Source organism: Arenimonas aestuarii (assembly GCF_054781715.1).
Genome location: NZ_BAAGTW010000004.1, coordinates 1,278,944 through 1,334,340, shown reverse-complemented (window position 1 = coordinate 1,334,340; position 55,397 = coordinate 1,278,944). Strand labels below are relative to the sequence as shown.

Below are 55,397 nucleotides of genomic sequence, written 5' to 3'. Positions count from 1 at the left end.
CGGTGCCGGGCGTCAAGGCGATCAGTTCGCGCCGCGGTATCGTGCTGGTGTCGATGGAAACCATCGGCATGTGGCAGCAGGTCGGTTTCCTTTCCGACGTGTTCGAACGTTTCAAGGCGCACGGGCTGTCGGTGGACCTGATCGGTTCGTCCGAAGCCAACGTCACCGTGTCGCTCGACCCCAGCGACAACCTGGTCAGCACCAACGTGCTCGATGCGCTGTGCGCCGACCTGGGCCAGGTCTGCCGGGTGAAGGTGATCGCGCCCTGCGCCGCCGTCACCCTGGTCGGGCGCGGCATGCGCTCGCTGCTGCACAAGTTGTCCGACGTCTGGGCCGAATTCGGCCGCGAGCGCGTGCACCTCATCTCGCAGTCGTCCAACGACCTCAACCTCACCTTCGTGCTCGACGAAGACCTCGACGAAGACATGCTGCCGCGCCTGCACGCCCTGTTGGCGCAGTGCGGCGCGATGCCGGTGACCGAAACCGCGGTTTTCGGGCCCAGCTGGCGCAGCCTCGACAAGCCCGCGGCCAGCCGCCCGCCGACCTGGTGGCAGCGCCTGCAGCCGCGCCTGCTGGACGCGGCGAAGGCCGGCACCCCGCGCTACGCCTACCATCTGCCGACGGTGCGCGAGCGCGCCCGCGAACTGATGGACGTGGCGGCGATCGACCGGCGTTTCTACGCGCTCAAGGCCAATCCGCACCCCGACATCCTGCGCACGCTGGAAGCCGAGGGATTCGGCTTCGAGTGCGTGTCCCAGGGCGAGCTCGACCACCTGTTCGGCGTGCTGCCGGGCCTGGCGCCGGACCGGGTGCTGTTCACGCCCAGCTTCGCACCGCGGCGGGAGTTCGAGGCGGCGCTGGCGCGCGGCGTGTTCGTCACCCTCGATTCGCTGGTGCCGCTGCAGCAGTGGCCGCAGCTGTTCAAGGGCCGCGACATCGTGCTGCGGGTCGACCCGGGTTTTGGCCAGGGCCACCACGAAAAGGTGCGCACCGGCGGCAAGGACGCCAAGTTCGGACTGGCCGCGGAATCGGTGCCCCAGTTCGCGGCCGTCGCGCGCGCCACCGGCGCCCGCATCACCGGCCTGCACGCGCACATCGGCAGCGGCATCCACGACGCCCGCCATTGGCACACCGTGTACGCCAGCCTGGCGGCGATCGCCGAAGGCATCGGCACGGTGTCCTTCATCGACGTCGGCGGCGGCCTGGGCGTGGCCTACGACCCCGACGCCGCGCCGTTCGACCTGGAGGCCTACGGCGCCGCCCTGGCCGAACTCAAGGCGGCGTATCCGCATTACGCGCTGTGGGTGGAGCCGGGCCGCTACCTGGTCGCCGAAGCCGGCGTGCTGCTGCTGCATGTCACCCAGGTGGTGGACAAGCAGGGCCAGCGCCGGGTCGGCGCCGACGGCGGCATGAACGCCCTGATGCGCCCGGCGCTGTACGGCGCCTGGCATGAAATCGTCAACCTGAGCCGCCTGGACGCGCCGCCGGGCCCGCCCTGCGAAGTGGTCGGCCCGGTGTGCGAGTCGAGCGACGTGCTCGGCAAGCAGCGCCGCCTGCCCGAAGCCACCGCCGAAGGCGACGTGCTGCTGGTCGGCCACGCCGGGGCCTACGGCGCGGTGATGGCCAACCGCTACAACCTGCGCAGCTTGCCGCAGGAGGACGTGATCGATGACTGACTTCGAGCCCGGCGCGGTGCGCGCTTTCCGTTTCCTGGGTTGCCGCTTCGACCCCGGCACCGGCGAGGCGGGCCTGGACTACGCCTTCGACGACGGCCCGGTGATGACCGAGGTGCTGCGTTTCCCGGGCGCACCCTTCACGCTCGATGACGAACGCGCCGCCGCGGTGCAGCGGGCGTTGAGGCTGCTGCACCTGGTCGCCGGCGTCAGCTACTACAAGGCGGCGGTGCCGCCGGAGATCCGCATCGAGGGCTACGACATCGATGCCGCCACCGCGGCGCTGCTGACGTCGATCTACGAAAACGGACTGGGTGAGTTCGCCTACCGCAACGGGTTGTCGCTGCGCGGGAAGATCGTCTTCCCGGCCCGGGCGGATGCCGCGCCCGCGCCGGCGGCCGGGCTGTCGGAACACGCCGTGGTCGCCATCGGCGGCGGCAAGGATTCGCTGGTCAGCATCGAAGCCCTGCGCGGCGCCGGTGTCGCCCAGACCGTGGCCTGGGTCGGCGGCTCGCCGCTGATCGCCGCCTGCGCCGCGCGCACCGGCCTGCCCACGCTCAACGTGACGCGGGCCCTGTCGCCGCTGCTGTTCGAGCTCAATCGCCGCGGCGCGCTCAATGGCCACATCCCGGTGACTGCCGTGAACTCGGCCATCCTGGCCCTGGCCGCGCTGCTGCACGGGCACGACCAGGTCGTGTTCTCCAATGAACGTTCGGCCAGCTATGGCAGCCTGATCCCCGGTACCGGCGAGGTGAACCACCAGTGGTCCAAGGGCTGGGAGTTCGAGCGCGACTTCGCCGCCCACCTGCGTAGCCATGTCGCCGCCGACCTGCGCTATTACTCGCTGCTGCGGCCGTTCTCCGAGCTGGCGGTGGCGCGCCAGTTCGCGCGCATCGACCACTACGACGCGTTCTTCTCCAGCTGCAACCGCAACTTCCACCTGCTCGGCGAGCGGCCGGCGCAGCGCTGGTGCGGGGTTTGCCCGAAATGCCACTTCGTGTTCCTGGCGCTGGCGCCGTTCATGCCCAAGCCGCGGCTGATGGGCATCTTCGGTCGCAACCTGCTCGACGAAGCCGACCAGGCCGCGGGCTTCGACGCGCTGATGGAATACCGCGACCACAAGCCCTTTGAATGCGTCGGCGAAGGCCGGGAATCGCGGGCGGCCATGGAGCTGCTGGCCAACAGCGCGGCCTGGCGCGAGGATGCGCTGGTGAAGCGATACGCCCGCGAAATCCGCCCGCAGCTCGACCCGGCCGAAAGGGGGCTGGCGTCGCTGCTCGAACCCTCGGATGATCACGGCATCCCCGACGCCTTGTGGGAGCGTCTGCGTGCGAATTTCGGAGCTTGAAGGAAAGCGGGTCGCGATCTGGGGCTACGGCCGCGAGGGTCGTTCGGCGCTGGCCGCCCTGCGCTGGCGCCTGCCCAGCCAGCCGGTAACGGTGTTTTGTTCCCACGACGAAGCCGAACCCCTGCGTGACATGCAGGACCCGGCCCTGCGCATCGAAACCAGCGTCAACGCGCAGATGCTGGCCGAACACGAGATCGTGGTGAAGTCACCGGGCATCAGTCCCTACACCTCGCCCGCCGCCGACGCCGCGCTCGAGGGCGTGCGATTCATCGGCGCCAGCGGACTGTGGTTCGCCGAGCCGGGCGCCGGCAAGCGCATCTGCATCACCGGCAGCAAGGGCAAGTCCACGACGACCGCCCTGGTGGCCCACCTGCTGCGCGCCTCGGGCGCGCGCACCGCGCTGGCCGGAAATATCGGCCTGCCCCTGCTCGAACTCCTGGACGTGCAGCCTCCGCCCGCCTACTGGGCGATCGAGCTGTCGAGCTACCAGACCGGCGAGGCCAGCGACGTGGACGTGGCGGTGGTGCTGAACCTGTTCCCGGAGCACCTGGACTGGCACGGCAGCGAGGCGCGTTATTACGCCGACAAACTGGCCCTGGTCACCCGCGCAGCCCCGCGCGTGGCGGTGCTCAACGCCGGCGACCCGCGCCTGGCCGAACTCGACGTGCCGGCCGCCACCAAGGTGCACTGGTTCAACCATTCCGACGGCTGGCACCTGCGCGAAGCCATGGTCTACCGCGGCGAACAGCCGGTGCTCGATGCGCGCCACGTGCCGCTGCCGGGCCGGCACAACCGCCTGAACCTGTGCGCGGCCCTGGCCACCGTCGAGGCCCTGGGCCTGGATGCCGTCTCGCTGGCGGCTTCGGCGGCCGGTTTCCGGGCCCTGCCGCACCGCCTGCAATCACTGGGCCTGCGCCACGGCATCGAATCGGTGAACGACTCGATCTCGACCACGCCCCAGTCCACCATCGCGGCGCTCGATTGTTACCGCGGTCGCCGCGTCGCCCTGCTGGTGGGCGGCTATGACCGCGGCCTCGACTGGGGCGTCTGCGTCGAACGCATCGCCGCCGAACCGGTCACTGCCGTCGTGACCATGGGCCAGAACGGCCCGCGCATCCATGAAAAGCTCAAGCCCTTGGCCCAGGGCGGCCGTTTCATCCTGGCCGAAGCCGAGGAAGTGGACGAGGCGGTGAAGCTGGGCCTGCGCGCCCTGGGTCACGACGGCGTGCTGCTGCTCTCGCCCGGTGCGCCGAGTTTTCCGCGCTACCGCGACTACATCGACCGCGGCCGTCACTTCGCCAAGGCGGCCGGCTTCGATCCCGACCTGATCAATACCATCCCCGGCCTCGGCGTCGCCTAGGCCCTGGGATCGGTTTTCATTGTTATTTCACGGTTGCAGGGACAGCATTGCCAGCGCTCGACGCTGACCCCGGTTTCCGGGAAAGTCGTCCCTGATCCCGGTTTCCCAGGAGCCCCTGCCATGCGCCATTGCCTTTCCTTCCTCGCCTTGTTCGTCCTTGCCGCGGCCGCCCAGGCCAAGCCCACCGCCGAGCCGGTGAGCTGGCAGCATGGCGGCACCACCTTCGACGGTTACCTTGTCTACGACGCTGAAAACAAGGCTCCGCGCCCGGGCCTGGTGATGGTGCCCAACTGGATGGGCGTCACCGACGCCGCGGTCGAGAAGGCCAAGGCGCTGGCCGGCGACGACTACGTGATCCTGCTGGTGGACATGTATGGCAGCGGCGTGCGCCCGGCGAATGCCCAGGAGGCCGGCAAGGCCGCCGGCGCCGTGTATGCCGACCGCGAGGCCCTGCGCGGCCGCATCAATACCGCGCTGGGCGTGCTGCGCGATTCGGCCGGCAGGGCGCCACTGGATGTCGCGGACATCGGCGGCATCGGCTTTTGCTTCGGCGGCGCGATCGTGCTGGAGCTGGCGCGCAGCGGCGCCGACGTGGCCGGCGTGGTCAGCTTCCATGGCAACCTCGAAACGTCGATGCCGGCGAAGGAAGGCGAGGTCAGCGCCAGCCTGCTGGTGCTCAACGGCGCCGCCGACACCTACGTGCCGCAGGCGCAGATCACCGGCTTCCAGGACGAGATGACGGCGGCCGGGGCCGACTGGCAGTTCGTGAACTTCAGCGGCGCGGTGCACTGCTTTGCCGAGGCCGACGCCAACAGCCCGGGCTGCATGTACGACGCCCGGGCCGCCAAGCGCGCCTACGGGATGATGGAAAACTTCTTCGCCGAGCGCTTCGCCGACTGATCAGTGCCCGCGGGCGACGGCGTAGCGGGCCAGGCCGCGCAGGGCCCGCGCCCATTCGGAGTCGGGCAGGGCATCGAGGGCGGCTTCGGCGCGATCGGCATAGTGGGCTGCGCGATCGCGGCTGTAGTCGATGCCGCCGGAGCGGCTGATCGCCGCCAGCACGTCGGGCATCGCGTCGGCGTCGCCGGCTTCGATGGCCTTGCGCAGGCGGGCCCGCACGTCGTCGTCGGCGTGGGCCATGGCGTGGATCAGGGGCAGGGTGGCCTTGCCCTCGGCGAGGTCGTCGCCCAGGTTCTTGCCCAGGGCGTCGGCGTCGGCGGTGTAATCGAGCACGTCGTCGGCGATCTGGAAGGCCAGGCCCAGGTTCATGCCGTAGTCGTGCATGGCCTGCTGGGTGGCGTCGTCGGCCCCGGCCAACAGGGCGCCCAGGCGCGTGGCCGCCGCGAAAAGAACCGCCGTCTTGCGTTCAATGACCCGCAGGTAGGCCGCCTCGTCGGTGTCGGGGTTGTGCACGTGCAGCAGCTGCAGCACCTCGCCCTCGGCGATCTGGTTGGTGGTGTCGGCCAGGATGCGCATGACCGGCATCGAATCGAGCTCCACCATCAGCTGGAAGCTGCGCGAGTACAGGAAATCGCCGACCAGCACGCTGGGTGCGTTGCCCCACAGGGCGTTGGCGGTGCGCCGGCCGCGGCGCAGGTCGGATTGGTCCACCACGTCGTCGTGCAGCAGGGTCGAGGTGTGGATGAACTCGATGATCGCCGCCAACTGGTGCGCGCGCGGGCCGCCGCCGCCCAGGGCCCGGGCGGCCAGCACGACCAGCATGGGCCGCAGGCGTTTGCCGCCGGCGGCGACGATATGTTCGGAAATCTGGTTGATCAGCACCACGTCCGAGGCCAGCCGGCCGCGGATCAGGGTGTCCACGGCGGCCATCTCGCCGGCGGCGAGGGCCTGGATCTGGGATATGCCGGGCAGGGTAACGGGGCGGGGTTGGGCTGACATGGCGCGATTATACGATTCCCGGCGCCCTTTCCGGGCGGATTCCGACCCCCCGCGGGGGTGGCGGCCGGTGGCCCGGGCGGCGAAGGCTGGCATAATCGGCCCTTCATACAGCTGAACCATACAAAGGCAGGATCGCCATGGCGCGCGGTGTCAACAAAGTCATCCTGGTCGGAAACCTCGGCAACGACCCCGACATGAAGTACACGCAGGGCGGCATGGCCATCTGCACCCTTTCCCTGGCCACCAGTTCGGTGCGCAAGGACAAGGAAGGCAACCAGCAGGAACGCACCGAGTGGCATCGCGTGAAGCTGTTCGGCAAGCTCGGCGAAATCGCTGGCGAATACCTCAAGAAGGGTCGCCAGGTGTATATCGAGGGCGAGATCCGCTACGACAAGTTCACCGGCCAGGACGGCCAGGAAAAGTACATCACCGAAATCGTTGCCAACGAGATGCAGATGCTCGGCGGCGGCGGTGGTGAAGGCGGCGGCGGTGGCGGTGGCGGCGGCATGCGCTCCGAGCGACCCGCGCGTCCGGCGGCCCGTTCCGGCGGCGGTGGTGGCGGCGGCGACTACGGCAACCGGGGTGGTGGTGGCGGCGGTGGTGGCGGTTCGGCGCCTTCGCGCGGCGATGACCCGTTCCCGGACGACGACATCCCGTTCTGATCGCGTTTCCCCGCCCTACCTGACAGGAACAATGCAATGCAGACCTGGCTGGTCACTGGCGGCGCCGGCTTCATTGGCGGCAACTTCGTGCTCGACGCGGTGGCGTCGGGCATCCGCGTGGTCAACCTCGATGCGTTGACCTACGCCGGCAACCTCGACACGCTGGCGTCGCTCGACGGCAACCCCGGCCATATGTTCGTCCAGGGTGACATCGGCGACCGCGCACTGGTGGGACGCCTGCTAGCCGAATTCCGGCCCCGGGCCATCGTCAACTTCGCCGCCGAGAGCCACGTCGACCGCTCGATAGATGGGCCGGGCGCTTTCGTGCAGACCAATGTCGTGGGTACCTTCAACCTGCTCGAGGCGGCGCGCGAGTATTTCCGCGGCCTCGATAGCGACGAGCGGGGCGCGTTCCGCTTCCTGCACGTGTCCACCGACGAGGTTTACGGCTCGCTGGGCGACGAAGGCAGGTTCACGGAAGACACGCCCTACGCGCCCAGTTCGCCTTACTCGGCGTCCAAGGCGGCCTCCGACCACCTGGTGCGCGCCTACCACCACACCTACGGGCTGCCGGTGCTGACCACCAACTGCTCGAACAACTACGGGCCCTATCAGTTCCCGGAGAAATTGATCCCGCTCATCATCCAGAAGGCCCTGGCCGGGGACTCGCTGCCGGTTTACGGGGACGGTCGCAACGTGCGCGACTGGCTGTTCGTGGGGGACCATTGCGCCGCCATCCGCCGGGTCCTGGAAGGCGGTCGGGTGGGCGAGACCTACAACATCGGGGGCGATGCCGAGCGGCAGAACATCGAGGTCGTGAAGGCCGTCTGCGCACTGCTCGACCAGCGCCGCCCGCGCGCGGACGGCAAGCCGCGCGACTCGCAGATAAGCTTCGTCAGCGACCGCCCGGGCCACGACCGCCGCTATGCCATCGACGCTTCGAAAATCCGCTCCGAGCTGGGCTGGAGTCCGTCGGTGGACTTCGAACAGGGACTGGCGACCACCATCGACTGGTACCTCGACAACCCGGACTGGGTGCGGCGTGTACTCGACGGCAGCTACCGGCTCGAACGATTTGGCCAGGAGGCCTGAATGAATCGCAAGGGAATCATCCTGGCCGGCGGTTCCGGCACGCGGCTCTATCCGCTCACGCAGTCGGTGTCCAAGCAGCTGCTGCCGGTGTACGACAAGCCGATGATCTACTACCCGCTCAGCGTGCTGATGCTGGCAGGCATCCGCGAAATCCTGGTCATCAACACCCCGCACGAGCAGGAATTGTTCAAGCGCCTGCTGGGCGACGGTTCGCAGTGGGGCATGGACATCCGCTACGCGGCCCAGCCCAGCCCCGATGGCCTGGCCCAGGCCTTCCTGATCGGGGAAGACTTCCTCGCCGGCCAGCCAAGCTGCCTGGTGCTGGGCGACAACATCTTCCACGGCACCGGGTTGACCGAGCGGCTCAAGCGCGCCGATGCGCGCGAGCACGGCGCCACGGTCTTCGGTTATTGGGTCAAGGATCCGGAACGCTACGGCGTGGCGGCGTTCGATGCCGCGGGCAAGGTCGTGGACATCGAGGAAAAACCGGCCAAACCCAAGTCCAACTACGCCGTCACCGGCCTGTACTTCTACGACGGCCGCGCCCCTGGATTCGCGAGAACGCTCAAGCCCTCGCCGCGCGGCGAGCTGGAAATCACCGACCTCAACCGCATCTACCTCGAGGAAGGCGGCCTGCACCTGGAGCAGCTGGGCCGCGGCTACGCCTGGCTCGACACCGGCACGCACCAGTCGCTGCTCGAAGCCTCGACCTTCATCGAAACCATCGAAGCGCGCCAGGGTCTGCGCGTGTGCTGCCCCGAGGAAATCGCCTGGGGCAACGGCTGGATCAGCGACGCGCAGCTGCTTGAGTTGGCCAAGCCCCTGGCCAGGAATGGCTACGGCCAGTACCTGATGTCCCTGGTCGAACGCGGGTCGGTGCCGTGAAGGTCATCGAAACCGACCTGCCCGGCTGCCTGCTGTTCGAGCCCAGGGTGTTCAGCGACGAGCGCGGCTATTTCTACGAAGCTTTCAACCACGACAAGCTCAAGCCCCTGGGTCTGGCCCCGGGCTTCGTGCAAGGCAATGTCTCGCGCTCCGGACGCGGGGTTCTGCGCGGCCTGCACTACCAGTGGCCAAAGCCGCAGGGCAAGCTCGTTTCGGTGCTCGAAGGCGAAGTCTGGGACGTGGCCGCGGACATCCGCCGCGGCTCGCCGACCTTCGGCCGCTGGGCCGCGGCGGTGATCAGCGCGGAGAACAAGCGCCAGTTCTGGATCCCGGAAGGTTTCGCGCACGGGTTCGTCGTGCTCAGCGAACAGGCCACCTTCCACTACCTGTGCACGGCCACCTACGACCCGCAGGCCGACGCCGCGGTGCGCTGGGACGACGCCGACCTGGCGATCGACTGGCCGGTCGGGAATCCGTCGCTTTCCGGCAAGGACGCCGCCGCGCCATTCCTGGCCGACATCCCGGCCGACCGCCTGCCGCCTTACGAGGCCTGAGCCGGCATGCGCCTGCTGCTGCTGGGTGCCAACGGACAGGTCGGGCATGAATTGCGCGCCGCCCTGGCCCCCCTGGGTGACGTGGTCGCCGCCACCCGCAGTGGCCAGCTGCCGGATGGCAGCCAGGCGGAACGGGCCGACCTGTCCGATCCCGCGAGCCTGCCCGGCCTTGTCGGGCGCGTGGCGCCGGACCTGGTCGTCAACGCCGCCGCCTATACGGCCGTGGACCGCGCCGAAAGCGAACCCGAGCTGGCCTCGTGCATCAACGCGCAGGCACCGGGCGAGCTTGCGCGGGCCTGCGCGGAGGCGGGCATCGGCCTGGTTCACTTTTCCACCGATTACGTCTTCGACGGCAGCCAGTCGCGGCCCTGGCGCGAGGACGATCCGACCGGGCCGCTTGGCGTCTACGGCCAGAGCAAGCTGGCCGGCGAAGAGGCCATCCGCGCCAGCGGCGCGGCACACAAGATCTTCCGCCTGTGCTGGGTCTACGGCCCGCGGGGCCACAACTTCCTGCTGACCATGCTGCGGCTGGGCAGGGAGCGCGACCAGCTGCGGGTTGTGAACGACCAGCGTGGCACGCCCACCAGCGCCCATCGCATCGCCGCGGGCGTCGCCGGCGCCCTGCAAGCGATGCCCGACGCCAGTGGCACCTGGCACCTGGCGGCCGAGGGCGAGTGCAGCTGGTTCGAATTCGCCGAAGAGATATTCCGCCAGGCCGTCGAACGGGGCCTCCTGACGAAGGCGCCGGCGCTGGAAGGCATCCCGGGAAGCGACTATCCGTCGCCAGCCCGGCGCCCGGCCTATTCGCGGCTCGACACCGCTGCCTTCACGCGCGATACCGGTCTTCACCTTGGTGACTGGCGGGAAGGCCTGGCCGAGGCCCTGGCCGCGCTTGCGCGCTAGCGACGGGGCCCCTATCGTTCGGCGTTGACGTCGTCAAACACGAACCGGGGAGTTCCGATGAAATCCGTCATTACCGCGCTGGCCCTGCTTGCCGGCGCCAGCGCCTCTGCCGCCGAGTTGCCCTCGGTCGAGCACTTCATGCGCCACGCCACCTATTCGAATGCACGTATCTCGCCCACCGGCGAATACCTGGCAATCGGCGTGGACCGCGGAGGTCAGGACGTCCTGACGGTGATCCGCCTCAAGGACATGAAACTCCTGAAGGTGAACGTGCTGCCCGACGAGAAGTCGGTGTCCGGCTACCAGTGGATCGGCGACGACCGCCTCATCTTCACCGCCATCCGCAAGGTCGGCAGCTTCGCCCAGCCCTTCGGCACCGGCGAGTGGTACGCCGTCAACGCCGACGGCAGCCAGCCGCGCCCGGTCATCTTCTACGGCAGCCGCGGTACCGCCGAGCGCGCCAAGGCGGTCTTCAACCAGCGCTTCGGCATGGTCGACCCGCTCGAGGACGATCCGCGCAACGTGCTGATGTCGGCCAGTTCCCCGCGCTCGCGCACCGGCTCGAACACCGAGCTGGTGATGGTCGACACCGTCACCGGCACCCGCAAGACGCTGGCGACCGCGCCGCGCGAGAACTGCAGCCTCGCGGTCGACGAGAAGAAGCAGCCGCGTTTCGCCCTGTGTTTCGACCAGGAAAACGAGGACGGTGAATACGACACCCGCACCGAGCTCTACCGCCTCGGTGACGACGGCAAGTGGGCCCTGGTGAACAACACCGACATCGGCGACGGCAAGCAGGTCCGCGTCGCCTGGACCGCGAAGGACGGCACCATCTACGCCCTGCAGGACGACGGCAAGAAGCCGGCGGCCTTCGGCACGCTGGACCGCCAGACCGGCACCTTCCAGAAGATCTTCCAGGACGAGGTGTCCGATATTTCCCGGTACGTGGTGTCGCCCACGGACGACAAACCGCTGGCCGTGGTGACCGAGGCGGGCATCCCGCGCATCGAACTTGTCGACGAAGCGCACGCCGACAGCGAGCTCTACGCCTCGCTCGCCGGCGCCTTCCCGGGCCAGGTGGTGAACTTCAGCACCGCCACCCGCGACGGCAGCAAGGTCGTGGTTTCGGTCTACAGCGACCGCAACCCCGGCGAGCTGTACCTGTTCGACCGCGACACCGGCAAGGCCCGCTTCCTGATGAAGGCCCGCGAATGGGTCAACCCGGAAAACTCGGCTTCGGTGCGCCCCTTCGATTTCGTCAACCGCGACGGCATGCGCATTTACGGCTACCTGACGATCCCCAAGGGCAGCGACGGCAAGAACCTCCCGCTCATCGTCAACCCGCATGGCGGCCCGATGGGCCCGCGCGACAACTGGGGCTACAACCCGGAAACCCAGCTCTTCGCCAGCCGCGGTTACGCCACCCTGCAGGTCAACTTCCGCGGCTCGGGTGGTTTCGGCAAGGCCTTCCAGGACATGGCCTTCGGCCAGTGGCACACCGGCATCATGAACGACATCATCGACGCCACCCGCTGGGCCATCAATGAAGGCGTGGCCAACCCGGACCGCGTGTGCATCTACGGCGGAAGCTTCGGCGGCTATTCGGCGATGATGGCGCCGGCCCGCGAGCCCGACCTGTACTCGTGCGCCTTCGGTTATGTCGGCGCCTACGACGGCGAAGTGCAGATGAAGCTCAGCGACACCAGCCGCAGCGAGGCTGGCCGCGCCTACATGCGCCGTGCCTTCGGTGCGACCGAGTCCGAGCGCGCCGAAGCCATGCCGGTCACCTACGCCTCCAAGATCGACATCCCGGTCTTCCTGGCCGCCGGCGCCCGCGACCCGCGCTGCCCGCCGGAGAACACCGAAGTGATGTTCGAGGCGCTCGAACGCGCCGGCAACAAGCCCGAAGGCATGATCATCCAGTCCGGCGAGATGCACGGCTTCTACGACGTCGATAACCGCGTGAACCTGTATTCGCAGATGCTGGAGTTCTTCAACCGGCACATCGGGGACAAGGCTCAGGTCGCTACCAACTGAGCCTGGCCCGCAGGTCCGATATGGAAACGGCGCCCGGAAGGGCGCCGTTTTTCATTGCCGAGACGAGTGAGGGGTCTATTTCACCCCGTGCATCCAGCGCTTCACCAGCGGGCTGGCAAGCGCGAACACCAGGCCGGTGCCGACGCCCACCCAGAGCATCAGTTCGAACAGGCCACCGTATTTCGCCCCGGCGTCGGCCATGTCGATGACGCCGTCCGCGGGCAGGTCCAGCGCCGCGAGTTTTCCGAACTGCGCGGCCAGCACCTCCGAATAGGCCGTTGCCAGCCAGAACGCGCCCATCATCAGGCCCACCACGCGGGCCACGGAAAGTTGCGTCACCGCCGACAGTCCGATCGGGGACAGGCACATCTCGCCGATCTCCAGAACGAAATACGCCAGCACCAGCCACCAGACGCTGGCCATCACGCCGCCCGAGGCCGATTCGGCGGCCAGCATCAGCGGCACGAACGCGAGGCCGGCCGCGACCAGGCCGATGCCCATCTTCAGCGGCTTGGAGGGATTGAGGCCGCGCCGGTCCAGCCAGGGCCAGAGCCAGGCGAACACCGGCGACAGGACCACGATGAAGAACGCGCCCAGGAAGGTCAGCGAGCCGGCGGTCTGCTGCACCATCACCACGTCGTGCACGATGGCCACGCCGATGCCCAGGGCCAGCAGCGCGACCATCGCCTTGGCAAAACCATCGCGGCCGCGGTCGCTGGCCTTGAGCGCCAGCACCATCAGCACCGGGCTCAGGCCCAGCGCGAAGATGGCCCAGGGCACGGTGGCCTGGTAGCCGATCGGCAGCGCGCCGAAGAGGTCCTTGGTGAGCATGCGGTCGGTGAACGTCACCCAGGAGCCATAGGTCTGCTCGTACAGGGTGAAGAACACCAGCACGCCCATGATCAGGAAGACCAGCGCCAGCATCTGCTGGCGCTCCTTGCGACTGCAATGCTTGACCAGGAACCAGGCGAACCAGGCCAGGAAGACCACCGCAATCAGGTGCATCGCGCCGTGCACGGTCCAGGTGCGCTGGATCAGCTGCCAGACCAGGGCGACGCCGGCGAGGCTGCCCAGGTAGATCCAGATTTCGCGGCTGAACGGGCCGACCCGCTGGCGAAGTTTCGCCGGGTCGTTGGGCTCGGCCTGTCCCATCAGGTATTTCTGGCCCCACAGGAAGACGATGAGGCCGGCGACCATGCCTATGCCGGCGGCGCCGAAGCCATACTTCCAGCCATAGGTCTCGCCCAGGAAGGCACAGACCAGGCTGGCGAACATCGCGCCGACGTTGATGCCGGCGTAGAACACCGTGAAACCCGAATCCAGGCGCGGGTCGTTGGCCGGGTACAGCCGGCCGACGATGGTGGAGATATTGGGCTTGAGGAAACCCACGCCCATGATGATCAGCGCCAGCGACAGGTAGAACACCTGCAGCGCACCTTCGTCGCGCACGATCACTCCGTCCACCAGTCGCGCCTGCTCGCCCTCGAAGGCCATGCCCAGGTGGCCCAGCACCAGCAGCACCGCGCCGAACACCACGGCCTTGCGCATGCCCAGGTAGCGGTCGGCCAGCAGGCCGCCGATGACCGGCACGGCATACACCAGGCCGCCGTAGGCCCCCAGCAGGTCCAGGCCCAGCGCGTCAGTGAACAGGTGGTACTTGAGCAGGTAGAGCAGCAGCAGCGCCTTCATGCCGTAGAACGAGAAGCGTTCCCACATTTCCGTGAAGAAGCAGACGTACAGGCCCTTGGGATGGCCCAGGAAGTCGTCGCGGGCGGGCAGGGGGGTCGCGTTCACAGGCAGGCTCCGGTCGGGGTCGGCCGAGTATAGGGTCGGTTGGGCCCGCCGGCTTTGCTTCCCCGGCACGGGCTGCCTAACATGGCGGCTGGCATCCCGAGGATCACGTCATGGCCCTGCGCTCCCTGCTCACCTTGCTGCTGGCGCCGGCCTTGCTGGCCCCCGCGGCGGTCGACGCCAAACCCTTCGACGCCCGCGACCTGGTCACCCTTGACCGCGTATCCGCGCCGACCCTGTCACCCGATGGCCGGCACCTGCTGGTGACGATTCGCGAAGTGGACTTCGAGGCCAACAAGGCCAGCACCGGGCTCTGGATCAGGGACCTGTACGCCCGCGACGTCGCGCCGCCGAGACGTTTCACCCCGGAGGGACTGGGCGCCGGCAGCGCGGCGTTTTCGCCCGATGGCCGCGCGGTGTATTTCCTGTCCTCGAAGTCCGGGTCGTCACAGCTTTGGAAGCAGGCCCTTGGCGCCGGTGAGCCGGTGCAGGTGAGCGACTACCCGCTGCCGGTCGGCACCTTCAAGGTCTCCCCCGACGGCAGCGCCGTGGCGCTGAGCTTCGAGGTCTTCACCGACTGCGGCACCCTGGCCTGCACGAAGCAGAGGCTCGATGCCAATGCGGACGCCAAGACCAGCGGCGTTCTTTACGAGGGCCTGTTCGTCCGCCACTGGGACACCTGGAAGGATGGCCGCCGCAACCAGCTGTTCGTGGCCCGCTTCGACGATGAAGGCATGGCCGGCAGCGAACCCGCGCGCGTGAGCGCCGGCATCGAAGGCGACGTGCCCGCCAAGCCCTTCGGCGGCAAGGACGACTACACCTGGGCGCCGGACAGCCAGTCGCTGGTGTTCGCCGCCAAGGCCGTGGGCCGCGAGGAAGCCTGGTCCACCGACTTCGACCTCTACCATGCGCGTGCGTCCGGCAGCGGCGCGCCGAAGAACCTGACCGAGGCCAATTCGGCCCTGGACGGCGGCCCGGTGTTCTCGGCCGACGGCAAGACCCTGTATTACCGCGCGATGAAACACCCCGGCTTCGAAGCCGACCGCCTGGCCCTGATGGCCATGGACCTGGCCAGCGGCAAGACCCGCGAGATCGCGCCGGACTGGGACCGTTCGGCCAGCAACATCACGCTGTCGGCGGACGGCAGCGCGATCTACGCCACGACCAACGACGTCGGCACCTACGCGCTGTACAAGGTGGATATCGCCAGCGGCAAGGCAGAAAAGATCGTCGGCGGCGGCACGGTCGGCGGTTACGACCTGGTCGGCGACACCCTGGCCTATACCTTCGAGGACCTCGATTCCCCGGCCCAGGCCTTCGTCGCCCGCGCCGACGGCAGCCGGGCCCGGCAGGTCACGGTGCAGAACGCCGAGGTGCTGGAGAACATTCAGTTCGGTGCCTACGAGCAGTTCAATTTCAAGGGCTGGAACGACGAAACCGTGCACGGCTACGTCGTCAAGCCGGCGGGCTTCGAGGAGGGCAAGCAGTACCCGGTGGCCTTCCTCATCCACGGCGGTCCGCAGGGCAGCTTCGGCAACAACTTCCACTACCGCTGGAATGCGCAGACCTACGCCGGCGCAGGTTTCGCCGTGGTGATGATCGACTTCCACGGGTCGACCGGCTACGGCCAGGCCTTCACCGATTCGATCAGTGGCGACTGGGGCGGCAAGCCGCTCGAGGACCTGCAGAAGGGCTGGGCCGCGGCGCAGGAGAAGTATTCCTTCCTCGACGGAGAACGCGCCTGCGCGCTGGGCGGCAGCTATGGCGGTTACATGGTTGCGTGGATCGCCGGCAACTGGCCCGACGGTTTCGACTGCCTGGTCAACCACGCCGGCGTGGTCGACACGCGCATCATGGGCTTCAACACCGAAGAGCTGTGGTTCACCGAATGGGAAAACGGCGGCAGCCCGGTGCAAAAGCCCGAGGCCTACGAGCAGTTCAACCCGATCAGGCACGTCGACAAGTGGAAGACCCCGATGCTGGTCATCCACGGCCAGCTCGACTACCGGGTGCTGGTGGAGCAGGGCCTGGCCGCGTTCTCGGCCGCCCAGCGCCAGGGCGTGCCCAGCCAGCTGCTGTATTTCCCGGACGAAAACCACTGGATCCTGAAGCCGCACAACAGCGTGCTGTGGCATGACACGGTCAATGCCTGGCTCAAGCGCTGGACCGCGGAAGACGCCGGGATGGAGCCGGCGAAGGACTGACATGACGGCAGAAGTACTCGACCTCGACCGGCTGCGGCGCAGCTGCGCCCAGTGCTCGCTGCACGTCTTGTGCCTGCCGGCCGGCATCGGCGGCCGCGACCTCGAGCAGCTGGACGAAATCGTGCGCGCGCGTCGGCCGCTGGAGAAGGGCGACACGCTGTTCCGTTCCGGCCAGGCGCTCGGGTCGCTGTACGTTGCCCGTGAGGGTGCGTTCAAGACCGTGGCCATCGATGCCGAAGGCGAACAGCAGGTGGTCGGCTTCCACCTGCCGGGCGAGCTGATGGGCCTGGACGCGATGGGCACCGGCAAGCATGCCTGCGAGGCAGAAGCCCTTTCACCGGCCAGCGTCTGCGAGATCCCGATGGGACAGCTCGAAGCGGTCTGCCGACAGGTGCCCGGGCTGCAGCACCAGCTTCTGCGCATCATCGGCCAGGGCATCAACCGCGACCAGTCGCACCTGGAAATGCTGGGCCGGCGCCAGGCGCACGAACGCGTCGCGCTGTTCCTGCACGGCCTGTCCGAACGCTACAAGTTGCTCGGCAAGCCGCACGACGTGTACACCCTGCCGATGAGCCGCGAGGACATCGCCAGCTACCTGGGCCTGGTCATCGAAACGGTCAGCCGCACCCTGACCAAACTCCAGGACGAAGGCGTCATCGCCGTGCGCGGCCGCCAACTGAAGATCCTCGACCGGGCACGGCTGGATGCCCTGGTGCATGCGCCGGCCGCGCCCTCCGGCAAGTCCCGCGAGCTGCGTTGATCAGCCGGGGAGCTGCCGTGCGCTGCAAAATCTTCTCGGGCCGCCGTTGAGCGGGTCGATGAATGAAAGTCGTTTCGCCAGCAGCCGCAGCGGCGCCGAATAGTCGCCCGGCGGGCGGTGGTCAACCAACGGATACAGCCTGTCATTGGCGATCGGCGCACCCAGCGCCGCCATGTGCAGGCGGAGCTGGTGCTTGCGGCCGCTGACCGGCGTCAACGCATATCGCCAGTCCGCGTCCCCGCGTTCGATGACGTCCATCTGAGTTTCACTGTTCGCCGGGCCGTCGACTTCCTGCATCCGGAAGAAGGGTTCGCCGGCGACGATGCGGCTCCTGCGCACGCAGGGAAAGCTCAGGTCGGGAAGGGCTGGCGCTATCGCTTCGTACAGCTTCTGGATTCGCCGCTCGCGGAAGAGCGCCTGGTAACGTGCGCGCGACTGCGGGTTGGTCGAAAACAGGACCAGCCCGGCGGTTTCGCGATCGATACGATGCAACGGCACCAGGTCCGGGTTGCCGGTGCGGCGGATCAACCTGCCCAGCAGGGTTTCATGCACGTGGGCACCGGCCGGCGTGACCGGCAGGAAATGTGGCTTGTCCGCCACCAGCAGGTGTTCGTCGGCGTGCAGCACGGCTTCCTCGAACGGGATCCGCGGTTCGTCGACCACCTCCCGGTAGTAGTGGACTTCCAGGCCGACGCGGAACCGTGTCTCCGGCGTGATCCGGCGACCTTCGTCGTCCAGCACGCGCCCACGCGCCATCCGGTCCAGCCAGGCCAGCCGAGGCACCGCGGGGAAGCGCTCGCACAGGCAGTCGAGCACCGTCGGCCAATCGCCCGGCGGCAATTGCAGGGTGCTGGCGGCAAGACCGTCGTGGCCGGGCGGGCGATTGGGCATTCAGATCGAACGACAGCCCAGGGCTTCGAGCACCGCATGGATCGCCGGCTGGCCGGCCAGCCAGGGGCCCGCCATCGTGACGATGCCGGCCAGCGCCACCAGCGCGGCCGCGCCATAGCGCCAGGCCCGCTTGGCCAGCAACTGGCCCAGGCGTGCGCCGCTCCAAGTGACGGGCACCATGGTCGCCATCGTGCCGATGCCGAAGCTGGCCATCACCAGGGCGCCGTGCAGGGCGCTGGCTTCCAGCCAGGCGGCCACCAGCACCGTGCTCGAAAGCCCGCAGGGCAGCCAGCCCCAGAGCAGGCCCTGGGCCCAGGGTCGCCAGGGGCCGTGCGCGGGAAGCTTCGATTGCAGGGGACGCAGCCACGTCCAGAACCAGGCGCCGCCGCGCGAAAGGAAACCGAGCTTGTGCGGCCACAGCAGGCGCGCCGCGACCAGGATCAGCACGCCGCCCATGGCCATGCGCAGGCCGGTGGCCAGTGCGTCCGAGCGTGCGAGCAGCAGCAGGCCGCCGCCGAATGCGCCGACCAGGGCGCCGGCGAGGGTGTAGCCGAGCACGCGGCCACCGTTGAGCGCGAACGCGGTGCCCAGGCCGGGCTTCGGCGCGGTGGCGGCCAGGCCGGTGGCGATGCCACCGCACATGGCGATGCAGTGCACGCCGCCCAGCAGCCCGGTCAGCAGTGCCGCGCCCAGCACCAGCAGGTCGACCGGCATCAGTCGGCGTCGCGTTCGCCGCGCTTGTCGCGCGCTTCGGGGTCCGGCGCCGGCCGATCGTCTTCGCGCAGCATGTCCAGCGCCGGGGTGTCGAGGTCGTCGAACTGCCCGCGTTTGACCGCCCACAGGAAAAACCAGATCGCCGCGCCAAGCAGCAGCAGCGAAACCGGAATCAGGGCGAGCAGGATGTTCACGCGGGTATCCCCTTGTTGCGCCCCAGGCGCAGGGCGTTGGCGGTGACGACCAGCGACGAGGCGGCCATGCCCAGCGCCGCCAGCCCGGGGCCGACCAGGCCCAGCGCCGCCAGGGGCAGGGCCACGACATTGTAGGCCAGCGCCCAGCCCAGGTTCTGTCCGATGATGCGGCGGGTGCGCCGGGCCAGTTGCACCGACTGCGGCAGGCGCATCAGTGATGCGCCTGCCAGCACCAGGTCGGCGGACCGATGTGCGAGCGGCGCGCCGCCGGCCATCGCCACCGACACGTCGGCGCCTGCGAGCACCGGCGCGTCGTTGATGCCGTCGCCCACGGCGAGTACGCGCCGACCCTGCGCCTGCAGCGCGCGCACGGCGTCGAGTTTGTCTTCCGGCGATTGCCGGGACGCGAAGTCGTGGATGTCCAGGCGAGCGGCAACGGCGGCGAGGCTCGCCTCGCCATCGCCGCTGAGCAGGCGCGGCGACAGGCCCAGTGCACGCAGGCCGGCAATGGCGTCGGCGGCATCCGGGCGCACGGGATCGCTGGTTTCGAAACGGGCGAAGCCGGTGCTGCCGTCACCCAGCCACAGCGCGCCGTCGTCGCTGCGGCCGGCGGCGAATTCGGCGCGTCCCAGGCGATAGGCGCGCCCTTCCACCTCGCCCTGCACGCCGTGGCCGGGCAGGGTGCGCACGGCGCTGGCCAGGGGCACGTCCTGCATCGCGAACGCCAGGGCCAGGGGGTGGCCGGCGTTGGCCTCGAGCGCGGCGGCGATGCGCCGCCAGTGGCCGATGTCGCCCTCGATGGCCTGCGCGTCTTGAAGGCGCGGCTGGCCCAGGGTCAGGGTGCCGGTCTTGTCCAGCACCACGACGTCGGCGCGGGCCAGGCTTTCCAGGGCATCCGCGCCCAGGGCCAGCACGCCCCAGCGCGCGAGCGTGCCGTGCGCCGTGGCCAGGGCGGTGGGCACGGCCAGGGACAGGGCGCAGGGGCAGCTGACCACCAGCACCGCCAGCGCGATTTCGAAGGCGCGTCCGGGCTGCACCTGCCACCAGATGCCGAACACGATCGCCGCGGCGACGAACAGCGAGACCACGAAGCGCTGCGCCACGGCGTCGGCGAGGCGCGCGATCCGCGGCCGCGTGGACTGCGCCCGGTCGACCGCACGCACCAGCTGCGAGAGCCGGGTATCGGCGCCGGTGCGGGTCACGCGCAGCCGCAGCGGTGCTTCGCGGCAGGCGCTGCCGGCATAGAGCATGTCGCCCGCTGTCTTGGCCACGGCCGCGGATTCGCCGGTAAGCAGGGATTCGTCCAGCGCCGCGGCGTCGTCGATCAGCTCGCCGTCGGCGGGCACCGTGTCGCCGGCGCCGACCTGCAACACGTCGCCGGTGGCCAGCGCCGAGACCGGCACCTGTTCGCGCCCCTCGGCGATTTCGCGCCAGGCCAGGGCCGGCTGCGCGCGGGCCAGGGTGTCCAGGCGCGCGCTGGCCTGCCGGCGCGCCATGCGTTCGAGGAAACGCGCCGCCAGCAGGAACAATACGAACATCACGGCGGCATCGAACCAGACGTGGGCGCCGCCGCGCAGGGTTTCCACCAGGCTGGCGAAATAGGCCAGCAGCACCGACGTCGCCACCAGCGTATCCATGCCCGGGCGGCGCTGGCGCAGCTCGGTGGCCATGCCGGCCAGGAAGGGCCAGCCGGAAAAGAACACCACCGGCGTGGACACCAGGAAGGTGATCCAGCGGAAGAAGTCGCGCGTCGCCGGCGCCATCTCGTTGGCGGTGTCCAGGTAAAGCGCCTCGGCGAACATCATGGCCTGGGTGGTGCCCAGGGCGGCGACGCCCAGGCGGGCGATCAGGCGATTGCGTTCGCGCCGGCGTTCGCGCTCGGCGGCTTCGCCCTGGGCCAGGTGGGGCCGGTAGCCCAGGGATGCCAGCCGCGCCAGCACGCGCGACAGCGGGGTGCGCCGGGGATCCCAGGCGATGCGCACGCGGCCGGTGACGGCATTGGCGCCGGCGTCGCTGACCCCGGGTTCGCGGCGCAGGGCATGGTCGATCAACCAGGCGCAAGCCGCGCAGTGCATGCCCTCGCAGACCACGGTGATCTCGCGGCCCTCCGGCGTGTCGATGACGTGGCCGGACTGCACGTCGGCGCGGTCCCAGGCGCTGTAGTCGGCGGGAGCCAGGTCAACACGGGAACCGGTGGCGTCGCGCAGCCGGTAGTAGTCGCCCAGTCCGGCGTCGCGGATCCAGCGGGCGGCGGCACCGCAGCCGGCGCAGCAGACGTCGCGCTCGGCGCCTTCCAGGCTGACCCGAACGGGGGCGGCGGGCAGGGGCTCGCCGCAGTGGAAACAACCCGACTGTGCCGACGCGGTCACGGCGCCGCGAGTGCGGGCGCCAGCGTGACCTCGGTGTCGCCCGGATGGTAGCGACCGACCAGCCGCCAGCTGCCGTCGTCGGCGACCAGGCGCAGCTGCCAGACGTGCGTGGATGCGACCGGGCCGTCGGTGCGCCATCCCTGGGGGTCGGGCCGCAGGCTCAGCTGGCGATCGAAGGAGGACTCAAGCGGATGCACCAGCTGCAGCGTGGGCGCGCGCGGGCCGGTGGCCTGCCCCAGGCGCAGCAGGGCGCTGTCGGCTTCGATCACCAGGGTGGCGCCGAGGCCGCGGCTGGCGGCCTGGGCATCGGCTTCGATGGACGCCACCTGCACCTGGGCGGTGCGCCGCACCGGGTCGGGGTCGGCATCGACGGCGCTGTTGCCCGAGGCCACCACCAGGGTCCAGACGCCCGCGACGATGGTGGCAGCCGGTATCGCCAGCACCAGCCAGAGCACCGGGTTGCGCGAGAAGGACGACGTCTTGGGCGTATCCATCAGAAGGGCCCGAAGAAGCGGGTTTCTTCGGTTTCGCTCACGCCCGGCTCGGACGACTCGACCACCAGGTCCAGGTCCACCCGGCCCTTGGCCAGGCCGGCGGGGGCACGCAGGGTGATCGGCACGGTCAGCACCTCTTCGGCCCGGGCGTGGTGCACGGCGCCGGCTTCGACCAGGGTGATGCCTTCCGGCCCTTCGATGCGGATGGTGAAGTCACGGGGCGCGATGTCCTTGTTGACGATGCGTACGGTATACGCGTTTTCGATGCTGCCGTCGGCGGCCGTGCGGTAGAGCGCGTTGCGGTCGCGCATGACGTCCACGATGAGCGGGCTGCGCTGGGCGATGCCGGCCGCGAAGCCGATCGCCAGCGCCACCAGCAGGCCTGCGTAGATGAGCACGCGCGGGCGCAGCAGGCGCAGGTGTTTGCCTTCGACCGCGTTCTGCGAGGTGTAGCGCACCAGCCCGCGCGGATAACCCATCTTGTCCATCACCATGTCGCAGGCATCAACGCAGGCGCCGCAGGCGATGCACTCGTACTGCAGGCCGTTGCGGATGTCGATGCCGGTGGGGCAGACCTGCACGCAGATGGTGCAGTCGATGCAGTCGCCCAGGTCCTCGGGCGAGTTCACTTCCGGCGGCGGCGGCAGGCCGTGCTGGGCGTCCACCACCAGGCCGGTGGTGGCACGCGCGCCGGCCTGCAGGTCGGCGGCGCTGCGGTGCTGGGAGGCATGCACCACGGCGCTGGTGGCGACGTCCAGCGGCAGCAGGCCGCGGGCGCGTTCGAGCACGCTGGCCAGCTTGCCCTTCTTGCGCGGCCCGCGCGGTTCGCCGCGCAGTGGGTCGTAGGCGATGATCAGGGTGTTGCGGTCGAACATCGCGCCCTGGAAGCGCGCGTAGGGGCACATGTACTTGCAGACCTGTTCGCGCAGCACGCCGGCATTGCCCCAGGTGGCCAGTGAGTAGAACAGTACCCAGAAGATCTCCCAGCCGCCCCACTCGAAGGGCGACAGGCGCGCGGCGAGGTCGCGGATGGGGGTGAAGTAGCCCACGAAGGTGAAGCCGGTCCAGAGCGCGAACACGAGCCAGAGCACGTGCTTGGAGCCCTTGCGCAGGATCTTCTCGCGGGTCCAGGGCCCGGCGTCGAGCTTCATGCGCTTGTTGCGGTCGCCTTCGGTCCAGCGTTCCATCCAGATGAAGACTTCGGTCCACACCGTCTGCGGGCAGGCGTAGCCACACCACAGCCGTCCCGCGACGGCAGTGAAGAAGAACAGCGACAGGCCGGCCATGATCAGCAGCAGCGCCAGGTAGAGGAAGTCCTGCGGCCAGAACACCAGTCCGAACACATAGAACTTGCGCGCCGGCAGGTCCCACAGCACCGCCTGGCGGTCATCCCACTGCAGCCAGGCGAAACCGTAGTACATGCCGAGCAGCCAGATCACCGCGGCCTTGCGCAGGCGCTGGGTCAGGCCGTCCTGCTCGCGCGGGTAGACCTTCTTTTCGGCGACGTAGAGCGAGACCTCGTCGACCAGTTCGCTGGGAATCTTGCGCGCCATGGCTCAGTCCCTGGCCAGGGGCTTGTTGAAGCGGCTCGCGGGCCGCAGCAGGATCCAGGTGAACAGGCTGCTGGCCGCGGTGCAGGCCCAGAACATGAAGAAGCCGATCGTGTAACCCAGGCCGCGGCTGATCTCGACTTCGGGGAAGGTCAGGTCGCGCAGCAGCAGCGGGTCGACGAAGGCGAAGAACACCATCGTCGCCACGCCGGCGGCGAAGAAGCTGGGCCAAAGGATCGCCCCGAGCCGCTGGGCGAGCGGTCGGGGCGGATGGTCGAAACGGTCGGCGGGCTGGTTCATGGGGCGTCGGGCGGCTCCGCGTCCTGGCCATGCGACAGCGTCCAGACGTAGGCACCCACCAGGCGGCTGCGGGTTTCGCCGATGATCGGGCCATGCGCCGGCATCATGCCGCTGCGTCCGCTGCGGATGCCCTCGCTGATGGTCGCGAAGTCACTGCCGTACAGCCAGGTGTCGTCGGTGAGGTTGGGCGCGCCCAGGATCGGATTGCCCTTGCCCTCGGCACCGTGGCAGGCGGCGCAGACGCCGGCGTACTTGGTCTTGCCGGCTTCGGCCAGGGCCGGGTCGGCCTTGATGCCCGACAGGCTCTGCACGTAGGCCGCGACTTCGGTGACGCCGACGTCGCCGCCGATCGCCGCACCCAGCGCCGGCATGGCCGCCTGGCGGCCGTCGACGATGGTGGCGAGGATCTGCTCGGGCGCGCCGCCCCAGAGCCAGTCGCCGTCGGTGAGGTTGGGGAAACCCTTGGCGCCCCGGGCATCGGAACCATGGCACTGGGCGCAGTGGTTCTGGAACAGGCGCGCGCCGAAGGCCAGGGCTTCTTCATGTTGCGCGACCTCGTCGATGGGCATGCCGTCGAAACGCCCGAAAGCGTCCGCCAGGCGGGCGTCGGCCTCGGCCTTGTCGGCGTCGTGCTCCTTGGCCGAGGTCCAGCCGGAGGTGCCGGAGAAGTTGCCCATGCCCGGGTACCAGACCAGGTAACCCACGGAATAAACGATGGTCAGCCAGAACAGGATGATCCACCAGCGCGGCAGCGGCTTGTTGTATTCGGTCAGGTCACCGTCCCAGACGTGGCCGGTGGTCTCGGAGTCGTTGCGTGCTTCGTCGCCGCGACGCTTGGACGTCCACCACAGCAGCCAGGCGCAGCCGACGATGTTCAGGACGACGAGGAAAATGACGTATAGGGACCAGCCGGTAGTCATGGGGTGTTCTCGCTCTGGTCTTCTTCCAGGGGCAGTCGGGCGGCGGCGTCGAACTCGGGCTTGCGCTTGCGGCTGTAGGCCCAGGCGACGCCGACCAGGAACAGGATGAGCAGCAGGACGGTGGAAATGCCGGCGATCATGTCAGTTCACCGGCGCGTGTTTGCCGAGGCCCTGCAGATAGGCGATCAGCGCGTCCATTTCGGACTTTCCGGTCACCGCCGCGGCGGCGCCCTCGATGTCTTCGGCCGTGTACGGGTCGCCCAGGCGCTGCAGCGCGCGCATGTTGCGCTTCACCACGCCGGGGTCCACCGGGGTTTCGGCCAGGAAGGGGTAGCCGGGCATGTTCGATACCGGCACGACGTCGCGCGGGTTGATCAGGTGCACGCGGTGCCAGTCGTCGGAGTAGCGGCCGCCGACGCGGGCCAGGTCCGGGCCGGTGCGCTTGCTGCCCCACTGGAAGGGCCGGTCGTAGACCGATTCACCGGCCAGCGAGTAGTGGCCATAACGTTCGGTTTCGTGGCGCAGGGTGCGGATCATCTGCGAGTGGCAGTTGTAGCAGCCCTCGCGCACGTAGATGTCGCGACCTGCGAGCTCCAGGGCCGCATAGGGTTTGACGCCGGGGATCGGCTTGACGGTCTCGGCCTGGTACATCAGCGGCACGATTTCAGCCAGGCCGCCGAAGCTGATGGCGATCGCGATCAGGATCGCCATCCAGCCGACATTGGTTTCGATCTTTTCGTGGCTCATGTCGGGTCCTCAGGCGTGCGTCTGGGCGGCGGGCGGCAGCACCGGCGATTCAACCGCACCCTTGGCGAGGCGGAAGGTGCGCACGGTGTTCACGCACATCAGGGCCATGCCGGCGATCACCAGCAGGCCGCCGAGCAGGCGCACCAGGTAGTAGGGGTAGTTGAACTGCACGATCTCGGCGAAGGCGTAGGTGAGCGTGCCGTCGTCGTTCGCGGCGCGCGCCATCAGGCCCTGGTAGATGCCGGCGATCCACATCGACACGGTGTAGAGCACCACGCCGATGGTGTGGATCCAGAAGTGCTGGTCGATCATGCGGATGCTGGCCATTTCCTTCAGGCCCAGGCAGCGCGGGATGAGCATGTAGATCGAGCCGATCGAGATCATGGCCACCCAGCCCAGCGCACCCGAGTGCACGTGGCCGATGGTCCAGTCGGTGTAGTGGCTGAGCGCGTTGACGGTCTTGATGGACATCATCGGACCTTCGAAGGTGCTCATCATGTAGAACGAGATGGCGACCACGAGGAACTTGATGATCGGGTCGGTGCGCAGCTTATGCCAGGCACCCGAGAGGGTCATGATGCCGTTGATCGCACCACCCCAGCTGGGCGCCAGCAGGATCAGCGAGAACACCATGCCCACCGACTGCACCCAGTCGGGCAGTGCGGTGTAGTGCAGGTGGTGCGGGCCGGCCCACATGTACACGGCGATCAGCGCCCAGAAGTGCACGATCGACAGGCGATAGCTGTAGATGGGGCGGTTGGCCTGGCGCGGCACGAAGTAATACATCATGCCCAGGAAGCCGGCGGTCAGGAAAAAACCGACCGCGTTGTGGCCGTACCACCACTGCACCATCGCATCCACGGCGCCGGAGTAGACCGGGTAGCTGTGCATCAGCCCGGCCGGCATCGCCAGCGAGTTGACGATGTGCAGCAGGGCCACGGCGATGATGTAGGCGCCGTAGAACCAGTTGGCGACGAAGATGTGCCGGACCCGGCGCTTGGCGATCGTGCCGAAGAAGATGAAGCCGTAGGCCACCCAGACCAGGGTGATCAGCACGTCGATCGGCCAGGCCAGTTCGGCGTATTCCTTGCCTTGGGTGAAACCCAGGGGCAGGGAAATCGCCGCGGCCACGATCACCGCCTGCCAGCCCCAGAACACGAAGGCCGCCAACTTGTCCGAGATCAGCCGCACGTGGCAGGTGCGCTGCACCACGTAAAGGCTGGTCGCGAACAGGGCGCAGCCACCGAACGCGAAGATGACCGCGTTGGTATGCAGCGGCCGCAGGCGGCCGAAGCTGAACCAGGGCAGGTCGAAGTTCAGGGAGGGCCAGTACAGCTGGGCGGCGATGATCACCCCCACCAGCATGCCCACCACGCCCCAGACCACGGTCATCACTGCAAATTGCAGTACGACCTTGTCGTTGTAGGTTTCCACCTTGTTGTCCAGCGTCATCGGAGCTTCCCCGTTGTCTTGGCCGTCATTATCCGCAAGCCCGCGCGACGCCGGATTGACCTTGGTCAAGCTGCGGGCGCCACCTCCGTGCCTGTGCGTGCCGGCGAGGCCGGCTCAGCCCGCCGGCTTGGCCAGTGCGGCTTTCACGGCGGCCACGAAGGCCGGGTCCGGCACGCTGCCCAGGGTTTCCGTGCGGGCCAGAATCCGGCCCTCGCCATCGAGCAGCACCAGGGACGAGGTGTGGTTGAACTCGCCGTCGGCCAGGGGCCGGTAGCGGATGCCCAGGACGGCGGCCAGGCGGCGCACGCCGGCGGATTCGGTGCGGGCCAGGGTCCAGCGATCCGCGTCCAGGCGACGCTTGTCGAAGACCTGCTTGAGCGCCGCGGGATCGTCGCGGGCCGGGTCCAGGCTGACCAGCAGCAGGTGCAGGCGGGCACGCTCGTCCGGGGCCAGGGCGTGTTCGACGCCCTTGGCGCTGTCGATGATCAGCGGGCAGACGTAGCGGCAGGACGTATAGAACATCGCCACGACGCGCACCTCGCCGCGGCCGTCGGCGAGCCTGAAGTCGCGGCCGGCCTGGTCGGTATAGGTGTCGGCCAGGCGGTAGACGGAGTCCCCGGGCAGTTCGGCGGCGGTGGCCGCCTGCAGAGGGCCCGCCGCCAGGGCAAGCAGGAGCCACAGTGCGAAATGCCGGGTCTTCATTGGGTAGTTTCCTTAGATGTCGCGCGCGCAGCGAAAACCGAGGTTGCCGGTGGTGTCCTCGGCCTGCAGGGCCGAGAGCATGGCCACGCGCATCAGCACGGCGTAGTTTTCGCGGTCGTCCATGGACAGGGCGCCGGCACCGCAGAACTGCAGTTTGTCCGGGTCGCCCTGGTCGCGGTTGTCGGGAGAAACCAGCATCGCGGCGTAGTCGTCCACCCACTCCCAGACCAGGCCGTGCAGGTCCTGGACGCCGTTGACGTCGGCGGGACCCTGGCCGACATCGGCCAGGCCGCGGTTCGAAGGCCGGGAATACCAGGCCAGGATGCGCTCCCGCCAGGCCGGATCCTTGCGGGCGTCCGCGCGAGTTTCATCGGCGGCGGCCGCAAATTCCCATTCGGTCCAGGTCGGCAGCCGCGCGCCCTGGGCCTCGCAGTAGGCCTGGGCGGCGAACCAGCTGACATTGACCACAGGTTGGGCCGGACCCGCCCCGCCCAGGTCGGTGGGGCCGGCCCAGTGCTGCAGGTAGCGCGCTTCGGCGAACAGTTCCGGGGCCTTGCCGCGCTGCCAGTCGGAGTGGCTGCGGACGAAGTCCAGGAACTGGGCGTTGGTGACCGGCCGGTTCTGGAGCTCGAAGGGCGCGACCTTCAGCACGCCATTGGTGTCCTCGTAGCGCAGCACCGAGGAGAATTCACCGCCCGGCAGCCGGGCCCAGTCCTGCCCGGCGGCGACGCCGGGCAGGGGAAGCAGGGCCAACAGCAGGACACAGGCCGTTTTCATGCTCAGTGCGCCGCGCCTTCGCCGCGTTCGGTGCCGGCACGGACCTTCGCCACGTCTTCCTTGCTGACCTGGCCACCCGGGTTGCCCCAGCTGTTGAGCGCGTAGGTGAGGATGTTGGCCACCTCGTCGTCGGTCAGCTGGCTCATCGGCGGCATCACCGAGGTGTAGTCCTGGCCGTTGACCTTGATCGGGCCGGACAGGCCGTTGAGCACGATGGTGGCCAGTTCGTTGTGCGAACGGGTCATCCAGTCGGACTTGGCCAGCGGCGGGAACACGCCCGGCATGCCGGCGCCTTCGACGCCGTGGCAGGTGGAGCAGGTGCCGGCGAACAGCGCCTTGCCTGCCGCGACCTGGCCCTCCAGGGTGAGCGTTCCCGAGGCTTCGGCGGCGGCCGCGTCGGCCACCGGCTGCATGCTCGCGGCCTTGTCGCCCAGGTACACGTGGTCGACTTCCTTGCCCGAGTAGATGCTCTTGTCCTCTTCGCCAGCCACCTGGAGGATGCCCAGCGCGCCCTTGTTGAAGGCGCGGAAGATCGAGTGGTCGACCAGCACGTAGCTGCCCGGGACCTCGAGGTGGAAGTCGGCGATCATGGCGCCACCGGCCGGGATCAGGGTGGTCTGGACGTTTTCCTGGTAGCGGGTGCCACCCTCGTACCAGACCTTGTCGAAGATCTCGCCGATGACGTGGAAGCTCGACACCAGGTTCGGGCCGCCGTTGCCCACGTACAGGCGAACGTTTTCCCCGATGTTGGCCTTGATCGACTTGTCGCCGGTGAGTGCGTTCTCGGAGCCGTTGAACAGCACGTAGGTGGCGTTCTCGTCGATCGCCTTCTGCATGTCGAAGGGGGCGTGGCCCTTCTCGCGGAACTTGGTGGTGGTGTAGAAGTCGCCCTGCATCACGTAGAACTCCTTGTCCACCGGCGGCATGCCCTCGGGCGGCTCGACCAGGATCAGGCCGTACATGCCGTTGGCCACGTGCATGCCGACCGGCGCGGTGGCGCAGTGGTAGACGTACAGGCCGGCATTGAGCGCCTTGAACGTGAACTGCGAGCCATGGCCCGGTGCCGTGAACGTCGAGGCCGCGCCGCCACCTGGGCCGGTGACGCCGTGCAGGTCGATGTTGTGCGGCATCTTCGAGTCGGGGTGGTTGTTGAGGTGGAACTCCACCGTGTCACCCTGGCGCACGCGGATGAAGCTGCCCGGCACGGTGCCGCCGAAGGTCCAGAAGGTATAGGTGACACCTTCGGCGATCTCCAGGTCGACCTCGCGTACTTCCAGTTCGACCCTCACCTTCGCGGGATAGTCGCGGTTGGTCGCCGGCGGCACGTGCGGCGGGGACGTGAGCACGGCGTCGATCATTTCGCCCTGTGGCGGGCCGAAGTCGCCCTTGCGTGATCCGCCGGTATCGGTCGAGCCGGCGGCGCGCTTGGCGACCACCGCTTCATGGGCGTCGAGATCAGCGTTGGGATTGTCGCGGCAGCCGGCCAGGGCCAGGGCGGCGGCGATGGAAACGACGAGCAGTGCGCGCTTCATGAGCATGTCTCCGGTAGTAGGTCGTTCAGCAATTCAATGCCGACAGCTTGCAGCGGAGTAACGTGCCCTTCCCTGACGCACGTCAAGAAAAACCCACGGCGGGCAGCATGCACCCCCTTCCCGCGGATGTGAACCCGGCGGGAAGCGGCAAATGCTCCCCTGCTTGATCTGGCTCAGTGGCAATACGCGCTGACAGGCGCACGCTCGCGACGACCCGATACGGGCCTGCTTCGGAAGTCCACCATGAACCTCAAGACCTGCATCACGCTTGCCCTGGCCGCCGCCGGCCTGTCGCATGCGGCCTTTGCCGCCCCGGCCGGGGATGGCTGGTCCGGCCATCTTCGTTATCGCCATGAGGCGGTGGACGACGCGGCGTTCGCCCGCGACGCCAGCGCCGACACCCTGCGCCTGCGCCTTGGCTACCGCCAGGCGCTGGGCGGCGCCTGGTCGGCGGGAATGGAACTCGAAGGCATTGCGGCCCTGGATGACCGCTACAACTCCACAGCCAACGGTGAATCCAGCTATCCGGTGGTGGCCGATCCCGCGTCCCTGGAAGTGAACCAGGCCTGGTTGCGCTGGCAGGGCTCGAAGGCTGGCGCGACGCTGGGCAGGCAGCGGCTGCTGCTCGACAACCAGCGTTTCGTCGGCAACGTCGGATGGCGCCAGAACGAGCAGACCTATGACGGCCTCGCGGCGGATTTCAGTCCGCGCGAGGGATTGCTGCTTCGCTACGCCTGGCTCGACCGCGTGCACCGCGTGTTCAGCGACGAAGCGCGCGACCCGCTGGCCCGCGAACGTCGGCTGGATGCCCACCTGGCCAACGCCAGCTGGCAGACGGCCGCGGGCAATGTCGTTGCCTATGGTTACTGGCTGGAGGACGAGGACGTGGCCAGTGCCTCCACGCGCACGCTGGGCCTGCGCTGGACCGGCAGCCGCAAACTGGCCGCGACGACGCTGGGCTGGACCCTGGAAGCCGCGAAGCAGCGCGACCACGCGGGCAATCCGCTGCGCGTGGACGCGGACTATTTCCTGGTCGAGCCATCGGCGAGCGCCTGGGGTCTCACCTGGAAACTTGGCTGGGAACGCCTGGGTGGCAACGGCAGCACGGCCTTCCAGACCCCGCTCGCGACACTGCATGCGTTCAACGGCTGGGCGGACAAGTTCCTGGTGACGCCGGCGAACGGGCTGGACGATCGTTATGCGTCGGTGTCGGGCAAGTTCGGCAGCGGGCGGCTCGAGGACAAGCTGGGTTGGACGCTCGCTTGGCACGACTTCAGCGCCGACCTTGGCGGCGGCGACTACGGCCGGGAGTGGGATGCGTCGCTGTCGTTCCCGCTGCCGGCCGGGCTGACGGGACTGCTCAAGGTGGCTGACTACCAGAGCGACGGCTTCGCGCGCGACACGCGCAAGCTGTGGCTGCAGGTGGAATGGGCGTTCCCCTCACGCTAGCGGCGGGTCCCTCGGTGTCGTGGCGTCCCGGGCCGGAGGCGACGACACCGCGCGCGACCCGCCGCTCGATTCGGTGCCGCCGGGGGCGATACGACGCTGTTCCTGCCCTTTGTTTTGTTCGCGGATCGGGCTCGGGGCTTCAACATACGCCGCAGCATGGAAACGCCGGCGTACGGCGAAATTACTTGATACCCGACGGTGCATGACGCACATTGGTCGACGAAAATTCGCATCTTCCCTGATAGTCCCCCATGAACGTGCCTCAATCCTTCGATCGCAGCCAGCTCCTGGAGTGCGCCAGCGGCGCCATGTTTGGCCCGACAGGCGCGCGCCTGCCGTCCGACCCGATGCTGATGTTCGACCGCATCACCGAGATCAGCGAAACCGGCGGCAAGCATGGCAAGGGTTACATCCGCGCCGAGCTCGACATCCGTCCGGACCTCTGGTTCTTTGCCTGCCACTTCACCGACGACCCGGTGATGCCGGGCTGCCTGGGGCTTGACGCCATGTGGCAGCTGGCCGGTTTTTTCCTGCCCTGGCTCGGCGAGCCGGGCCGCGGCCGGGCGCTGGGCGTGGGCCAGGTGAAGTTCACCGGCCAGGTGCTGCCGACCGCGAAGCTGGTGACCTATGAGATCGACATCCGGCGCGTCGTGCGCGGCCGCCTGAAGATGGTGATCGCCGACGGTCGCACGCTCGTGGACGGCCGCGAAATCTATACCGCCGAAGAGCTCCGCGTCGGCCTGTTCACCTCTACCGAAGGCATGTAGTCATGCGGCGCATCGCGATTACGGGCATGGGCATCGTCTCGTGCCTGGGCAACCAGCTTGATCGGGTTTCGGCGGCGCTGCGCAGCGGCCTATCCGGCATCCGGCGCGACGAAGCGGCGGTTGAAGCCGGCCTGCGCAGCCAGGTGTCCGGCGCGCCGGACATCGACCTGCCGGCCCGCATCGACCGCAAGGTCCTGCGCTTCATGGGCGACGGCGCTGCGTTCGCGCACGTGGCCATGCAGGACGCCATAGCCGATGCCGGCCTCGACGATTCGCAGGTACGTTCGGATCGCACCGGGCTGTTCGCCGGCTCGGGTGGCGGTTCGACCCAGTGGCAGGTGGAAGCGGCGGACCTGCTGCGCAACCGCGGCGTGCGCAAGGTCGGCCCCTACATGGTGCCGCGCACGATGGGTTCGACGGTGTCGGCCAACCTGGCCACGGCTTTCGGCATCCGCGGCGCCAGTTATTCGATCTCGGCCGCCTGCGCCACCTCGGCGCACTGCATCGGTGCCGCGGCCGACCTCATCCGCGCCGGCCGCCAGGACATCATGTTCGCCGGCGGCGGTGAAGAACTGCACTGGTCGCTGAGCCTGCAGTTCGACGCAATGGGCGCGCTGTCCACGCACCACAACGAAACGCCGGCCACGGCCTCACGCCCCTACGACGCCACCCGCGACGGCTTCGTCATCGCCGGCGGTGGCGGCATGCTGGTGCTCGAGGACTATGAGCACGCGCTGGCCCGCGGCGCCCGCATCCACGCGGAGCTGCTGGGTTACGGCGTCACCTCCGACGGCGCCGACATGGTGGCGCCCTCGGGCGAAGGCGCGGTGCGCTGCATGCGCATGGCGATGCAGGGCGTCGAAGCACCGATCGATTACCTCAATACCCACGGCACCTCGACCCCGCTGGGCGATCTGGTCGAACTTCGGGCGGTGCGCGAAGCCTTCGGCGAGACGGTGCCGCCGCTGTCGTCCACCAAGGCGCTGTCCGGGCACTCCCTGGGCGCAGCCAGCGTGCACGAGGCGATCTACTGCCTGCTCATGATGCGCGATCGGTTCATGGCCGGCTCGGCCAACATCGGCACGCCCGATCCGCAGACCGAAGGCTTCCCGATCCTGCGCGAAAGCCGCGAGGCGACGCTGCGCACGGTGATGTCCAACAGCTTCGGTTTCGGCGGCACCAACGCCTGCCTGGTCTTCGGCGCCTGACAATCGTCAGTTTGCGCTGAATCGCGCATCGGCCAGGCGGATTCCCCGTCGGGCCAGCCAGGCTTGGTCGAACAGCGTGTCGGCGTAGCGTTCGCCGCGGTCGCAGAGCAGGCTGACGATGGCGCCACCTTCATCCCGCTCGCGCATGTTGGCGGCCAGCCGCAGGCAGGCCACCAGGTTGGTGCCCGAACTGCCGCCGTAGCGCCGTCCCAGGGCGCCCTCCAGCCACCAGCAGGCGGCGATGGAATCGGCGTCGTCCACTTCTTCGACCGCATCGACCACGTCGTAGAGGAAGCCCGGTTCGGCGTGGCCGCGGCCGATGCCTTCGATCAGGGTGGGTTGGCGCGCGACGGCGTCGGGTTCGCGCGTGCGCCAGCCCACCGCGAAAGCGCCGCCCGTGGGTTCGGCCACGCAGACGCGGCTGTCGAGGCGGCGGTAGCGCAGGTAGCGCCCGAGCGTGGCCGAGGTGCCGCCGGTGCCGGCGCCGCAGACCACCCAGGTCGGCTCCGGCTCGGGTTCGAGAGCCATCTGGGCAAGGATCGATTCGGCGATGTTGTTGTTGCCGCGCCAATCGGTGGCGCGTTCGGCCAGGCCGAACTGGTCGAGGTAACACAGGCCTTCGGTGGCGGCCCGTTCGCGCGCAACCGCGCTGGCGTCCAGGCCCGGCGGCAGCAGCACGCATTCGGCGCCCAGCGCGCGGATCAGGCGCACCTTGGCCGGCGCGGTGCAGTCCGGCATCACCGCCTGGAAACGCAGCCCCAGCAGGCGCGCGAACCAGGCTTCTGAAATCGCGGTGCTGCCCGACGAGGCATCGATGACGCCCTGGCCCTCGTGCAGGCGGCCGTTGCACAGCGCGTACAGGTAAAGCGAGCGCGCCAGCCGGTGCTTGAGGCTGCCGGTGGGATGCGCGGCTTCGTCCTTGAAGTAGAAGCGGATGCCCGGGAAGGCCGGCAGGTCCAGGCGCAGCAGGTGGGTGTCGGCCGAGCGTGCGGCTTCCTGGGCCAGGCAGGCCAGGGCGTGCTTGAGCCAGGCGCGTCCGGTGCTCATGCCGGCACCGCGTCGATCAGCGCCATGGCATGGCGTTCGAGGTAGTCGAAATACATCTCCAGGTAGCTGATGCCGTTGCCGGTGTCGAGCAGGAAAGGATTCATCAGCGTGTGGCGCAGGATCACCAGGCGGTCGTCGTCCTCGCCGCCGGCGTCGAGCGTGGCCGGGTCCAGGCCCAGGCCCAGGGCCGCGAGCGCCCGGGAGGTTTCCTCGGCGCCCATCACCTCCGGCCGCAGCGTAGTCATCGAACCGAAGAACTCGCGCGCCTGCACCGGCTGGCGCGGGTCGTAGCTGAGGCTGCGATGCAGGGCGCGCACGAACCGGTTCATCGTGGCGACGTCGCCATTGCCGGCGGGGTTGAGCGCCAGGCAGATCAGGTTCGAGTCGGGTTCGAAGGGCAGCTTGCAGACCAGTCGTCCTTCCATGCGCGCCGCGAAGCGGGTGGCGGCGGTGCGGAAGGCTTCCGTGGCGAGGATCGATTCGCGCGGCAGGATGCCGAAGTTCTCGTGGTCCAGGGGCAGCACCTGGTGGGTGACGTACACGGCGGCCGCGGCCGCGCCGGGTTTGGAGCCTTCCGGGATGTAGCGGCCCAGCTGCCGGAATCGCTGGAAGTAGTCCGGCGTTTCCTCGTTGCTGAAGACATAGTCGGCGTCTTCGGCCAGCAGCTGCATGGCGCGCTGGTCACGGCACAGGAAGGCGCCGGCGCCATAGGGGATGTAGCCGAGCTTGTGCGGGTCGACCGTGATCGAATCGACCCGGCCCAGCGCGGCCACGGCGGCGTGCACTTCCGGGGCGGGGAAGTCGCGGAATTCTTCGTGCATGTCCTGGATCGGGCGAAGGCTGCCATCGGGCTTGCGGAACAGCGTGCACAGGTAACCCCCCCAGGCGGCGTCCACGTGCACCGAGAAACCAAGCCCCTTGCCAGTCCAGCGATCGCGCGCAGCCACCAGGTCATGCAGCGGGTCGACGGTGCCGAACTCGGTGCTGCCGAGCACGCCGACCACCATCAGCACCGGTTGGCGCTCGCGCTGGCAGCGGCTGAGCATGTCTTCGAGCGCGTCGGTGTCCGTGCGCATGCCACGTTCGGGCACCAGCTCGAGCTGGGCGCGGCCCAGGCCCATCAGCTTCATGCCCTTGGACCAGGAATAGTGGGCGGTGACAGGTGCGAGAACCCGCGGCGATCCGAGTTCCGGGTGGGCATTGAAGAAGCCGGCCAGGCCCAGGGTCTCGAGGCGATGCCCGGCCAGCAGATCGCGCCAGCGGCGTCGTTCGCGCGGCGGGTTGGTGGCCAGGAAGGCATGCCATTGATCAACCAGCAGGACGACCTCGGACGTCGGCAGATTGAAGGCGCTCCAGTCGTCTTCGGGCAAGGCCATGCCCGGTGGTGCCGCGGCACGCAGCGCCACCGGGAAGGCCTTGCAGGCCAGGGCCAGGCGAAGCGCCTGGAAGTTGGCCAGGGTGCCGCCGGACGTGAGGTGGCCGAAGGCGCAGTCGGGCCGTGCAGGATCGTCGACGAAGCCGAACATCCGGGCCAGCTGCAGGCCGGCCTTGAGCTCCATGTCGATCGTCACCGGCGCCGCGTCGATGCTCACGTTGTTCGGGTTGTAGGGCAGGGTGAGGAACTGCGCGGCCAGGCCGGGCAGCAGCAGGTCGGACACCATGTGGCCGATATAGCGCGGACTGTGGAAGGGAACCGAACGCTTGAGCGCGGCCGACAGCGCATGCAGCTCCCGGCGCATGCGCGCCTCGAAGTCGCGATAGGCCGGCTCGCCGGCGGCCCCGGTGGGGATGGCCGGCGGGTCCTCGGGATGGAAGTTCCGGCGCCAGTAAACGTGGTCGCGCAGGAACTCGACGACCAGTTTTTCCAGCAGGGCGTCGTTTTCGCCGTAGGGACCCAGGAAGCAGGGATGGATGGAGGGTGAGGTCATGCCGCCAGCCCCTGCAGGATGCCCAGCGGATGATGGGCACGGGCCACGAAATACATGAAGGCGAAGGTCGCCAGCGCCGCGACGTAGAACAGCGCCCGCGACCGCCGGCTGCGCGCGCGCTTGAGCGCCAGGCTTCCCAGCACGACGTAGAGAACCAGCAGCGCCAGCTTCACCGACAGCCAGGGCACCACGAAGGGATTGAGCTTGAGCGCGGTCAGCAGCATCAGCGCCGCCGTCAGCAGTACGGTGTCGATGGTGTAGCTGAGGTAGCGCAGCGGGGCCGCCATCGCCCACTTCACGCCGCCCAGCACCAGCGCACCGCGTACCGCGAACAGGCCGACGCTGGCCAGCACCGCGGCGATGTGCACCATCTTTATCTGGATGTAGAACGCGATCATCAAAGCTTCCTCAGCCCGGGCGCCCGTCGGCGCGCGGGGTGGCGTAGATCCATAGCGAGCGCAGCACCCAGGGCAGGAACACCAGGACCCAGCCGATGCCCGCGGCCAGGAACCAGGGCGCCGGATTGGCCGCAAGCTCGGTGCCCACGCGCAGCACCGCGACCCCCTGCATGCCCATGAAGGCCAGCGCCGGCACCTTGCCCAGCACCAGCGGACGGCCCGAATGGCCCTGGGTGACCCGCGTCACCATGGCCACCAGCAGGCTGCCGAAGAATCCGATGGACACGGCGTGCACCGGCCCGCGGCCAAGGGTGAATTCGCCGGTGCCCAGGAACCAAAGGCTCTGTGCGGCGTACAGGGCCAGCGCGATCGGCAGCCAGGCGTAGCCGAAGAACAGCACGCGCAGCAGCGCCGGCGCCTTGCCGCGCGGCCACCAGCGCCACAGCGTCAGGGCGGCGATGGCCAGCAGCGGCAGGTCCACCAGCCACAGCCACTGGTAAAGATGCGCCAGCTCGAGCGCCAGGTGGCCCAGCCAGAGCGGCCAGCTCACAGCCAGCAGCCACATGGGCCGCCACGACCGGTAACCCGCCACCACGTTGCTGGCGAAGAACGGGAACATGCGGTGCGCCACCGTCGAATAGACCGGCACCAGCAGCCCGAAGGTGCCGATCTTGAGCATCGCGAAGGCCAGGCGCGGCTCCTGAGGGACGTGCAGGTAGGCGACGAAACACAGCAGCCCGGCCAGGCCCATCAGCAGGCCGACGAAGCAGGACACGGCATGCCAGTTGCCGCTGCGGTCGCGCAGCAGCCAGCCAGCCAGCACGGCCATCGCGGCGGTCCAGCCGGCCAGGGTATTGACCACGCCGATGTGCAGCAGCAGCGCCGAACCGGCCAGCAGGCCGGCCAGGGTGAGCGCCTGGCCCAGCACCAGGCCCAGGCCCACCGGCAGGTAGTGCCAGCGGCTGGCATCGGTCTGGGCCATCCAGCGTGGAAAGACCGTCAGCAGGAAGCCAAAGATGAAGGTCGGCAGCACTTGGTACTGCATGACGAAGGCATGCATCCAGCCGGCCGGCACCGTCGGCGTGGGCAGCAGCCCGCCCAGCCAGCCGGTCCACCAGGCCATGGCCGCCAGCACGTTGGCGGCGCCGATGAAAAACAGCAGGCGGTGCGGTGCGGAAGCCAGCGGTAGCGAAACGGGGAAGGGGGCGACGGCCATGTCGGGGTCCTGGAACCAGCGTGGCCTTACTGTCGCCCGGGCGGCCGCACGTCGCCTTGACGCAAGTCATTCGCATCGGCAATGGCCAAAAAAAGGGGCCACCGAAGTGGCCCCGAACATCACGCATCGGAGATCCGAAGGGTCAGCGCGCGGTTTCGGTCGCTCCATCGGCCGGGACTGGCAGCGGCGCCGTGCGCGGGGCGATCCACAGCCGCAGCACGAACCAGGCCAGGGCCAGGGCGCCGACGCTGAAGATGGTGTCGCCCGGCACGCGCATCCACACCAGCATGTCCACGATCGGCTGCTGCATGAAATCGGCCGAACGGGCGAACCAGTAGCCGTGGTTCATCGCCGCGTTCACCTGCAGGATGCCCAGCGGCAGCAGGGTGAACAGCGCCATGCCGACCAGGCCGATGTTGAGCGACCAGAACGCGGTGCGCAGCGGCGCCTCGGGCCAGATCGCCTGCGGCTTCATGCCGCGCAGGCAAAACAGCATCAGGCCGATGCCCAGCATGCCGTACACGCCGAAGAGCGCGGTGTGGCCGTGCAGCGGGGTCAGGTTGAGGCCCTGCATGTAATACAGCGGCAGCGGCGGGTTGATCAGGAAGCCGAACAGGCCGGCGCCCACCAGGTTCCAGAAGGCAACCGCCACGAAGAACAGGATCGGCCACTTGTAGCGCTGCATCCACGGCGTTGCCTTGCCCAGCTTGAAGGTGTGGTAGGCCTCGAAGCCGATGTAGGCCAGCGGCACCACTTCCAGCGCGGAGAACGAGGCGCCGATCGCGATTACCGCGGTCGGGGTACCGGTGAAGTACAGGTGGTGCAGGGTGCCAAGCACGCCGCCGGACATGAAGACGATGGTGGCGAAGAGCACGGCGACCGTGGCCGTCGTGGTCTTGATCAGGCCCAGCTTGGTGAACAGGAAGGCGATGACGGCCGTGGCGAACACTTCGAAGAAGCCTTCGACCCACAGGTGCACCACCCACCAGCGCCAGTATTCGACCATCGACAGGTGGGTGTGTTCGCCCCACAGCAGGCCGGCGCCGTAGAACAGGCCGATCGCCACGGTGGAGAGGAACAGCAGCGTGGTGATGGACTTGGACTCGCCGCCCATGCGGATCGCCGGCACCAGGCAGCGGCCGACCAGCGTCAGCCAGATGCCCAGTCCCAGGAACAGGAACCACTGCCAGAAGCGGCCCAGGTCCACGTATTCCCAGCCCTGGTGGCCGAACCAGAAGTTGTTCGCCAGGCCCAGCTTCTGCATCACCGCGAACCACTGGCCCGCGAACGAACCGACCACGATGATGATCAGGCAGACCCAGAGCACGTTGACGCCCAGTGCCTGGTACTTGGGTTCATGGCCGGAAATCGCCGGCCCGATGTACAGGCCCATGCCCAGCCAGGCGGTGGCGATCCACAGCACCGCCAGCTGCGTGTGCCAGGTGCGGGTAAGCGAGTAGGGCAGGATTTCGGACAACGCGAAACCGTAGAAGTCCTGGCCCTCGACCTGGTAGTGCGCGGTCATCGCGCCCAGCAGGATCTGGGAAAGGAACAGCGCAACCACGAGCCAGAAATACTTCGCGGTCGCCTTCATCGACGGTGTCACCTTCACGTCCGCCAGCGGGTCGGTCAGCGGCAGCTGCGGGTCCTCGTCGCGTTCGTGGTTGACGGCGTAGTGCCAGCCCAGCAGGGCGATGCCGGCGATCAGGAACAGCACGCTGAACACGGTCCACATCAGCAGGTTCGACGGGGGCTCGTTGCCCACCAGCGGGTCGTAGGGCCAGTTGTTGGTGTAGCTGATTTCCTTGCCGGGGCGCTGGGTGACCGCGGTCCAGGACGTCCACCAGTAGAAGGCGGTCATCTGGCGGCGGTGTTCGGCGTCGGCGACCGTGGACTCCTTCATCGCATACGCTTCGCGCAGCGACTTGGTGGCCGGATCGTTGCTGAAAAGGCTCTGGTAGTGCGCCGAGACGTTGTTGATCGCGGCCAGGCGGTCGTTGTCAATGACGATGGTCCCGGCGGTTTCGTCGAAGGTGTTGGCGCGCAGCATTTCCTGCAGCCGCGCCTCGAGCATGGCCTGTTCGGCCTTGCCCAGGGCGTCGAAACCGGGTGCGGAAAATTCGGCGCGGGCCCAGCGATCGACGATGTCGATGGCTTCGCGGTGCAGCCAGTCGGCGGTCCAGTCGGGAGCGACGTAACCGCCGTGGCCCCAGATCGACCCCAACTGATGGCCACCGATGGACTGCCAGACGACGCGGCCGGTCTGGATGTCGTCGCGGGTGAAGACGACGTCGCCGGAGGTGGTGACCACCTTTTCCGGGATCGGTGGCATGACGCGGTGGATCTCGCTGCCCACCCACAGCAGGGCGGAAAACGAAACCACCAGCAGGGCGGCGAGGCCCAACCACAGTTTCTTGGTACTGCTCATGACGGCTCTCCTGACAGGATGCCGCCATGCTCCGGCCCGGACGCCCCCCGGTCACTGACACAGGTCAAGTGACCCCGCCCTTTGCCCTTGCCCTTGCCCTTGGCCTTCGGCCAAGCAGGGCGTCGCCCCCGTTTGTCCCGCGGGTGGAGGCGCCGCGCCTTCGCCCCGACCGACACGCCGCAAGTACGTCCATGTAGGCTCATCGTCGACATCCCTGTCTCCGATGGTCGGCCGGGGCGAAGACGCGACACCTCCTCAACGCCACGTCGTGGCCGATGGGAAAGCGGCTTCCCGGCAACTTGGGGCGATAGCCAGAGCGTGCGGCGCGGGCGCGCGTTGCCTCCACCCGCGAAACGAACGGAGGCGGGACTTGGCTGAAGGCCAAGACCGATGTCGAGGCGAAAGGTTACGGCTGGGAGCGCCCCAGGGGGGGCGGCTAGTTGCGGAGGACGGCCATGGCGAGGGTTTCGAGGCGGGTGGCGTCGAGGATCTCGAGTTCGCGGCGGTCGACCTTGACCATGCCGTCTTCCTGAAGGCGCCGCAGCACCCGGCTTACCGTCTCCGGCGCCAGGCGCAGGTAGTTGGCGATGTCGGTGCGGGTCATCGTCAGGTGCAGGCGTGTCGCCGAAAAACCACGCTGGGCGAAGCGTCGCGACAGCGCCACCAGGAAGGCGGCCATGCGCTGGTCGGCGGTGTAGTCACCGGCCAGCAGCGCGGCCTTGCCGATGTCCTGGCTGAGCAGGCGGAACAGCTGCGCCTGCAGCCCCGGCATGCGCGTCGCCAGCAGGGCCATCTTCGGGAACGAGAACCGGCACAGCATCACCGTGTCCAGCGCCACCGCATTGCAGGGATAGCGTGCCTCGCTGATGGCATTGAGGCCGATGATCTCGCCGGGCAGGTGGAAGCCCAGCACCTGTTCGTGGCCGGCAGCGTCGAGCACGTAGGTCTTGACCGTGCCGGCGCGCACGGCCGCGATGGCGTTGAACTCGTCGCCTTCCCGGAAGATGTGATCGCCTTCGTGGAAGGGGCCGACGTGTTCGACCAGCACGTGCAGGTCCATCAGGTCCGACTTGTTGTAACCCTGCGACAGGCAGGCGTCGGAGAACGCGCAGGTGCTGCAGAAACGCAGCTCGTCGCCATCGTCGGCGATGGGATTCTGCCGGGGCCGGCGGGCCGTCGGGCTCACGCGGCGGACCCCGGCGCGGTCAGATGGCCTTGGAGAACCGGGCCGGTTCCGCCTGGGGCTGGTGCAGGTAGCGGTCGAAACATGCCGCGATGATACGCAGCAGCAGGCGTCCGCGCGAGGTGGCCGTGATCCGTGTCGGGGAGGTTTCGACCAGGCCGTCGGCCTTCAGCGCCACCAGCCTTTCCAGGTCGGCGGCGAAATAGCGGGCGAAATCGACCTCGTGGCGCTCCTCCAGGGCCGGGATGTCCACTTCGCCCTGGCACATCAGCTGCTGGATGAGGTCGGCGCGCAGCACGTCGTCGGCGTCGAGCTGCATGCCACGCCAGGTCGGCAGGTGGCCGTTGTCGATGGCGATTTCCCAGCTGGGCAGGTCGCGGGGGTTCTGGCTGTAGGTGTCGCCGACGTGGCTGATGGCGCTCACGCCCATGCCGATCAGGTCGCAGTCGGCGTGCGTGGTGTAGCCCATGAAGTTGCGGTGCAGGCCGCCATGCTCCTGGGCAATGGACAGGTCGTCTTCCGGCAGTGCGAAATGATCCATGCCGACGTAGCGATAGCCGGCGGCGGACAGTTTTTCGATGGCCAGCTGAAGCAGGCCCAGCTTGTCTTCCGCGCTGGGCAGCTGGGAGTCCTCGATCTGCTTCTGGGCACGGAACAACTGCGGCATGTGTGCATAGCTGTAGACCGCCAGGCGGTCCGGTCGGGTGGCGATCACGGTGTCCAGGGTCTTGCCGAAGCCGGCGCGGGTCTGCAGGGGCAGTCCGTAGATCAGGTCCACGTTGACCGAACGGAAGCCGTGCCGGCGGCAGGCATCGATCACGGCCTGGGTTTCCTCGACCGACTGCAGGCGGTTCACCGCCGCCTGCACGGCCGGGTCGAAGTCCTGCACGCCCAGGCTGGCGCGGTTGAAGCCCATGAAGGCCAGGGCTTCGATGTCGCCCTTGTCCACGAAACGTGGATCGAGTTCGATCGAGAAGTCGCGGGTGGGCGACTGGCTGAACCGAAAGTGGGTGTCGAGGCTTTCGAGCAGTTCGCCGATCTGGCCGGCGCTGAAGAAATTCGGCGTGCCGCCGCCCAGGTGCACCTGCAGCACTTCGCGGTCGCGGTCGAACAGCGGGCCCAACATCGCCACTTCGCGCACCAGGCGCGAGAGGTAGGTGCCGGCGCGCGCCTTGTCGCGGGTGATGATGCGGTTGCAGCCGCAGTAGAAACACGGGCTGAAACAGAACGGCACGTGCGCGTACAGCGACAGCCGGCGCGGGATCGGGTCGTCGTTGCTCAGGCGCGCGGCACGGGCGAAGTCGGTTTCCCCGAAACCCGGCTTGAACTGCGGGGCGGTCGGGTAGGAGGTGTAGCGCGGACCGGGCCGGTCGTAGCGGCGCAGCAGGTCGGCGTCGAAGGGAGGAATGGCGGCCATGGCAGGCATCGTGCCGGCCGGGGCCGGATGATGCCTTGACCTCCGTCAAGCTGCCCGGGCTCGCCTCAGATCCACTTGGCGCGACGCAGCATGATGAACAGGCCGGCGACCACGGCCACGGTCGCGCCCACCACCAGCGGGTAGCCCAGGCGGGTGGCGAACTCGGGCATGTGCGGGAAGTTCATGCCGTACCAGCTGGCTACCAGGGTCGGCGCCGCCAGCAGCGCCGCCCAGCCGGCCAGGCGCTTGACGACCTCGCCCTGGGACACGGTGACCAGGGCCAGGTTCACCGACATCGCGGCCGTCAGCATTTCGCGCAGGGTATCGGTGGCGTCGTTGACGCGCAGGGTGTGGTCGTAGACGTCGCGGAAGTACAGGCGCATTTCCTCGCCCACCAGCTGCGTATGCACGCGGGTCAGCTGGCCGGTGATGTCCTGCATCGGCGCCACGGCCAGGCGCAGGGTGGTGACGCGGCGCTTGAGGTCGTAGAGCTTGCGCACGGTTTCGCGGCTGAAACTCTCGGCGAAGATGTCCTGTTCCAGTGCATTGAGCTGGTCGCGGAACTCATCGACGATCGGCAGGTAGTTGTCGACGATGAAGTCGAGCACCGCGTACAGGCCGTACGACGGCCCCAGCGCCAGCAACTCGGGCTCGCGCTCGACCCGGCTGCGTACGCCGTTGTAGGACAGCGAAGACCCGTGCCGCACCGTCACCAGGAAGCGCGGGCCTATGAAAAGGTGGGTTTCGCCGAAGCTGACCTTGCCACCCTGGGCCTGGGCGGTGTGCACGGCGATGAACAGCGAGTTGCCGTAGGCCTCGATCTTGGGGCGCTGGTGGGCGTGCTGGGCGTCCTCGATGGCCAGGTCGTGCAGGCCGAATTCCTCCTGCAGCTTGTCCAGGAGCGCCGGCGCCGGTTCGTACAGGCCGACCCAGACGAAACTGCCGTCGTCCTTGGCCAGCACGTCGCTGATGGCGTCGAGCGAGATGTCGCTGCGGCTGCCGTCGCTGGCGTAGCGCACGCAGTTGACGATGGTGGGGGAAGCGGGAGCGTCCATCAGTCGTCTCCGTCCGCGGCCTTGGGATCCATGGTGCGCAGCAGCGCCCAGTGCAGGGGCAACAGCAGCAGCACCCATTCGACGTTCTGCTGGGGCAGGAAGGGCAGGAACTTCAGGAAGCCCGCCACGGCGGCGCTGCCCGCGACGATCCAGAGCAGGATGCGGAACCGCTTCGACGGGCTGCGGCCGCGCAGCCGCGCCCAGGCGCCGGGCAGCAGGCCCAGACAGAGCGGGCTGAGCAGCAGCAGGTTTTCGTTGCCGTGCCCGGCCAGGTGCGAGGTGCCGAACCAGATGAAAGCCATCACCCCGCCCGCCACGCCGGCCAGGAGCCAGAAGGCCAGGGCAGCGCCGGCGAGGGCGCGCGGTGCGCGCTTGCCGGCGACCAGCACCAGCACCGCCAGCGCCAGGCCGGCGAGGAAAGCCTGGGTGCGCAGTCGCGGCGCTTCTGCCGGCGGCGGCACCAACCGGTGCGGCAGCAGTTTTTCTTCCGCGAGCACGAGCGGACGGCCGTCGGCGCGTTTGACCTCGCGCAGGGCGTCGCGCAGGCGCATTGGTATGAAGGACTCGTCCCAGCGCGACAGCGGCCGGTCGGCGTGGCCGGACAGTCCGACGTGGAAACCCAGCGCCATCCACGGCGCCGGCGCGGCCAGGCGCACTGATTCACTGCGGTAGGTATTGCCCTGCGAGCGGCCGCTGAGCTGGGCGCGCAGCTGGCCGCCCAGGGCCTGGTCGACGGCGTCGCGCACGCGCGTGGAGCAGTTGGCGGTGTAGTAGTCGTAGGTGTAGCGGGCGTTTTCCGGCAGCGCGTTCACGGCCAGGCGCGCGGCCATTGCCCTGGCCTCTTCCGGCGCCAGGTCCAGCCACTGGATCACCGCGCCGCGGCCGGTGCGCTGGTAATAGGCCAGGTCGCTGGCCGCGGGCAGCACCTCGAGCCGGTACTCCATGCGGCCACGCACGAAGTTCCAGTGGAAGCCGGGTTCGTCCAGGTCGAAGAAGCCGAAGTTGTAGGACAGCGGCTGGTCCGTGGCCGGGTCGTCGACGACGATCGCGTTGTGGCCGAAGCGTTCCCAGAAGATCTCGCCCGGTTCCATGGTCAGCACGCCGATGCGCGGTGCGGCGAAGGCCAGGCCGGGCAGCAGCCAGGCCAGCAGGCAGGCCACCCACCAGGCGGCATGGCGCCGGCCCTCAGTCCTCGCCATGCACGCTGACAATGAAGGTGTGCACGCGGCGCTGGTCGGCGCGGCCGACGCGGAAGTGGAAGCGGCCCAGGGCCAGTTCCTCGCCGCCTTCGGGCAGGTGGCCGATGGCGGCGGTGACCAGGCCGCCGATGGTGTCGTATTCGTCTTCCGGGAAGTCGGCGCCGAACCGTTCGTTGAAGTCCTCGATCGGCGTCAGCGCGTCGACCAGGTACTGGCCGTCGGCCTGGGCGGCGATGAGCTTGGTTTCGTCGGCATCGTCGTGTTCGTCGTCGATCTCGCCGACGATCTGTTCGAGCACGTCCTCGATGGTGACCAGGCCGGCGACGCCGCCGTGTTCGTCCACGACGATGGCCATGTGGTTGCGCGAGAGCCTGAACTCCTTGAGCAGCACGTTCAGGCGCTTTGATTCGGGTATGAGCACGGCCGGGCGCAGCAGTTCGCGCACGGACGAGGGCCCGCCGTCGCTGACCATGCCGCGCAGCAGGTCCTTGGCCAGCAGGATGCCCAGGATTTCGTCGCGGTCCTCGCCATGCACGGGGAAGCGGGAATGGCCGGATTCGACCACCAGGTTCATCAGGTCGAGGAATTTCGCATCGATGGGCAGGGACACCATCTGCGAGCGCGGCACCATGATGTCGCCGACCTGCTGTTCGGACACCGACAGGGCGCCCTCGAGCATCTTCAGGGTATCGGCCTCGAGCAGGCCGTTGGCCTGGGCCTCGCGCAGGATCTCGAGCAGGTCCTCGCGCGTTTCGGGTTCGCCGGAAAATGCCTGGCTCAGGCGTTCAAGCCACGAGCGGCGTTCCGGCGGGCTACTAGGGGAATCTTCGGACATTTCCGGGTTCAGGGACGCCAAGGGGCGGGACCCCGAGTTTAACCGGCTTCGGCGGCGGCTTCAGTACGGGTCGGCAATGCCCAGCCCGGCGAGGATCTCGCGCTCGAGCAGCTCCATGGCTTCGGCCTCGCGCTCGTCGTCGTGGTCCAGGCCCAGCAGGTGCAGCACGCCGTGCACGGTGAGGTGGGCGTAGTGGGCGGCCAGCGGCTTGCCCTGCTCCTTCGCCTCCCGGGCCACCACGGGGGCGCAGATGACCAGGTCGCCCAGCAGCGGCAGGTCCACCCCTTCTGGCAGGTCCACGGGGAAACTGAGCACGTTGGTGGCGTAGTCCTTGCCCCGGTAGTGGCGGTTCAGGGCCCGGCCTTCCTTGGTGTCCACGACGCGGATGGCGAGGTCGCCGCGGCGGATGCGGCCCTTCGCGGCGGCCTCGGCCCAGCGGCGGAAGCTGACCGCGGCCGGCAGGCCCTTGCGGGGCAGCCCGTAGCTGACGCTTACGTCCAGGTCCAGCGGCGTCCGGCTCATTCCTGCGACTCCTTGCCGTCCCGCGCATCGTAAGCCCGGACGATGCGCGCCACCAGCGGGTGGCGGACGACGTCGCGGGCGGTGAAGAAGGTGAAGCTGATGCCGTCGACCCCGCGCAGCACGTCGATGCCGTCGCGAAGGCCAGATTTCTGGTGTTTCGGCAGGTCGATCTGGCTCAGGTCGCCGGTGACCACGGCCGTGCTGCCGAAACCGATGCGGGTGAGGAACATCTTCATCTGTTCGATGCTGGTGTTCTGGGCCTCGTCGAGGATGATGAAGGCGTCGTTGAGCGTGCGGCCGCGCATGTAGGCCAGCGGCGCGACTTCGATGACGTTGCGCTCGAGCAGCTTGGCCACCTTCTCGACGCCCAGCATTTCGTACAGGGCGTCGTAAAGGGGTCGCAGGTAGGGGTCGACCTTCTGGCTGAGGTCGCCAGGCAGGAAGCCGAGCTTTTCGCCGGCCTCGACCGCCGGTCGCACCAGCAGCACGCGCTGCACGCGGCTTTCGTTCAGCGCCTCGACCGCCATGGCCACGGCCAGGAAGGTCTTGCCGGTGCCGGCCGGACCGATGCCGAAGTTGATGTCGTGGGTGGCGATGGCATGCAGGTACTTCTGCTGGTTGTCGCCGCGGCCGCGGATGGTGCCGCGCTTGACCCGGATGGCGACATCCTGCGGCGCGAAGCCTTCGTCGATGTGCTCGAGGCTGGCCTCGCCCATGCGCAGGTGCAGCTTGTGCGGATCGAGGGTTTCGCTGGCGGTTTCCTCGTATAGCGCGTGCAGCAGTTTTTCGGTCGCCTCGACCGGCTTGGTTTCGCCGGTCACCCGGAACACGTGGCCGCGGTTGGCGATCTCCACGCCCATGCGCAGCTCGATCTGGCGCAGGTGTTCGTCGAAGGGCCCGGCCAGGTTCGCCAGCCGCTCCACGTCCTGCGGTTCCAGCACGAAGTCCCGATGCGTCTTTTGTTTGCTCATATCACTTCGCCGCGCAGGGAATTGGTGCGGGCCTCGGTGATGCGCACGTCCACGAACTGGCCAACCAGGCGCCGGCCGCCCGGGAAATTCACGTTGCGCATGTTTTCGGTCTTCCCGGTCAGCTCGTCCGGGTCCTTGGCGCTGGGGCCTTCGACCAGCACCCGCTGCACCGTGCCCACCATCGCCTCGGCGTAGCGCCGGGCGTTGTCATTGATCGCGGCCTGCAGGCGCTGCAGGCGGGCGCTGGCGACGTCGGCGGGGACCTCGTCGTGAAGGTTGGCGGCTGGCGTGCCCGGGCGCCGCGAGTAGGCGAAGGAGAAGCTCTGGTCGAAGCCGATGTCCTCGATCAGCTTCATCGTTGCCTCGAAGTCGCGGTCGCTTTCTCCCGGGAAACCGACGATGAAGTCCGAACTGATGGTGATGCCGGGGCAGGCTTCCCGCAGGCGGCGGATCCTGGCCTTGTACTCGAGCGCGGTGTGGCCACGCTTCATCGCCGCCAGGATGCGGTCCGAACCCGACTGCACCGGCAGGTGCAGGAAGGGCGCCAGCTGCGGCACGTCCCGGTGCGCCTCGATCAGCGCGTCGGTGAACTCGACCGGGTGCGAGGTCGTGTAGCGGATGCGGCCAATGCCTTCGATCTGGGCAAGGGCGCGGATCAGCAGGGCCAGGTCAGCCTGGTCGCCGTCCACGGTGGCGCCGCGGTAGGCATTGACGTTCTGGCCCAGCAGGTGGATCTCGCGCACGCCCTGGGCGGCGAGCTGGGCGCATTCGAGCAGCACGTCGTCGAAGGGCCGGCTCACTTCCTCGCCGCGGGTGTAGGGCACCACGCAGAACGAGCAGTACTTGCTGCAGCCTTCGATGATCGAGACGAACGCCGTCGGCCCCTCCGCGCGCGGCTCGGGCATGCGGTCGAACTTCTCGATCTCGGGGAAGCTGATGTCCACCTGGGCCCGGCCCTGGGCGCGGCGTGCGTCGATCATGGCGGGCAGGCGGTGCAGGGTCTGCGGGCCGAAGACCAGGTCCACGTAGGGCGCGCGCTTGAGGATGGCGTCGCCTTCCTGGCTGGCGACGCAGCCGCCGACGCCGATCAGCACCGGCTTGTCCTTCTTGAGGTGTTTCCACCGGCCAAGCTGGGAGAAGACCTTTTCCTGGGCCTTTTCGCGGATCGAACAGGTGTTGACCAGGATGACGTCGGCCTCGGCCTCGTCGCTGGTGAGTTCCAGGCCGTGTTCGGCGGCGAGCACGTCGGCCATGCGGGCCGAGTCGTACTCGTTCATCTGGCAACCGTGGGTCTTGATGTAGAGCTTGCCCTTGGCAGGCGAAGTCCCGGGCATGGCGGCGCTTAATCCGTTCCGGAGGGGGCGCCATTGTAGCCCCGGTGGCTGTCCGGGCTGGCCCTGGACCGACGTTTTCAGGGGGGAACCGCGATTTTCCCGCCAAAAGCCTTGGCAATTGCCCCGGCAAGGAGTAAACCTCGCCGCCATGGATCCCCGTCCGACCCTGCTGGCCTGCCTGCTGCTGGCCGTCGCCCTTCCGGCGACGGCGGGCACTCTTTACCGGTGCACCGGTGCGGACGGCGTGCCCAACTACACGGGCAAGAAGATCGCCGGATCCAGCTGCAAGGCCGTTTCCACCTACACCGCGGCCGATGCCCGGCCCCGGGCGCCCGCGCCTTCGGCAACGGGCGGTGGCGGGGCGGGCAGCAAGTCGGCCGCCCGGGTGCGCTTCCAGACCGCTTCGGCCGGCCAGACGCTGGCGGCCCCCGCCGCCGCGTCGGGGGCCCGGGTCACCCGCGGCGCGGTCTACAAGTTCGAACGCGACGGCGTCGTGCATTACACCAACGTGCCGCAGCCTGGCGCCGGCGCGAAAATGTTGTTCAGTTACGTCGAGACCTGCTACGCCTGCGGCGTGCTTCCCGGCGTGGACTTCGGCAACGTGCGCCTGAACCTCGATGCCTACTCCGGCGAGGTGAAGGCCGCCGCCCAGGAGTTCGGGGTGGAAGAGGCGGTGGTCCGGGCGATCATCCATGCCGAGTCGGCATTCCGGCCCAACGCGGTCTCGCATGCCGGCGCCCAGGGCCTGATGCAGCTGATCCCGGCGACGGCCAGCCGTTTCGGCGTCAGCGACGTGTTCCAGCCCGAACAGAACATCCGCGGCGGGGTGCAGTACCTGGCCTGGCTGCTCAAGCGCTACAACGGCGACCTGACCCTGGCGGCCGCCGGTTACAACGCCGGTGAAGGCGCGGTGGACCGCCACGGCGGCGTGCCGCCCTATGCCGAGACCCAGCGCTACGTGCAGCGCGTGGGCCTGCTCGCCGACCGCTACCGCGGCGCCCTCGCGGGCAACTGAGGCCCCCGGGCCCGGCTCGGCCCGGCCAGCCAAAATCCGGCGTTGTCGCTCTCGCGCCGCGTCCGCTACAATTGCGCGTCTTTGCCGGCCCCCTGTGGGCAGGCAGCCGTTTTTCAGCCACTTAGCAAACGTTTCGGAGAGCCGGATGGCTAACCAAGGGGTCAACACGGGGCGTCGCCGCTTCCTGACTGCCAGCACCGCCGTGGTCGGCGCGGTGGGCGTCGGGTTCGTCGCGGTGCCGTTCATCAGTTCCTGGAAGCCCAGTGCCCGGGCCCAGACGGCCGGCGCCCCGGTCGAGGTCGACATCAGCAAGATCGAGCTCGAGCCCGGCATGCGCATGATCGTGCAGTGGCGCGGCCAGCCGGTCTGGATCTTCAAGCGCACGCCCGAACAGCTGGGCGCGCTGTCCACGCTCGACGAACAGCTGCGCGATCCGGATTCGGAGAACGTCGACCAGACCCCGGCCTTCGCCAAGAACCCGGCGCGGTCGATCAAGCCCGAAGTGGCGGTCATCGTCGGCATCTGCACCCACCTGGGCTGCTCGCCCACCTACGTGCCGGAACTGCAGCCGCAGCCCTTCGACAGCGAATGGATGGGCGGCTTCTACTGCCCCTGCCACAACTCGCGCTTCGACCTGGCCGGCCGCGTGTTCCAGGGCGTGCCTGCGCCTTCCAACCTCAAGGTGCCGCCTTACCATTTCATCGACGACACCCGCATCATGGTCGGCGTCGCTCCCGAGGAGGCCGCCTGATGGCCAGCAAGTTCTCCCGAACCGTCGACGGGGTCGTGACCTGGTTCAACGACCGCACCCCGGGCCTGGTGCCGGCATACAAGAAGCACATGTCGGAGTACTACGCTCCGAAGAACTTCAACCTCTGGTACTACTTTGGCTCGCTGGCCATGCTGGTGCTGGTCAACCAGATCGTCACGGGCATCTTCCTGACGATGCACTACAAGCCGTCCGCCACCGAGGCCTTTGCCTCGGTCGAGTACATCATGCGCGACGTCGAGTGGGGCTGGCTCATCCGCTACATGCACTCCACCGGCGCTTCGCTGTTCTTCGTGGTGGTGTACCTGCACATGTTCCGCGGCCTGATCTACGGCTCCTACCAGAAGCCGCGTGAACTGGTCTGGGTGCTGGGCGTGGTGATCTTCCTGGTGCTGATGGCCGAAGCCTTCATGGGCTACGTGCTGCCCTGGGGCCAGATGTCCTACTGGGGCGCGCAGGTGATCATCAACCTGTTCGGCACCATTCCCTTCATCGGCCCCGAGCTGACCGAGTGGATCCGCGGCGACTACCTGGTCGCCGACGCCACCCTCAACCGCTTCTTCGCCCTGCACGTGATCGCGCTGCCGCTGGTGCTGCTGCTGCTGGTCGTGCTGCACCTGGGCGCGCTGCACGAGGTGGGTTCGAACAACCCCGATGGCGTCGACATCAAGAAGGTCAAGGACCCGGCCACGGGCAAGCCGCGTGACGGCATCGCCTTCCATCCTTACTACACGGTCAAGGACCTGTTCGGCGCCGGCTTCTTCCTGGTGCTGTTCGCCTTCATCGTGTTCTTCGCGCCGACGATGGGCGGCTGGTTCCTGGAGTGGGACAACTTCATCGAAGCCAACCCGATGGTCACCCCGGCGCACATCAAGCCGGTCTGGTACTTCACCCCGTTCTACGCGATGCTGCGCGCCATTCCGCATCCGCTGTTCGGCGTGATCGTCATGGGTGGCGCCACCATGATCCTGTTCGCGCTGCCGTGGCTGGACCGCTGCAAGGTCCGCTCCATCCGCTACCGCCCGATGCTGCACAAGGTGCTGATCACCCTGTTCTGCATCAGCTTCGTGGTGCTGGGCTGGCTGGGCGCGCAGTCGGGTTCGAACCTCCAGAAGCTGGTGGCGCAGATCCTGACCACCTATTACTTCGCCTTCTTCATCTTCATGCCTTTCTGGTCCGCCATGGGCCAGACCAAGGCCGTTCCCGAGCGGGTGCCTTCGCATGACTAAGCTGCGCTGTTTCGCCTTCCTGCTGGCGCTGCTGCCGGCGCTTGGCCTGGCCGCCGGCCCCGGCCCGGCCCTGGAGCACGCGGGTACCGACCTGAGCGACAAGGCGTCGCTCCAGCGCGGCGCCGGCCTGTTCATGAACTACTGCGCGGGCTGCCATGCGCTGTCGATGCACCGCTACTCGCGCATCGCCAGCGACCTGGACCTGCCGCCCGAGCTCGTCGAGCAGTACCTGGTGCCGCCGCAGGCCGCCATCGGCGAGACCATCCGCACCGGCATCAAGGCCGGTGACGCCCAGGCCTGGTTTGGCGCGACCGCGCCCGACCTGAGCCTGGTCTCGCGCGCCAAGCTGGGTGGTTCCGACTGGGTGTACAGCTACCTCAAGGGCTTCTATATCGACGAAGCCCGCCCGGTGGGCTGGAACAACACCGTGTTCCCCGGTGCCTCGATGCCCAACGTGCTCTGGGAACTGCAGGGCATCCAGCGCCCGGTCTACGACCAGGGCGAAGACGGGGCCGCGCACCTGAGCAAGCTCGAGCTGGCCACGCCCGGCCGCCAGAGCCCGGAAGAGTTCGACCGCACCGCCCGCGACATCAGCGCCTTCCTGCAGTACGTGGCCGAACCGGCCGCCCTCAAGCGCGAGTCGATCGGCGTCTGGGTCATCCTGTTCCTGGCCTTCTTCACCTTCATCGCCTACCTGCTGAAGCTGGAATACTGGCGCGACGTGCACTGATTTCCAATCGAATCAGTAACTTGGGGCCGCCTTTTGGCGGCCCTTTGTTTTTCCGGGCCCCCGGCTTGCGGTAAAGCCGGCATTTCGGGCAGGGTTAAGGCTTCCGATGACCGCCGGCAGGGGCTGGCGGCACCCTGGGGGATCCCTTGATGGCTGCCAGTCCGCGCATTCGCAACGCCCTGACCTTGTTCTCCGCCCGCGATTGCGTCGTCTGCCACCGAGTCCGGCTGGTCCTGGCGGCCAAGGGCGTCAGCTACGACCTGATTCCGGTTGACCCGACCAGCCCGCCCGAAGACCTGGTGGACCTCAATCCCTACCATTCCGTGCCCACCCTGGTGGATCGCGACCTGGTGCTGTACGCGGCCTCGGTGGTGTCGGAATACCTCGACGAACGTTACCCGCACCCGCCGCTGATGCCGGTGGACCCGCTCTCGCGCGCCCGCCTGCGCCTGGCGATGCTGCGCCTGGAGCACGACTGGGTCCCGCACGTGCAGGCCGTGCAGCACGGCACCAAGGCCCAGGCCGACGCCGGCCGCAAGCGCCTGAAGGAACTGCTCATCGCGTCGCTGCCCCTGTTCAAGGCCTCCAAGTTCTTCCTGAACCCGGAAATGAGCCTGGCCGACTGCGCGATCGCGCCGATCGTCTGGCGCCTGCCGTCCCTGGGCGTGCAGCTGCCCAAGGAGGCCAAGGTCATCGAGGACTATGGCAACCGCATCTTCCGCAATCCGGCCTACCTGCGCAGCCTGACCCCGGAAGAAAGGGCGCTGCGCGATATCCCGCAATGACCCAGGCACCCCGGATGGGATCCAACCGCCCCTATCTGCTGCGGGCGCTCAACGAGTGGATCAACGACAACGGCATGACGCCCTACCTGCTGGTGGACGCCGAGCGCGACGACGTGCAGGTGCCGGCCGGAACGGTGAAGGACGGCAAGGTGGTGCTCAACATCGCCCCGCGCGCGGTCGCCCAACTGCTCATCGACAACCAGGGCGTCAGCTTCATGGCGCGGTTTGGCGGCGTCAGCCAGTCGGTCTACGTGCCGGTGGGCGCGGTGCTGGCGATCTACGCCCAGGAAACCGGCCAGGGCATGATGCTTCCCGATGACGGTGCCGACCTGGGCGGGGATGAATCACCCGACGATCCGCCGTCGGGCCCCGACGTGGGCGGCGACGCGCCGCGGCGCAGCCATCTTCGCGTGGTCAAATAGTCCCGCTGTCCGGCGACGGCGGCACGGGGCCGGCCAGGGCCTTGAGCCTGCGCCCATGCAGCACGATGCGGCCGGTGTGGCGGTCTTCGCCGCCGGTGGAGTACTCGAAGCCGTAATGGCGCTCCAGGCCCAGCCAGCCGTCCGGCCCGCGGCGCGGGCGGATGGCCAGCAAATGCACGCTCTGGTCCAGCCACTGCACGCCCGCCCTTGCGCAAGCGCGCTGTCCGATGACAGTGGCTGTTTCCGCGGCGGCGCGTCCGGAATACCAGAAAACGACCACGGCCATGGCGAAGAGGGAGGCGAGCAGGGTGCCGAGCATGCACGGAGTGTGGGGGCGGTCAGGCCCCGCCACAAGCTGCCCCCTCCCCGGTTCGTGAAGACGTGGCTAAGATAGGCCCGGACCCCGGCCCGGCCGGCGGGCGGCGATTCGCAGGAGAGCGAAGATGAAACTGGTGTTTCCGAACGGCGAACATCCGCAGGTGCTGCTCAGCCATGGCGTCAACCGAATCGGTTCGGCGGCCGAGGGCGCGGTCATCCTGCAGGCCGAGGGCGTGGTGGCGCACCACTGCGAAATCCACGTGACCACTACCGGTGCAAACCTGCAGGTGCCCGCCGAGGGCGGGCCGGTCAGCGTCAACGGCAAGCCGGTGTCGGACATCATGGCGCTGCGTGCCGGCGACATGATCGGCATCGGACCGGTGCAGGCCCGCTTCGCCATCGTCGAGGCGGCGCGTTCCGCGCCGGCCGCGGGCGGGGGGTCCGCGGCGAACGAAGACGGTGACAACGGCGCCACGCGCGTTCGCATGGCGGTGCCCAAGTTCGTGCTTCGGGGCGTATCGGGCGCGGTCTTCGGCAAGGTTTACCCGGTCACCGGTCCGGTGGTCATCGGCCGCGCCGACGAAGCCGACATCTCAGTGGCCGCCGAGGAAATCTCGCGCCGGCACGCCCTGGTCAAGCCGACGCCCGATGGCCTGCAGGTCGAGGACCTGGGCTCGTCGAACGGCACCTACATCAACGGCAAGCGTATCCAGCAGGGTTTCCTCAAGCCGGGCGACGAACTGCGCCTGGATTCGGTGCGGCTGATCCTGGTCGCGCCGGGCATGGAAATGGCCCAGCAGGCCACCCGCGTCGCCGCACCCGAGGCCAAGACGCCGGTCGCGGCATCCGCGGGCGTCAGCAAGTGGGTGCCGATCATGCTGACGGCGGCGGCGCTGCTGGTGATCGTCGCGATGATCCTCAACCGCGGCTGATCTACCGCGGCGGCGGCCCCAGTCGCAGCGACAGGTCCAGCGCATGCACGTGTTTGGTCAGTGCGCCGACCGACACATAGTCGACGCCCGTGGCGGCAATGGCCGGCAGGCCTTCGAGCGTGACGCCGCCCGATACCTCCAGCGGGATCCGGCCGGCGGCGCGACGCACGGCTTCGCGCAGGTCGGCGTCGCCGAACTCGTCGACCAGGATGCGGTCGCAGCCGGCGGCCAGGGCCTGGTCGAGTTCGTCGAGCGTTTCCACCTCCACGATCAGCGGCAGTGTCGGGTGCAGCGAGCGCGCCGCCGCGACGGCCGCGGCGATCGAGCCGGCGGCATGGATGTGGTTCTCCTTGAGCATCACCGCGTCGTACAGGCCCATCCTGTGGTTGAGCCCGCCGCCGGCGCGCACGGCGTATTTCTGCGCCTGGCG

The 55,397-nt window shown here is 68.4% G+C and carries 53 protein-coding genes (2 of these 53 running past the window's edge); 22 read left to right on the top strand and 31 right to left on the bottom strand.

Annotated features, from left to right (window positions below; translation table 11 throughout):
• The 4 genes from ACYVJH_RS07290 to ACYVJH_RS07275 form a co-directional block, all read left to right on the top strand.
• Positions 1-1,676 carry the 3' portion of a bifunctional aspartate kinase/diaminopimelate decarboxylase gene (locus ACYVJH_RS07290; RefSeq protein ID WP_460453948.1) on the top strand. It extends 949 nt beyond the left edge of the window, so the window shows 1,676 of its 2,625 coding nt (coding positions 950-2,625); its start codon lies beyond the left edge, outside the window; the stop codon is at positions 1,674-1,676.
• Positions 1,669-3,021, top strand: coding sequence for a UDP-N-acetyl-alpha-D-muramoyl-L-alanyl-L-glutamate epimerase (gene murL, locus ACYVJH_RS07285; protein ID WP_460453947.1), 1,353 nt, complete (start codon positions 1,669-1,671; stop codon positions 3,019-3,021). Before ACYVJH_RS07290 ends, murL begins: the two co-directional genes overlap by 8 nt.
• Positions 3,002-4,381, top strand: a complete 1,380-nt coding sequence (murD, locus tag ACYVJH_RS07280; protein WP_460453946.1) for a UDP-N-acetylmuramoyl-L-alanine--D-glutamate ligase — start codon at positions 3,002-3,004, stop codon at positions 4,379-4,381. The genes murL and murD overlap by 20 nt, the downstream gene beginning before the upstream one ends.
• A gap of 120 nt (positions 4,382-4,501) precedes the next feature.
• The gene (locus ACYVJH_RS07275; protein WP_460453945.1) at positions 4,502-5,281 is read left to right on the top strand and encodes a dienelactone hydrolase family protein; all 780 of its coding nucleotides are present in this window, start codon (positions 4,502-4,504) and stop codon (positions 5,279-5,281) included.
• On the opposite strand, the gene ACYVJH_RS07270 is transcribed toward ACYVJH_RS07275, so the two are convergent.
• Positions 5,282-6,280 (bottom strand): polyprenyl synthetase family protein, encoded by a 999-nt coding sequence (locus ACYVJH_RS07270; RefSeq protein WP_460453944.1) that lies wholly within the window; start codon positions 6,278-6,280, stop codon positions 5,282-5,284.
• 137 nt (positions 6,281-6,417) lie between these two features.
• Here ACYVJH_RS07270 and ssb point away from each other — a divergent pair, with 137 nt between their 5' ends.
• Genes ssb through ACYVJH_RS07240 form a run of 6 tightly spaced genes read left to right on the top strand, consistent with a single transcriptional unit; the run spans position 6,418 to position 12,413 of the window.
• Positions 6,418-6,942, top strand: coding sequence for a single-stranded DNA-binding protein (gene ssb, locus ACYVJH_RS07265; protein ID WP_460453943.1), 525 nt, complete (start codon positions 6,418-6,420; stop codon positions 6,940-6,942).
• 36 nt (positions 6,943-6,978) lie between these two features.
• Positions 6,979-8,034, top strand: coding sequence for a dTDP-glucose 4,6-dehydratase (rfbB, locus tag ACYVJH_RS07260; RefSeq protein WP_460453942.1), 1,056 nt, complete (start codon positions 6,979-6,981; stop codon positions 8,032-8,034).
• Positions 8,035-8,919, top strand: coding sequence for a glucose-1-phosphate thymidylyltransferase RfbA (rfbA, locus tag ACYVJH_RS07255; protein ID WP_460453941.1), 885 nt, complete (start codon positions 8,035-8,037; stop codon positions 8,917-8,919).
• On the top strand, positions 8,916-9,473 hold the full coding sequence (gene rfbC / locus ACYVJH_RS07250; protein ID WP_460453940.1) for a dTDP-4-dehydrorhamnose 3,5-epimerase: 558 nt from the start codon (positions 8,916-8,918) through the stop codon (positions 9,471-9,473). The genes rfbA and rfbC overlap by 4 nt, the downstream gene beginning before the upstream one ends.
• A 6-nt stretch (positions 9,474-9,479) precedes the next feature.
• Complete coding sequence (rfbD, locus tag ACYVJH_RS07245; RefSeq protein ID WP_460453939.1) at positions 9,480-10,376, top strand: dTDP-4-dehydrorhamnose reductase; 897 nt, start codon at positions 9,480-9,482, stop codon at positions 10,374-10,376.
• Positions 10,377-10,433: 57 nt separating this feature from the next.
• Positions 10,434-12,413 (top strand): S9 family peptidase, encoded by a 1,980-nt coding sequence (locus ACYVJH_RS07240; RefSeq protein WP_460453938.1) that lies wholly within the window; start codon positions 10,434-10,436, stop codon positions 12,411-12,413.
• Positions 12,414-12,488: 75 nt separating this feature from the next.
• Here ACYVJH_RS07240 and ACYVJH_RS07235 read toward each other — a convergent pair whose 3' ends face one another.
• A complete protein-coding gene (locus ACYVJH_RS07235; protein ID WP_460453937.1) occupies positions 12,489-14,207 on the bottom strand; it encodes a peptide MFS transporter in 1,719 nt (572 codons plus the stop codon).
• A 110-nt stretch (positions 14,208-14,317) separates the two neighbouring features.
• Here ACYVJH_RS07235 and ACYVJH_RS07230 point away from each other — a divergent pair, with 110 nt between their 5' ends.
• The gene (locus ACYVJH_RS07230) at positions 14,318-16,408 is read left to right on the top strand and encodes a dipeptidyl-peptidase 5 (protein WP_460453936.1); all 2,091 of its coding nucleotides are present in this window, start codon (positions 14,318-14,320) and stop codon (positions 16,406-16,408) included.
• Between the two features lies 1 nt (position 16,409).
• Complete coding sequence (locus tag ACYVJH_RS07225; RefSeq protein WP_460453935.1) at positions 16,410-17,168, top strand: helix-turn-helix domain-containing protein; 759 nt, start codon at positions 16,410-16,412, stop codon at positions 17,166-17,168.
• Here ACYVJH_RS07225 and ACYVJH_RS07220 read toward each other — a convergent pair whose 3' ends face one another.
• The 14 genes from ACYVJH_RS07220 to nirK form a co-directional block, all read right to left on the bottom strand.
• Complete coding sequence (locus ACYVJH_RS07220) at positions 17,169-18,059, bottom strand: pseudouridine synthase (protein WP_460453934.1); 891 nt, start codon at positions 18,057-18,059, stop codon at positions 17,169-17,171.
• The gene (locus tag ACYVJH_RS07215; RefSeq protein ID WP_460453933.1) at positions 18,060-18,773 is read right to left on the bottom strand and encodes a sulfite exporter TauE/SafE family protein; all 714 of its coding nucleotides are present in this window, start codon (positions 18,771-18,773) and stop codon (positions 18,060-18,062) included.
• A complete protein-coding gene (ccoS, locus tag ACYVJH_RS07210) occupies positions 18,773-18,967 on the bottom strand; it encodes a cbb3-type cytochrome oxidase assembly protein CcoS (protein ID WP_460453932.1) in 195 nt (64 codons plus the stop codon). The genes ACYVJH_RS07215 and ccoS overlap by 1 nt, the downstream gene beginning before the upstream one ends.
• A complete protein-coding gene (locus ACYVJH_RS07205; protein ID WP_460453931.1) occupies positions 18,964-21,336 on the bottom strand; it encodes a heavy metal translocating P-type ATPase in 2,373 nt (790 codons plus the stop codon). Before ACYVJH_RS07205 ends, ccoS begins: the two co-directional genes overlap by 4 nt.
• Positions 21,333-21,830, bottom strand: a complete 498-nt coding sequence (locus tag ACYVJH_RS07200) for a FixH family protein (protein WP_460453930.1) — start codon at positions 21,828-21,830, stop codon at positions 21,333-21,335. Before ACYVJH_RS07200 ends, ACYVJH_RS07205 begins: the two co-directional genes overlap by 4 nt.
• The gene (locus ACYVJH_RS07195; protein WP_460453929.1) at positions 21,830-23,383 is read right to left on the bottom strand and encodes an RdxA/RdxB/FixG family protein; all 1,554 of its coding nucleotides are present in this window, start codon (positions 23,381-23,383) and stop codon (positions 21,830-21,832) included. The genes ACYVJH_RS07200 and ACYVJH_RS07195 overlap by 1 nt, the downstream gene beginning before the upstream one ends.
• A 3-nt stretch (positions 23,384-23,386) precedes the next feature.
• Positions 23,387-23,680, bottom strand: a complete 294-nt coding sequence (locus tag ACYVJH_RS07190; protein ID WP_460453928.1) for a hypothetical protein — start codon at positions 23,678-23,680, stop codon at positions 23,387-23,389.
• Complete coding sequence (ccoP, locus tag ACYVJH_RS07185) at positions 23,677-24,600, bottom strand: cytochrome-c oxidase, cbb3-type subunit III (RefSeq protein WP_460453927.1); 924 nt, start codon at positions 24,598-24,600, stop codon at positions 23,677-23,679. Before ccoP ends, ACYVJH_RS07190 begins: the two co-directional genes overlap by 4 nt.
• A complete protein-coding gene (locus ACYVJH_RS07180) occupies positions 24,597-24,740 on the bottom strand; it encodes a cbb3-type cytochrome oxidase subunit 3 (RefSeq protein ID WP_188660463.1) in 144 nt (47 codons plus the stop codon). Before ACYVJH_RS07180 ends, ccoP begins: the two co-directional genes overlap by 4 nt.
• 1 nt (position 24,741) lies before the next feature.
• Positions 24,742-25,347, bottom strand: coding sequence for a cytochrome-c oxidase, cbb3-type subunit II (gene ccoO, locus ACYVJH_RS07175; protein WP_460453926.1), 606 nt, complete (start codon positions 25,345-25,347; stop codon positions 24,742-24,744).
• A gap of 9 nt (positions 25,348-25,356) precedes the next feature.
• Positions 25,357-26,799: a cytochrome-c oxidase, cbb3-type subunit I gene (gene ccoN / locus ACYVJH_RS07170; RefSeq protein ID WP_460453925.1), complete on the bottom strand. Its 1,443-nt coding sequence runs from the start codon at positions 26,797-26,799 to the stop codon at positions 25,357-25,359.
• Positions 26,800-26,913: 114 nt separating this feature from the next.
• A complete protein-coding gene (locus ACYVJH_RS07165) occupies positions 26,914-27,501 on the bottom strand; it encodes an SCO family protein (protein WP_460453924.1) in 588 nt (195 codons plus the stop codon).
• 12 nt (positions 27,502-27,513) lie between these two features.
• Positions 27,514-28,278, bottom strand: a complete 765-nt coding sequence (locus ACYVJH_RS07160; protein WP_460453923.1) for a formylglycine-generating enzyme family protein — start codon at positions 28,276-28,278, stop codon at positions 27,514-27,516.
• A 2-nt stretch (positions 28,279-28,280) separates the two neighbouring features.
• Positions 28,281-29,810: a copper-containing nitrite reductase gene (gene nirK / locus ACYVJH_RS07155; protein ID WP_460453922.1), complete on the bottom strand. Its 1,530-nt coding sequence runs from the start codon at positions 29,808-29,810 to the stop codon at positions 28,281-28,283.
• A gap of 243 nt (positions 29,811-30,053) precedes the next feature.
• Between nirK and ACYVJH_RS07150 the strand changes: the two genes are divergently transcribed.
• The 3 genes from ACYVJH_RS07150 (at position 30,054) to fabB (ending at position 33,234) form a co-directional block, all read left to right on the top strand.
• On the top strand, positions 30,054-31,259 hold the full coding sequence (locus ACYVJH_RS07150) for an alginate export family protein (RefSeq protein WP_460453921.1): 1,206 nt from the start codon (positions 30,054-30,056) through the stop codon (positions 31,257-31,259).
• 251 nt (positions 31,260-31,510) lie between these two features.
• Complete coding sequence (gene fabA, locus ACYVJH_RS07145; RefSeq protein ID WP_460453920.1) at positions 31,511-32,026, top strand: 3-hydroxyacyl-[acyl-carrier-protein] dehydratase FabA; 516 nt, start codon at positions 31,511-31,513, stop codon at positions 32,024-32,026.
• Positions 32,027-32,028: 2 nt separating this feature from the next.
• A complete protein-coding gene (gene fabB, locus ACYVJH_RS07140) occupies positions 32,029-33,234 on the top strand; it encodes a beta-ketoacyl-ACP synthase I (protein ID WP_460453919.1) in 1,206 nt (401 codons plus the stop codon).
• Positions 33,235-33,240: 6 nt separating this feature from the next.
• Here fabB and ACYVJH_RS07135 read toward each other — a convergent pair whose 3' ends face one another.
• From ACYVJH_RS07135 to miaB, 13 genes are all read right to left on the bottom strand, one after another.
• The gene (locus ACYVJH_RS07135) at positions 33,241-34,281 is read right to left on the bottom strand and encodes a PLP-dependent cysteine synthase family protein (protein WP_460453918.1); all 1,041 of its coding nucleotides are present in this window, start codon (positions 34,279-34,281) and stop codon (positions 33,241-33,243) included.
• Positions 34,278-36,209, bottom strand: coding sequence for a pyridoxal phosphate-dependent decarboxylase family protein (locus ACYVJH_RS07130; protein WP_460453917.1), 1,932 nt, complete (start codon positions 36,207-36,209; stop codon positions 34,278-34,280). Before ACYVJH_RS07130 ends, ACYVJH_RS07135 begins: the two co-directional genes overlap by 4 nt.
• Positions 36,206-36,607: a SirB2 family protein gene (locus tag ACYVJH_RS07125; RefSeq protein WP_460453916.1), complete on the bottom strand. Its 402-nt coding sequence runs from the start codon at positions 36,605-36,607 to the stop codon at positions 36,206-36,208. The genes ACYVJH_RS07130 and ACYVJH_RS07125 overlap by 4 nt, the downstream gene beginning before the upstream one ends.
• Before the next feature lie 10 nt (positions 36,608-36,617).
• Positions 36,618-37,823 (bottom strand): NnrS family protein, encoded by a 1,206-nt coding sequence (locus ACYVJH_RS07120; RefSeq protein ID WP_460453915.1) that lies wholly within the window; start codon positions 37,821-37,823, stop codon positions 36,618-36,620.
• 142 nt (positions 37,824-37,965) lie between these two features.
• Complete coding sequence (locus tag ACYVJH_RS07115) at positions 37,966-40,251, bottom strand: nitric-oxide reductase large subunit (RefSeq protein WP_460453914.1); 2,286 nt, start codon at positions 40,249-40,251, stop codon at positions 37,966-37,968.
• A gap of 436 nt (positions 40,252-40,687) precedes the next feature.
• Positions 40,688-41,437 carry a helix-turn-helix domain-containing protein gene (locus ACYVJH_RS07110; protein ID WP_460453913.1) on the bottom strand — a complete coding sequence of 250 codons (750 nt, stop codon included), beginning with the start codon at positions 41,435-41,437 and terminating at the stop codon, positions 40,688-40,690.
• Between the two features lie 19 nt (positions 41,438-41,456).
• The gene (gene hemN / locus ACYVJH_RS07105; protein WP_460453912.1) at positions 41,457-42,851 is read right to left on the bottom strand and encodes an oxygen-independent coproporphyrinogen III oxidase; all 1,395 of its coding nucleotides are present in this window, start codon (positions 42,849-42,851) and stop codon (positions 41,457-41,459) included.
• 65 nt (positions 42,852-42,916) lie between these two features.
• The gene (locus ACYVJH_RS07100; protein WP_460453911.1) at positions 42,917-43,906 is read right to left on the bottom strand and encodes a magnesium and cobalt transport protein CorA; all 990 of its coding nucleotides are present in this window, start codon (positions 43,904-43,906) and stop codon (positions 42,917-42,919) included.
• On the bottom strand, positions 43,906-45,105 hold the full coding sequence (locus ACYVJH_RS07095) for a lipoprotein N-acyltransferase Lnb domain-containing protein (RefSeq protein WP_460453910.1): 1,200 nt from the start codon (positions 45,103-45,105) through the stop codon (positions 43,906-43,908). The genes ACYVJH_RS07100 and ACYVJH_RS07095 overlap by 1 nt, the downstream gene beginning before the upstream one ends.
• Positions 45,092-45,940, bottom strand: a complete 849-nt coding sequence (locus tag ACYVJH_RS07090) for an HlyC/CorC family transporter (RefSeq protein WP_460453909.1) — start codon at positions 45,938-45,940, stop codon at positions 45,092-45,094. Before ACYVJH_RS07090 ends, ACYVJH_RS07095 begins: the two co-directional genes overlap by 14 nt.
• A gap of 60 nt (positions 45,941-46,000) precedes the next feature.
• Positions 46,001-46,462, bottom strand: a complete 462-nt coding sequence (gene ybeY, locus ACYVJH_RS07085; protein ID WP_460453908.1) for an rRNA maturation RNase YbeY — start codon at positions 46,460-46,462, stop codon at positions 46,001-46,003.
• Complete coding sequence (locus ACYVJH_RS07080) at positions 46,459-47,433, bottom strand: PhoH family protein (RefSeq protein WP_460453907.1); 975 nt, start codon at positions 47,431-47,433, stop codon at positions 46,459-46,461. The genes ybeY and ACYVJH_RS07080 overlap by 4 nt, the downstream gene beginning before the upstream one ends.
• Positions 47,430-48,767 (bottom strand): tRNA (N6-isopentenyl adenosine(37)-C2)-methylthiotransferase MiaB, encoded by a 1,338-nt coding sequence (gene miaB / locus ACYVJH_RS07075; RefSeq protein ID WP_460453906.1) that lies wholly within the window; start codon positions 48,765-48,767, stop codon positions 47,430-47,432. The genes ACYVJH_RS07080 and miaB overlap by 4 nt, the downstream gene beginning before the upstream one ends.
• A gap of 148 nt (positions 48,768-48,915) precedes the next feature.
• Between miaB and ACYVJH_RS07070 the strand changes: the two genes are divergently transcribed.
• The 6 genes from ACYVJH_RS07070 (at position 48,916) to ACYVJH_RS07045 (ending at position 53,717) form a co-directional block, all read left to right on the top strand.
• A complete protein-coding gene (locus tag ACYVJH_RS07070) occupies positions 48,916-49,782 on the top strand; it encodes a lytic transglycosylase domain-containing protein (protein WP_460453905.1) in 867 nt (288 codons plus the stop codon).
• A gap of 145 nt (positions 49,783-49,927) precedes the next feature.
• Positions 49,928-50,533: a ubiquinol-cytochrome c reductase iron-sulfur subunit gene (gene petA / locus ACYVJH_RS07065; RefSeq protein ID WP_460453904.1), complete on the top strand. Its 606-nt coding sequence runs from the start codon at positions 49,928-49,930 to the stop codon at positions 50,531-50,533.
• Positions 50,533-51,780 carry a cytochrome b gene (locus tag ACYVJH_RS07060; protein ID WP_460453903.1) on the top strand — a complete coding sequence of 416 codons (1,248 nt, stop codon included), beginning with the start codon at positions 50,533-50,535 and terminating at the stop codon, positions 51,778-51,780. Before petA ends, ACYVJH_RS07060 begins: the two co-directional genes overlap by 1 nt.
• The gene (locus ACYVJH_RS07055; protein WP_460453902.1) at positions 51,773-52,510 is read left to right on the top strand and encodes a cytochrome c1; all 738 of its coding nucleotides are present in this window, start codon (positions 51,773-51,775) and stop codon (positions 52,508-52,510) included. The genes ACYVJH_RS07060 and ACYVJH_RS07055 overlap by 8 nt, the downstream gene beginning before the upstream one ends.
• Before the next feature lie 149 nt (positions 52,511-52,659).
• A complete protein-coding gene (locus ACYVJH_RS07050; protein WP_460453901.1) occupies positions 52,660-53,295 on the top strand; it encodes a glutathione S-transferase N-terminal domain-containing protein in 636 nt (211 codons plus the stop codon).
• Positions 53,292-53,717 (top strand): ClpXP protease specificity-enhancing factor, encoded by a 426-nt coding sequence (locus tag ACYVJH_RS07045; protein WP_460453900.1) that lies wholly within the window; start codon positions 53,292-53,294, stop codon positions 53,715-53,717. Before ACYVJH_RS07050 ends, ACYVJH_RS07045 begins: the two co-directional genes overlap by 4 nt.
• Here ACYVJH_RS07045 and ACYVJH_RS07040 read toward each other — a convergent pair.
• Complete coding sequence (locus tag ACYVJH_RS07040) at positions 53,710-54,036, bottom strand: DUF3301 domain-containing protein (RefSeq protein WP_460453899.1); 327 nt, start codon at positions 54,034-54,036, stop codon at positions 53,710-53,712. The genes ACYVJH_RS07045 and ACYVJH_RS07040 overlap by 8 nt on opposite strands.
• 124 nt (positions 54,037-54,160) lie before the next feature.
• On the opposite strand from ACYVJH_RS07040, the gene ACYVJH_RS07035 reads away from it, so the two are divergent.
• Positions 54,161-54,967: an FHA domain-containing protein gene (locus tag ACYVJH_RS07035; protein WP_460453898.1), complete on the top strand. Its 807-nt coding sequence runs from the start codon at positions 54,161-54,163 to the stop codon at positions 54,965-54,967.
• 1 nt (position 54,968) lies between these two features.
• On the opposite strand, the gene nadC is transcribed toward ACYVJH_RS07035, so the two are convergent.
• Positions 54,969-55,397: the 3' portion of a carboxylating nicotinate-nucleotide diphosphorylase gene (nadC, locus tag ACYVJH_RS07030; protein ID WP_460453897.1), read on the bottom strand. Its footprint extends 420 nt past the window's final position; the window shows 429 of its 849 coding nt (coding positions 421-849); its start codon lies off the right edge, out of view — the gene reads right to left on this strand; its stop codon occupies positions 54,969-54,971.

What these genes read in the sequence shown, in the direction of transcription:
- ACYVJH_RS07240 (WP_460453938.1), top strand. Translation starts at nt 10,434, where the DNA reads ATGAAATCCGTCATTACCGCGCTGGCCCTGCTTGCCGGCGCCAGCGCC.
- ACYVJH_RS07165 (WP_460453924.1), bottom strand. Translation starts at nt 27,501, where the DNA reads ATGAAGACCCGGCATTTCGCACTGTGGCTCCTGCTTGCCCTGGCGGCG.
- fabB (WP_460453919.1), top strand. Translation starts at nt 32,029, where the DNA reads ATGCGGCGCATCGCGATTACGGGCATGGGCATCGTCTCGTGCCTGGGC.
- ybeY (WP_460453908.1), bottom strand. Translation starts at nt 46,462, where the DNA reads ATGAGCCGGACGCCGCTGGACCTGGACGTAAGCGTCAGCTACGGGCTG.
- ACYVJH_RS07035 (WP_460453898.1), top strand. Translation starts at nt 54,161, where the DNA reads ATGAAACTGGTGTTTCCGAACGGCGAACATCCGCAGGTGCTGCTCAGC.
- ACYVJH_RS07275 (WP_460453945.1), top strand. Translation starts at nt 4,502, where the DNA reads ATGCGCCATTGCCTTTCCTTCCTCGCCTTGTTCGTCCTTGCCGCGGCC.
- rfbA (WP_460453941.1), top strand. Translation starts at nt 8,035, where the DNA reads ATGAATCGCAAGGGAATCATCCTGGCCGGCGGTTCCGGCACGCGGCTC.
- rfbB (WP_460453942.1), top strand. Translation starts at nt 6,979, where the DNA reads ATGCAGACCTGGCTGGTCACTGGCGGCGCCGGCTTCATTGGCGGCAAC.
- miaB (WP_460453906.1), bottom strand. Translation starts at nt 48,767, where the DNA reads ATGCCCGGGACTTCGCCTGCCAAGGGCAAGCTCTACATCAAGACCCAC.
- ACYVJH_RS07270 (WP_460453944.1), bottom strand. Translation starts at nt 6,280, where the DNA reads ATGTCAGCCCAACCCCGCCCCGTTACCCTGCCCGGCATATCCCAGATC.
- ACYVJH_RS07180 (WP_188660463.1), bottom strand. Translation starts at nt 24,740, where the DNA reads ATGATCGCCGGCATTTCCACCGTCCTGCTGCTCATCCTGTTCCTGGTC.
- ssb (WP_460453943.1), top strand. Translation starts at nt 6,418, where the DNA reads ATGGCGCGCGGTGTCAACAAAGTCATCCTGGTCGGAAACCTCGGCAAC.
- ACYVJH_RS07135 (WP_460453918.1), bottom strand. Translation starts at nt 34,281, where the DNA reads ATGAGCACCGGACGCGCCTGGCTCAAGCACGCCCTGGCCTGCCTGGCC.
- ACYVJH_RS07080 (WP_460453907.1), bottom strand. Translation starts at nt 47,433, where the DNA reads ATGAGCAAACAAAAGACGCATCGGGACTTCGTGCTGGAACCGCAGGAC.
- ACYVJH_RS07045 (WP_460453900.1), top strand. Translation starts at nt 53,292, where the DNA reads ATGACCCAGGCACCCCGGATGGGATCCAACCGCCCCTATCTGCTGCGG.
- ACYVJH_RS07215 (WP_460453933.1), bottom strand. Translation starts at nt 18,773, where the DNA reads ATGCCGGTCGACCTGCTGGTGCTGGGCGCGGCACTGCTGACCGGGCTG.
- ACYVJH_RS07070 (WP_460453905.1), top strand. Translation starts at nt 48,916, where the DNA reads ATGGATCCCCGTCCGACCCTGCTGGCCTGCCTGCTGCTGGCCGTCGCC.
- ACYVJH_RS07050 (WP_460453901.1), top strand. Translation starts at nt 52,660, where the DNA reads ATGGCTGCCAGTCCGCGCATTCGCAACGCCCTGACCTTGTTCTCCGCC.
- ACYVJH_RS07115 (WP_460453914.1), bottom strand. Translation starts at nt 40,251, where the DNA reads ATGAGCAGTACCAAGAAACTGTGGTTGGGCCTCGCCGCCCTGCTGGTG.
- ccoO (WP_460453926.1), bottom strand. Translation starts at nt 25,347, where the DNA reads ATGAGCCACGAAAAGATCGAAACCAATGTCGGCTGGATGGCGATCCTG.
- ACYVJH_RS07130 (WP_460453917.1), bottom strand. Translation starts at nt 36,209, where the DNA reads ATGACCTCACCCTCCATCCATCCCTGCTTCCTGGGTCCCTACGGCGAA.
- ACYVJH_RS07060 (WP_460453903.1), top strand. Translation starts at nt 50,533, where the DNA reads ATGGCCAGCAAGTTCTCCCGAACCGTCGACGGGGTCGTGACCTGGTTC.
- nirK (WP_460453922.1), bottom strand. Translation starts at nt 29,810, where the DNA reads ATGAAGCGCGCACTGCTCGTCGTTTCCATCGCCGCCGCCCTGGCCCTG.
- ACYVJH_RS07095 (WP_460453910.1), bottom strand. Translation starts at nt 45,105, where the DNA reads ATGGCGAGGACTGAGGGCCGGCGCCATGCCGCCTGGTGGGTGGCCTGC.
- ACYVJH_RS07230 (WP_460453936.1), top strand. Translation starts at nt 14,318, where the DNA reads ATGGCCCTGCGCTCCCTGCTCACCTTGCTGCTGGCGCCGGCCTTGCTG.
- ACYVJH_RS07195 (WP_460453929.1), bottom strand. Translation starts at nt 23,383, where the DNA reads ATGGCGCGCAAGATTCCCAGCGAACTGGTCGACGAGGTCTCGCTCTAC.
- ccoN (WP_460453925.1), bottom strand. Translation starts at nt 26,799, where the DNA reads ATGACGCTGGACAACAAGGTGGAAACCTACAACGACAAGGTCGTACTG.
- ACYVJH_RS07160 (WP_460453923.1), bottom strand. Translation starts at nt 28,278, where the DNA reads ATGAAAACGGCCTGTGTCCTGCTGTTGGCCCTGCTTCCCCTGCCCGGC.
- ACYVJH_RS07090 (WP_460453909.1), bottom strand. Translation starts at nt 45,940, where the DNA reads ATGTCCGAAGATTCCCCTAGTAGCCCGCCGGAACGCCGCTCGTGGCTT.
- ACYVJH_RS07225 (WP_460453935.1), top strand. Translation starts at nt 16,410, where the DNA reads ATGACGGCAGAAGTACTCGACCTCGACCGGCTGCGGCGCAGCTGCGCC.
- ACYVJH_RS07150 (WP_460453921.1), top strand. Translation starts at nt 30,054, where the DNA reads ATGAACCTCAAGACCTGCATCACGCTTGCCCTGGCCGCCGCCGGCCTG.
- ACYVJH_RS07200 (WP_460453930.1), bottom strand. Translation starts at nt 21,830, where the DNA reads ATGGATACGCCCAAGACGTCGTCCTTCTCGCGCAACCCGGTGCTCTGG.
- ccoP (WP_460453927.1), bottom strand. Translation starts at nt 24,600, where the DNA reads ATGACTACCGGCTGGTCCCTATACGTCATTTTCCTCGTCGTCCTGAAC.
- murL (WP_460453947.1), top strand. Translation starts at nt 1,669, where the DNA reads ATGACTGACTTCGAGCCCGGCGCGGTGCGCGCTTTCCGTTTCCTGGGT.
- ACYVJH_RS07125 (WP_460453916.1), bottom strand. Translation starts at nt 36,607, where the DNA reads ATGATCGCGTTCTACATCCAGATAAAGATGGTGCACATCGCCGCGGTG.
- ACYVJH_RS07055 (WP_460453902.1), top strand. Translation starts at nt 51,773, where the DNA reads ATGACTAAGCTGCGCTGTTTCGCCTTCCTGCTGGCGCTGCTGCCGGCG.
- fabA (WP_460453920.1), top strand. Translation starts at nt 31,511, where the DNA reads ATGAACGTGCCTCAATCCTTCGATCGCAGCCAGCTCCTGGAGTGCGCC.
- ACYVJH_RS07040 (WP_460453899.1), bottom strand. Translation starts at nt 54,036, where the DNA reads ATGCTCGGCACCCTGCTCGCCTCCCTCTTCGCCATGGCCGTGGTCGTT.
- ACYVJH_RS07190 (WP_460453928.1), bottom strand. Translation starts at nt 23,680, where the DNA reads ATGAACCAGCCCGCCGACCGTTTCGACCATCCGCCCCGACCGCTCGCC.
- ACYVJH_RS07100 (WP_460453911.1), bottom strand. Translation starts at nt 43,906, where the DNA reads ATGGACGCTCCCGCTTCCCCCACCATCGTCAACTGCGTGCGCTACGCC.
- hemN (WP_460453912.1), bottom strand. Translation starts at nt 42,851, where the DNA reads ATGGCCGCCATTCCTCCCTTCGACGCCGACCTGCTGCGCCGCTACGAC.
- ACYVJH_RS07220 (WP_460453934.1), bottom strand. Translation starts at nt 18,059, where the DNA reads ATGCCCAATCGCCCGCCCGGCCACGACGGTCTTGCCGCCAGCACCCTG.
- ACYVJH_RS07120 (WP_460453915.1), bottom strand. Translation starts at nt 37,823, where the DNA reads ATGGCCGTCGCCCCCTTCCCCGTTTCGCTACCGCTGGCTTCCGCACCG.
- rfbD (WP_460453939.1), top strand. Translation starts at nt 9,480, where the DNA reads ATGCGCCTGCTGCTGCTGGGTGCCAACGGACAGGTCGGGCATGAATTG.
- petA (WP_460453904.1), top strand. Translation starts at nt 49,928, where the DNA reads ATGGCTAACCAAGGGGTCAACACGGGGCGTCGCCGCTTCCTGACTGCC.